The following is a 44077-nucleotide window of genomic DNA, read 5'->3' as shown; positions in this document are numbered from 1 at the left end:
TCGGTGATCGCCGCGGCAACCATGCCGCCCGTGCAGGACTCCGCGGTCGTCAACATGAGCCGCGTCTCCCGTAGCTTGTTGCCGACACGGACGGCGAGTTGGTGCACAACGGAATCGGTGGCCATGGTTGTCTTCCCGCTCAACGGTTCAGATCGTCATACGCCAAAGGGCGATGACGAGCAGCGTCAGAAACGCTGCGACCAGATCGTCGATCATGATGCCGAAGCCGCCCGAGAAGTGCTGATCGAAGTAACGAATCGGCGGCGGTTTCACCATGTCGAAGAAACGAAAGATGACGAATGCGCCGAGTTGCCCCATGAACGTCTCGGGCGTCACGAAGAGCAGCACGAGCCAAAAGGCGACGATCTCATCCCAAACGACGGGAGAAGGATCGTCGATGCCGAGCCTTTTAGCGGTGAAGCCGGTGATGCCGACGCCGGCGACGAAGCCGACGGCGATCAGCGCGCCCCACTCAGCGGCAGTCAGCCGGCCCGCCAGCGCCGCGAACGAGAGCCAGGCGAACAAGGTGCCGAACGTGCCGGGCATGAGCGGTGACAAGCCGCTACCAAAGCCGAGCGAAATCACGTGAAGCGGATGCGACAACATGAACCGCACTGTCGCGCGCCGCGGGCGCGAATCGGAAGGAGGGCGGTGTGCGATGCCGTCGCCAATCATGGGATCACGCTGCATTGAAATGATCGAAACCCTGCAACTTCAGATCGAGCGGCGCATGCGACGCGTCGACCCATACAATTGCCGGTGCCTCCGAAGGAGCGAGTAAGGTCGTTATTGTACCGATGCGCGAGACTGCCACGCCTGCACGCGCGCCCGCCGCGATGACGACGTCGCGATTTTCGGGGGCAGCCGTGAAGCAGAGCTCGTAATCGTCGCCGCCCGCGATCGCGCACCGCAACTGGTCCGCGCCAGCGAGCTTGCGCAGCGCAGGGGAGCGGGGCAGCGCCTCGACGTCGACCTGCGCTTTCACGCCCGAGCGTTCGAGAATATGCAGGAGATCGCCGGCGAGCCCGTCCGATACATCGAGCGCCGCGTGCGCGACTCCTCCCAGCGCGAGCCCCAATTCGATGCGCGGTTCGGGGCGCTCGAGCGCATGGCGCAGCCGGGCCGCTTCGTCCGCATCGTATAGGCTCGCGGCCCATTCGCCACGCATGAGGCCCAACCCCGCACGCGCATCGCCGAGCGTGCCGGAGACCCAGATGTCGTCACCGGGCCGCGCGCCGTCGCGACGCAGCGCACGTTCGCGCGGCACATCGCCGAACACGGTGATGCAAAGGTTCAAGGGCCCGCGCGTCGTGTCCCCGCCGATGAGCTCGCAGCCGAAGCGCTCGGCCAGCGCGAACATGCCGTCGGCGAGGGCCGCGAGCCACGTTTCGTCAGCTGTTTCGAGTGCGAGCGCGAGCGTGAAGGCCCGCGGCTTTGCGCCCATCGCCGCAAGATCCGACAGATTCACGGCGAGCGCCTTGTGGCCCAGCGCGCGCGGATCGACATCGGGCAGGAAATGCCGGCCCTCGACGAGCATGTCGGTCGAGATGGCCAGCAGTTGATCGGCGCGCGGGGCAATCAGCGCGCAATCGTCGCCGATGCCGAGCGCCGCGGTAGCCGCGCTGCGGCGTGCGCGGCTGGCGAAAAATCGTTCGATCAGGGAAAACTCGGAAAGCGGCATGGAATCGGTACGATCGGCAGCGAAGTGGTCGATAAAATGCGGCGTCGTCACTCAAACGCGTCCGCAACGAGCGGCGTCGAGCCGGGTTCGGGCGGTCATTGCGCCCCCCGCCGGTTCGGGGAATGGCCTCGGATTGGCGCTACAATGCGTCGAATTCCGATTCCAAATCAGCACTGTAGCCTGGACTTTTCCCTCATGTCGACCAGCCCCACCAAGACGAAGTTGCGCGAAGCCGCGCTCGATTATCACGAATTCCCGTCCCCCGGCAAAATCGCCATCGCCCCCACCAAGCAGATGATCAACCAGCGCGATCTGGCGCTGGCGTATTCGCCTGGCGTGGCCTTTGCCTGCGAGGAAATCGTCGAAAACCCGCTCAACGCGGCGCGCTTCACAGCGCGCAGCAATCTCGTCGGCGTGGTCACGAACGGCACGGCGGTGCTCGGACTCGGCAACATCGGTCCGCTCGCGTCGAAGCCCGTCATGGAAGGCAAGGCGGTCCTCTTCAAGAAGTTCGCCGGCATCGACGTATTCGACATCGAAATCAACGAGACCGATCCGCACAAGCTCGTCGATGTCGTCGCGGCGCTCGAGCCGACGTTCGGCGGCATCAACCTCGAGGATATCAAGGCGCCGGATTGCTTCATCGTCGAGCGCGAGTGTCGCAAGCGCATGAAAATCCCGGTCTTTCACGACGACCAGCATGGCACGGCGATCGTCGTGGCGGCGGCCGTGACCAACGGTCTGAAGGTCGTCGGCAAGGAGATCGGCAAGGTGAAGCTCGTCGCCTCCGGTGCCGGCGCAGCTTCGCTCGCCTGCCTCGATCTGCTCGTCGATCTCGGCATGTCGCTCGAGAACATCTTCGTGACCGATCTGGCCGGCGTGGTCTACAAGGGCCGCACCGAACTCATGGATCCGGACAAGGAGCGCTTTGCGCGTGAAACGAGTGCGCGCACGCTCGCGGAAGTCATCGAAGGTGCCGATATCTTCCTGGGACTGTCGGCCGGCGGTGTGCTCAAGCCCGAGATGGCCAAGACCATGGCCGCAAAGCCGCTGATCCTCGCGCTCGCGAACCCGACGCCCGAAATCCTGCCCGAAGTCGCGCTCGAAGTGCGGCCCGACGCGGTGCTCGCCACCGGCCGCACCGACTATCCGAACCAGGTCAACAACGTCCTCTGCTTTCCGTTCATTTTCCGGGGAGCGCTCGATGCAGGGGCGACGACGGTCACGCGCGAGATGGAGATTGCCGCCGTCAACGCGATTGCCGAGCTGGCCCGCCAGGAGCAAAGCGACATCGTCGCGACGGCCTACGGCATTCAGGATCTTTCGTTCGGCCCCGAGTATCTGATTCCGAAGCCGTTCGACCCGCGCCTCATCGTCAAGATCGCGCCCGCGGTGGCCCAGGCCGCGATGGATTCCGGCGTGGCGACGCGCCCGATCGAGGATATGGAGGCGTACAAGCAGCATCTGCAGCAGTTCGTCTACCACAGCGGTACGACGATGAAGCCGATCTTCCAACAGGCGCGTAGCGTGGCGGACGGGAAAAAGCGTGTCGTGTTCGCCGAAGGGGAAGAGGAGCGCGTACTGCGCGCGGTGCAGATCGCCGTCGACGAAAAGCTGGCCAAGCCGATATTGATCGGCCGGCCGTCCGTCATCGAAAGCCGTATCGAACGCTACGGCCTGCGTTTGACCGCGGGCGTGGACTACACGGTGGTTAATACGGAGCACGACGAACGTTACCGCGAGTTCTGGCAGACCTACGCGCAAGTGATGGCGCGCAAGGGCATCAGCCACCAGATGGCGAAGCTCGAGATGCGCCGCCGCACCACGCTGATCGGCTCGATGCTGCTCGCCAAGGGCGAAGCGGACGGCATGATCTGCGGGACGATCAGCACGACGCACCGGCACCTGCACTTCATCGACCAGGTGATCGGCAAGCGCGCCGGCTGCAGTGTCTATGCGGCAATGAATGCACTCGTGCTGCCGGGTCGGCAGATCTTCCTCGTCGACACGCATGTGAACGTGGACCCGACACCCGAACAGCTCGCCGAAATCACCATCATGGCGGCCGAGGAAGTACGGCGCTTCGGTATCGAGCCGAAGGTGGCGCTCGTCTCGCATTCGAACTTCGGCACGAGCCACGCGCCGTCGGCGCAAAAGATGCGCGACACGCTTGCGCTGCTCAAGGAGCGCGCGCCGGAGCTGCAAGTGGACGGCGAGATGCACGGCGATGTGGCGCTCGATGCGAATCTGCGCAAGGAAGTGCTGCCCGAATCGACGCTCGAAGGCGATGCGAACCTGCTCGTGCTGCCGAACATCGACGCGGCCAACATTTCCTACAACCTGCTCAAGACGGCGGCGGGCAATAACATCGCGATCGGTCCTATCCTGCTCGGTGCGGCCAAGCCCGTCCATGTGTTGACCGCGTCCGCGACGGTGCGCCGCATCGTCAACATGACGGCATTGCTCGTGGCGGACGCAAACGCGGTGCGATAAGCAGGACGAGCAGGCTGCTACAACGAAGCAGGCAAAAAAAACGGCGTGCCCGCAATGGGCACGCCGAGGGCGAAAGAGAGAGAGAAACTGCCCTTAAAGCGTGAAACGACGGCTCCGTACCGCTCGACCCGCGGGGAGGCAAAGACCCGGGGCCGTCGGAACCGTCATTTGTTAGCTTATCGTAAACAGGATAAAAAATCGCCTGTTTAGGATAAAATTTCGCGCGAAAGCTGGGAAATTTCGCGGGAACTCATCCGACCCTTTCACGTAAATCCTTCATTTTCCTAACAAAGATTGCTTCCGCGGGCTGTTAGGGATAACCTTGCGTTTTTCGTGGTTTATCCGTCCTGTCGAAAACGGGGTCAGCCGGCCGATGAGCGCACAACCGGGCGCCGCCAGTGGGAAGCACTCGCGCGCGCGTAGCAGTCACGCGGGTTTCGTCGCGGCTATTGCGCTCGCGCTCAGTCTGGGATCGGTCCTGCCGCCCGGCGGCGCGGCACTCGCGCGCGAATCGGTCGCCGCGGCGCCCGCTGCAGTCGATTGGACAGGCCCGACGGTCGCGTCGCCGGAGTTGCCGCGCCAGGCGCGCGACACATTGAAGTCGATTTCAGCGGGTGGGCCTTATCGGTTCTCCAAGGATGGCATTGTCTTCGGCAACTTCGAACGGTTGCTGCCGCGGCGGCCGCGCGGCTATTACCACGAGTACACGGTTCGGACACCGGGGGCAAGGAATCGAGGCGCTCGCCGCATAGTCTGCGGGGGTCCGCCGAGGCAGATCGACAACTGCTTTTATTCGGACGACCACTACACCAGTTTTAAACGCATCATTGAATGATATCGGGATGAACGGCATGAGCGACAACATCTACGCGTACGACGGCACGGTCGCGACGGATCTTTTCGCGGCCCGCGACGGCAACCTTTTTCAGCGCGTCATGCAGATGCGCACGGGCGAAAACGGTCCGTGCAACAACGATCCGCAGCCCGGGCCTTCATCGAGCGAGGAGCCTATGAGCCTGTTCTCGACGGTGCGGCCGAATATCGTCCAATCGATCCGCGCGTTTCGCGTGCAGGATCTCGCCGACGAAGCGAACCGGCTCGGCGAGCATTTCCTCTATGCCTATTGCGGCAACGCGAACTCGAAGCAAGAAGTGCTCGAGACGATTTCCACGTCCTTTTTCTTTCCGAAGCATTTCGGCAAGAACTACGACGCGCTTTACGACTGTCTCACCGATCTCGTTCACAAGGCCGGTCCCCAGCCAGGCTTCGTGATCGTGCTCGAGGCACTGCCCATTGCGCAAAAGTTCGACAAGGAAGGTCGCGAGACGCTGCTCGACGTGTTCCGCGAAGCGGCCGAATTCTGGGCCGAGCGCAAGGTCGCGTTCCGCGTGTTCTACTCGTTCGCGTAAGAACTTAAGCGCCGCCTCGAGCGCTTGCCGCTTCGGGCGGCGCTCGCCTTACTCGTGCACCGCGATCACGGCTTCGATCTCGACCGTGATGTTGCCGGGCAGCGACCCCACGCCGATGGCCGAGCGCGCATGCCGTCCGGCTTCCCCGAACACCTCGATGAAAAGATCGGAACACCCGTTGACGACGCGCGAGTGCTCCGCGAATTCCGGGGTGGCGTTCACCATCCCCAAGAGCTTGACGATGCGCTTCACGCGCCCGAGGTCCCCGAGCTCGCTCTCCATGACCGACAGCAGGTTCAGCCCGACGCGCCGGGCGTGATCGTAGGCCTCTTCGGCCGTCACCGTGGCGCCGACCTTGCCTGTCAGCAGCCGGCCGTCGTCGCCGAGCGGTCCCTGCCCCGAGAGGAACACGAGATTGCCTTCGCGCGCACTGTGCTGGAAGTTGCCGATCGCTTTCGGCACCGGTTGCAGCACCAGGCCTAGTTTGCGCAGTTGCGCATAGCAGTCGTGTGGAATCTTTGACATCGACGTTTCTCAGGAAGAAATCGGGATGAGCGGCTGGCCGGCGACGTGTTGCCAGCCGAGTCGTTCTTCGATGCGTCGGGCGGCCGACTGAACGCTCGCGCGATAACGTTCGACGCCTTCGGCGACTTTGCTTTGCGTCATGACGATCGAGATCGTGAGCACACACTCTCCGCTCGTATTGCAAACCGGCGCGGCGAGGCACGCTACCGTTGCGTCCGATTCGCCGATTTGCAGCGCGAACCGGGACTCGAAGGCCTCGCGCGAGCGCCGCGCGAGCGTGCTCGGATCGATCTGCGCGAGACCCGTCGGCGAAGGCTTGCTATGACGCGCGAAAAACGCCTCACGTTCGCCGTCGGGCAGATGGCCCACGAGCAGCCGCCCCGAGGCGGTCCAGTTGATCGGCATGCGCGAGCCCACACGCGATGTCACGCGAAAATGCCCCGGGCCTTCGACCATCTGCAGCACAACCATCATGCCTTCTTCGCGGCCGCACACCTGCACCGTTTCGCCCACGGTCTGCGACAAGCGCTCCATTTCCTCGGCCGCGACCGCGAGGTAGTCGAGCGAGCCCGCGTATGTGAGCCCATAGCCGTAAAGGCGCGGGCCGAGCCAGATCGCTCCCCCCGTCGCGCGCGTCAGCAGGTTTTTGTCGACGAGATCGTTGATGACCGCATAGATGGTAGACGGGGGCGCGCCGACCGTCTGCGCGATCTCGTATGCGGTCATCGGTCGGCCCATCTGCTGCAGGCCATCGAGGATCTGCAGCACGCGCTCGATCGCACCGGTGCGCGAACGAGCGGCTTGCACTTGACCTTCGCGACGTGCCGGTTGCCCGGCTGGCAAGCGCTCATTGTCCTCGGCACCGAGTGCTTCCGGGTTCCGACTGCTTGCCATGGCTCACATCCTGTTCAAGAGACAACTCGGGGGAGGGTTTGTGACTGATTGACGGTATCCGACGATACGCCTAGACTGATCCACAGTCAAAGATGCTATTCCGTAATTATGGAATTGGCAAGGAGGCCACAGATGGATTTCCGTCGCCGTCACGGGCTGCGCCCCGTCATCAACGTATCGGGCACGATGACCGGCCTTGGCGCTTCGATCGTGGTTGTCCCCGTCATCGAAGCCATCGCCGAGGTGCTGCCGGAGTTCGTCGAAATCGACGATCTGCAGCGCCGCGCATCCGCCGTCATCGCGGCGGCTTGCGGCAGCGAAGCCGGCTACGTCACGGCCTCCTGTTCGGCTGCCATCACGCTGACGATCGCCGCGACGATGACGGGCGATAACCTCGCCTTGATCGAGCGGCTGCCGGACACCACGGGCTTGCGAAACGAAGTCGTCGTGCAGACGGGGCATCTCGTCAACTACGGGGCGCCGATCGATCAGGCGATCCGGCTCGCCGGCGCGAAACTGGTCTCTGTCGGTGCCGCCACCGAAGCGCACGACTATCAGCTCGACGGCGCCATCGGCGAGCGCACGACCGCCGCGCTTTTCGTCGTTTCGCATCACACGCAGCAATACGGGATGATCCCCTTCGAGGAATTCGTCGCGGTGGCTCGCGCGAAGGGCGTACCCGTCATCGTCGATGCGGCCTCCGAATACGATCTGACGAGTTTTCTCGCGCGCGGCGCCGATGTCGTGCTTTATTCGGCGCACAAGTTCCTGGGCGGCGCGACAGCAGGCATCGTGGCCGGCAAAAAGGCACTCGTGCGCGCGGCCTACTTTCAAAACGGCGGCATCGGTCGAGGCTTCAAGGTGGGCAAGGAGGGGATCGTCGGCGCCATGGCGGCATTGCAAGCATGGGCGCGGCGCGACCACGATGCCGTGCGGGCGCGAGAACGTGCCTACCTCACGCTATGGCGCGATGCGCTCGCCGGCTTTGCCGGTATCCGCGCCGAAATCGACCCGGACCCGACCGGCAATCCACTCGACCGGCTCAAGATTCACGTCGATCCGAGAATCGCGCGGATCACGGCCTGGGACCTCGTCGACGCGCTCGCGAAACCGCAGGGCGACGAGCCGCCCGTCATCGCACGCGATCACGAAGCCGAGCAGCACTTCTTCTTTCTCGATCCCTGCAATCTGCATCCTGGCGAAGAGGGGATCGTCAAGGCACGTCTCGTTGCCGAGCTCGAGCGTGCCCGCGACGCGAGCGTACCGCGTATCACGCCATTCACGCAGCGCGATGCGCGTCGCACGGCGAGTAGGCTCAACTGGCCAGATTAGGCGGTCCGAGCGGGCCGCGGCGCAACCTCGCGGCCGCCGCGTGCGCCGCTTAGAGCGGCCGGCCTCGATCGCCCCGCGCGGCCCGTATAATCGGTCGCTTCGACTTTAACGGAGCGGCGCGGCGGTGTTCAGGCAGATTTTCCGGTTCGCCATAGCGGGCGTCCTCGGCTTCATCGTTGACGCGGGCGTCCTATGGATCGCGCTTCGCCTCGGTCTCGGGTATTTCGCGGGGCGCACGGTCTCGTTTTTGGCGGCTGTCTGGACGACATGGCAGGTCAACCGGCGTTTCACGTTTTCGGAGCGAAGCGGCGGCTCGGTATGGCATGAGTGGTGGCGGTACCTTTCGGCGATGTCCGTGGGCGGCTGCGTCAACTATGCCGCGTACAGCGTGGTGGTGCTCACGCAGCCGCGAACCGCGTTTCTTCCGTTTATCGGGGTCGCCGCCGGTTCCATTGCCGGCTTGTTCGTCAACTTCGTGTCGGCCCGCTGGTGGGTGTTTCGACATCGACGGGAACAGCAGCAACCGCACCCCTGACTTCGCGGTCTACCAACCGCCCCACCGCGCGGCGAGCGCGGCCAGGACTGCAATGCCGGCCGTTTCCGTGCGCAGCACGCGCGGCCCCAGCGCAATCGGCGTGAATCCACGTGTCGCCGCGGCGACTTCCTCCTCCGGCGCGAGGCCTCCCTCCGGGCCGATCAGCACGGTCACGGCCGCGCAGGGTGCCCTCGTGGGCAACGTGTCGAAAGGCTGTGCCCCGCGCGGCGAGAGCATCAACCGCAGCTCACCGTCGCCGGGTGCGGCCGGCAGCGCCTCGAGCCAAGCCAACAGTTCGCGCGGCGGCTCGACTTGCGGCACGCGATTGCGGCCGCATTGCTCGCACGCGGCCGCAATGAGCGCCTGCCAATGCGCCTGGCGACGGGCGGCGCGCTCGCCCGCGAGGCGCACGACGGCGCGCGCCGTTCCGATCGGCACGATATGCGATGCGCCGAGCTCGATTGCCTTTTCGATGAGCCAGTCCATTTTGTCGCCGCCGGCGATGCCTTGCGCAAGCGTGATCCGGTAGGGCGGTTCCGCTTCGACGGCGACAAATGCGCCGAGCTCCACGGTGGCCGAGCGCTTGCCCAGCTCGGCGAGCCGCGCATCGTACTGGCCGCCTTGGCCGTTGAATAACGTGAGCGCATCGCCGGGCTGCAAGCGCAGCACCTGGATATGACGGGCGACCTCCTCGGGCAGCGCAAGTAGCGCGCCGGTCTGCAACGGCATGTCGACAAAGAAACGGGGCATGGCGGGTGGCATCGTTCAAGAAAGACTGCGCAGCGGATGCCCGGGCGCCGCGGTGCGTCGCCTGAGGCGGCCTCAACCCGGCAACTCGGGACGCGCTTTGCGCGAAGCAGCGAGTTTAGCCTCAAGCGCGGCAGGCAATGCGAAGAGCGGGCGATGCAAGGCCGCGCCATAGTATTGGAGACCCTCGATGCGGCGCGCGGCGAGCCGGGCCTCGATCTCGTGCTTGAACAGCGCTGCGGCGTCGAGCGTGTCGCTGGCCACAGCCATCAGCCACTGCGAGCCGTAGAGCGGCACGAATGCCGACATGGTGTCGACGATGGCGAAGTGTTCGCGCAAACCCGCGATGAGCGCGGCGACGCGCCCGGCGTGAAAGTGGGGCGAGCCGAGATGCATCGAAAGGGCCGAGCGGGGCGCCAGCGCCTTTTTCAGGCGCGCGTAGAACTCGCTGGTGTAAAGCGCGGCGGCCGGCGAATCGGGTGGCGTCAAGTCGAATACGACCACATCGAATTGCTCTCTCGTGCGCGCGACGAACTGCGCCGCATCACCGATCACGAGTTCGACACGGGAATCGTCGAGGGCGCCGCGATGCACATCGCTCAGGTGGCGCCGCGCCATTTCGACGACGGCTGCGTCGAGCTCGGCCACGACGATGCGTTCGATGCTCGGGTGCATCAGCAACTGCCGCGCGGCTCCGCCGTCGCCGCCTCCGAGCACGAGCGCTTTTCTGGGTTCCGGATGCGCGAGCGCCGCCGGGTGCACCATGCACTCGTGATAGACGAACTCGTCGCCGGCGGAGGTCATCGGCCGGCCGTCCAGCGTGAACAGCACGCCCAGTTGCGGCGTGTCCCAGACCTCGATGCGCTGGTGCGGCGAAGTGACGCTTGCGAGCCGCCGCGCATGTGGGAAACCATAGACGGCATGCGCGGTCGGTCGAAACATGAGCGGGACAGGGGTGCGGGCGGTCACGGGAAGGCGCGGCGGGCGGCGCGTGCAATGAGTCGTCGACCGCTCGATTATAGGTGCCCGAACGCCGACGCGGTACCTGTGCGCGGCCAGCGGGCGGGACGCCGATCGCCCGCGAGGCAGGCCGGCAAAAGGGGGCATCTGTTAGAATGGCATGCTTTGCAGCCCCGTCCGTTTGCTCTTTCGATCTGTCCCCGCCGTGCTCGATTCATTCGTGCCCGGGCGGCGCCTTGGGCAGCGAGCAACGGCCTTCAGCACGGCCCCGCTTTCTCGACTCGTTCTCCGGACTCGACATGACGACCTTGTCTCCCGCCCCCACCGCCCTGATGGCGAACGCAATCCGCGCGCTCGCGATGGACGCCGTGCAACAAGCGAACTCGGGCCATCCCGGCATGCCGATGGGCATGGCGGACATTGCCGTGGCGCTCTGGTCGCGCCACCTGAAGCACAATCCGGTCAATCCGCACTGGGCCAATCGCGACCGCTTCGTGCTCTCCAACGGGCACGGCTCGATGCTGCTTTACGCGCTCTTGCATTTGACCGGCTACGACCTGCCGCTCGCCGAACTGAAGAATTTCCGCCAGCTTCATTCGAAGACGCCCGGTCACCCCGAATACGGCATCACGCCCGGTGTCGAAACGACGACCGGGCCGCTCGGCCAGGGGCTTGCGAACGCCGTCGGCATGGCGCTTGCGGAGGCGCTGTTGGCTGCCGAGTTCAACAAGGCCGATGCCAAGATCGTCGACCACCACACCTACGTTTTCCTCGGCGACGGCTGTCTGATGGAGGGCATCTCGCACGAAGCCTGTTCGCTCGCGGGCACGCTCAAGCTCAACAAGCTGATTGCGCTGTACGACGACAACGGCATCTCGATCGACGGCCACGTCGAACACTGGTTCCACGACGACACGCCGAAGCGCTTCGAAGCGTACGGCTGGAACGTGATTCCCCACGTCGACGGTCATGACGTCGATGCAGTGGATGCGGCCATCGCGGCGGCAAAGCGTGCGGACAAGCCCACGCTGATCTGCTGCAAGACCGTGATCGGCAAGGGTTCGCCGAACAAGGCCGGCGGCCACGACGTCCACGGTGCGGCGCTCGGCGCACAGGAAGTCGCCGCCACGCGTGCGGCGCTTGGCTGGACATGGGAGCCGTTCGTCATTCCGCAAGAGGTCTATGCGGCGTGGGATGCGAAGGAGCTGGGCGCGCGCAACGAATCGGACTGGAACGGCGCGCTCGCGCAGTATCGGGCCAAGTACCCGGCCGAGGCGGCCGAATTCGAGCGCCGCGCGGCAGGCAAGCTGCCCGCCGACTGGGCCGCGAAGGCGCAGGCGATCATCGCGGGCGCGAACGAGCGGGCCGAGACGGTCGCCACGCGCAAGGCGTCGCAGCTTGCGCTGGACGGACTCGCGGCGGCGTTGCCGGAACTGCTCGGCGGCTCGGCCGACCTGACCGGCTCGAACCTCACGAACTGGAAGGCCAGCAAGCCCGTGCGCGCGGCCGGCGAGGGCGAAAGCGGCATCGTGTGGGGCAACCATATCAACTACGGTGTGCGCGAATTCGGCATGAGCGCCATCATCAACGGCATCGCGCTGCACGGCGGCTACAAGGCGTTCGGCGGCACGTTCCTGACGTTCTCGGACTACAGCCGCAATGCGCTGCGCGTCGCCGCACTGATGAAGGCGCCGTCGATCTTCGTCTTCACGCACGATTCGATCGGCCTCGGCGAAGACGGTCCGACGCATCAGTCGATCGAACACCTGGCGAGCTTGCGCCTGATTCCGAATCTGGACGTCTGGCGCCCGGCCGACACGGTCGAGACGGCCGTGGCCTGGACGCGGGCCATCGAGCGTCAGAGTCCGTCGTGCCTGGTGTTCAGCCGGCAGAATCTGCCGTTCTCGGAGCGTACCGAGGCCCAGATCGCGAACATCGCATCGGGCGGCTACGTGCTGCGCGACTGGGACGATGAAATCGTCGCGCGCAAGATCATTCTCATCGCGACGGGTTCCGAAGTGGAACTCGCCCTGAAGGCAGTGGAGCCGCTTGCGCGCGAAGGCATCGCCGCGCGCGTGGTCTCCATGCCCGCGCCGACGGTGTACGACCGTCAGGACGCCGAATATCGCGAGCGCGTGCTGCCGAAGGGCGTGCGCCGCGTGGCAATCGAGGCAGGCGTGACCGACTACTGGCGAAAGTACGTCGGGCTCGAGGGAAGCGTGGTCGGTATCGACACGTATGGTGAATCGGCCCCCGCCGGCGTGCTGTTCAAGCACTTCGGCTTCACGGTGGAGCACGTCGTCGCGGCTGCGAAGACGGCGCTCGACCAATAAGAGGACGAGAGGGGTCCGACCGCGGGGTCTCGCCCAGCCGCGCCGCCGGACTGTTGGAAAACACAGGACTTTTTTCAGCCCAAGTTCAGGAGAAACAGCATGACGATTCGCGTTGCAATCAACGGTTATGGCCGGATCGGCCGCAATACGCTGCGCGCGTTCTACGAGAATGGCAAGAAGCACGATCTCGAAATCGTCGCCATCAACGACCTCGGTGATGCAAAGACGAACGCGCATCTCACGAAGTACGACACGGCGCATGGGCGGTTCAATTCAGAAGTGGCAGTGGACGGCGATTACCTCATCGTCGACGGCGACAAGATTCGCGTACTGGCGAACCGCAACCCGGCCGAGTTGCCTTGGGGCGAACTCGGTGTCGACGTGGTGATGGAGTGCACGGGCTTTTTCACGTCGAAGGCGAAGGCCAGTGCGCATCTGCAAGGCGGCGCCAAGAAGGTGCTGATTTCGGCGCCGGGCGGCAAGGACGTGGACGCGACGATCGTCTATGGCGTGAACCACAACACGTTGAAGGCCGAACACACGGTCGTGTCGAACGCATCGTGCACGACGAACTGTCTCGCGCCGCTCGTCAAGCCGCTCAACGACAAGATCGGCCTCGAAACGGGTCTGATGACGACGATCCACGCCTATACGAACGACCAGGTGCTGACCGACGTCTATCACGAAGACCTGCGCCGCGCGCGCTCGGCCACGCACAGCCAGATTCCGACGAAGACCGGCGCCGCGGCGGCCATCGGCCTCGTGTTGCCTGAGCTGGCCGGCAAGCTCGACGGCTATGCCATCCGCGTGCCGACGATCAACGTCTCGATCGTCGACCTGTCGTTCATCGCCAAGCGCGACACGACGGTCGAAGAGATCAACGCGATCATGAAGGATGCGGCCGCGGGCGAGCTGAAGGGCATTCTCGGCTACAACGATGCGCCGCTGGTCTCGGTCGACTTCAACCACAACCCGGCTTCGTCGACGTTCGATTCGACGTTGACGAAGGTGGCGGGCCGCCTCGTGAAGGTGTCGAGCTGGTACGACAACGAGTGGGGCTTCTCGAACCGCATGTTGGATACGGCTATCGCGCTCGCCAAGGCGAAGTGACGACGGTATCGGGTGCTCGCCGCGAGGCGATGCGCCCGTTCGCCGATCGCCCAGATGCAAAGAGCCGCCTCATCGACGGGCGGCTCTTTGCGTTTATGGCGTGCGAGCACCGATGCTCGATGCTGGCCTCAGTGTTTGCGATGAGGGCAGTTTTCCTTCGTACAAGTGCCGTAGAGCGCGAGCGCATGCTCTTGCAGCTTGAAGCCCCGCTCTTCGGCAATCGCTTGCTGGCGCTTTTCGATTTCGGGATCGAAGAACTCTTCGACGCGGCCGCAGTCGACACAGACCAGATGGTCGTGGTGCGTTCCCTCGTTCAGTTCGAACACCGCCTTGCCCGATTCGAAGTTGCTGCGCGAGAGCAGGCCTGCCTGTTCGAACTGCGTCAGTACGCGATATACGGTGGCGAGCCCGATGTCGAGTTGTTCGTTGAGCAAATTGCGGTAGACGTCTTCGGCCGTCAAATGGCGGACCGGACTGCGCTGGAAGATCTCGAGAATCTTCAGGCGTGGAAGGGTCGCCTTGAGCCCGATATTTTTGAGATCGGTCGGATTGGTCATGGCAAGGCATCCCTAGAGTACAATGCAGGGCTCCAATAGTAATGGGTTTTTGCGGTTCCGGTCATCTTCGGTGAAACTCGCGCGGTCTCGGCGCATGCAAAAAGAGGCCCGCTCGGTGGGTGAAATGAGTCCAAATTTTCTTTTGAAGTGTCGGGGGAGCGGCGCGCGCGGCGCGTTCGTTATCGCCGCGGCAGTTGCGCTCCTCGCTGGATGTTCGACCTACGACAGCCTCACGCAGCGCATCGCCCAAAGCATCACGCCGTATCGGATCACCGTCGTGCAAGGCAACTTCGTCTCGAAGGAGGCGGCTGCCAAGATGCACGTCGGTATGACGCGTGCCGAAGTGAAGGCCGCGCTTGGAACGCCGTTGTTGACCGACATGTTCCATGCGGATCGCTGGGACTATCTGTTCTACTTCAAGCGCGGTTCGACGGCCGTCGTGCAGCAGCGCGATTTCGTCGTCAATTTCAAGGACGATGCGGTCACGAGCTGGCAAGGTGGGGACGATCTGCCATCGGAACTCGAGTTGCTTGCCGATATCGACGGCGACAGGCGCGGCAAGAAAGCCAAGGCGGCCCAGGCCGCCGCCGCGAGTTCCGCCGCAGCGGCCTCCGAGTCGGCGGCTTCGGCTGCGGCGGCTGCTTCGGCGCCGGCTGCGGCTCAGTCAGCTTCGGAAACCGCACCCGATGCCAACGCGCAGGCGGCGCAGGCGGCCAATCGCGCCGTCAATCAGACGAGTTCGGCTCCCGCGGTGCGCTCGGGCGTACCCGGCACCGGCGCCCCGTCCGGCGCCTCGCCGCAATTCCAATTCCACCGCGAGCCGCCGCCGGCCAAGCAAAACGAGAGCGAGCCGGTTGGCCCCACCAACTCGCAGTGAGTCCTATCGTCATAAGAGTGAGAGCTGAGTGCCGATGAAAATCGCCATTGCAGGCGCATCGGGCCGGATGGGCCGGATGCTGATCGAAGCGGTGTTCAACGATCCGGATGCGGTGCTCGCCGGGGCGCTCGGCCGTCCGGGCGCGGCGGCGCTCGGTGAGGACGCCGGTGCTTTTCTCGGCAAGAAGACGGGCGTCACGCTGTCCGATGATGTCGATGGCGTGCTGGCCGGTGCCGATTGTCTGATCGATTTCACGCGCCCCGAAGTCACGATGGCGCATCTGGACGCGGCGCTGCGGCACGGCACCAACCTCGTGATCGGTACGACCGGCTTCGACGAAGCGCAAAAAGAGGCGCTCGCGCGCGCGGGCGAAAAGATCGGCATCGTGTTCGCGGCCAACATGAGCGTCGGCGTCAATGTGACGCTGAAGCTGCTCGAATTCGCGGCGCGCCATTTCGCCGAGGGCTATGACATCGAAATCATCGAGGCGCACCATCGGCACAAGGTCGACGCACCGTCGGGCACCGCGCTGATGATGGGCGAGGCGGTGGCGGGCGCACTCGGCCGCAAGCTCGAGGATTGCGCCGTCTATGGCCGTCACGGCATAACGGGCGAGCGCGATCCGTCGACGATCGGGTTTTCTGCGATTCGCGGCGGCGACATCGTGGGCGACCATACGGTATTGTTCGCCGGTACCGGCGAGCGTATCGAGATCACGCACAAATCGGCAAGCCGCGTCTCGTACGCACAAGGCGCGCTGCGCGCCGCACGGTTTCTCGCCGAGCGCGGCACCGGCTTTTACGACATGCGCGACGTACTCGGCTTGCGGTAATCGGCTGCGTGCGCGGAGGCGGCCGGGGCCGGCAACCCCGCACTCCCTGAGCGAGGCGAGGTCGGCGCGGTCGATGGCAAACGCGACAGGAAACACGATGGCAACTACCGGCGTAATGCACTATCTGCAAACGGGCGATGCCGTGACACACGGCGTTGCCTATCTGCTGCTCGCGATGTCGGTCGCAAGCTGGTGCTTCCTGCTCGTCAAGGCCTGGATGCTCGTGCGCGCCAAGCGCCAGGGGCCGCGGTCAGTGGCGCTCTTCTGGCAATCCGCGACACTCTCCGATGCGGTGCTCGCCCTGCGGGCCGTCGACAAAGAGCGCGTGTTCACGCCGCTCGCCGTAGCGGCACTCGAAGTCTCGCAGGCACATGGCGCGATGGGCACGACGGTATTGCTCGCGCGGGTCGACTTCGGCGAGCGCGTGACGCGCGCGCTGCGTCAGGCGCTGCTCGTATCGCAGCGCCGGCTGGAATTCGGCCATGTGCTGCTGGCGTCCATCGGCAGCACTGCGCCCTTCGTCGGTCTGCTCGGCACCGTGTGGGGGATCTATCACGCGCTCGGCAGCATCGCGGCCAGTGGGCAGGCGATGATCGAAAACGTCGCGGGGCCTGTCGGCGAGGCGCTCATCATGACGGCATTCGGGCTCGTGGTCGCCATCCCGGCCGTGCTCGGCTATAACATCCTGGGCCGTTTGCAGCGGCAGGTGTCCGAGGATCTCGACGGTTTCGCCCGCGATTTGCAAGCCTATGTCTGCGCGCCTGAAAAGGAAGCGCGCCGGCTGCGCGACGCGCAGCTGCAGTCCTAGCTTGAACAGGCGCTAGCCCGGGAGAAGCGCATGGCATTCGGCGGATTCGATTCGAAGCAGGACAGCGCGCCGATGGCGGACATCAACATGACGCCGCTCATCGATGTGATGCTCGTTCTGCTCGTCATTTTCATCATTACGGCGCCGTTGTTCACGCACGCGATCCGGCTCGATTTGCCGAAGGTCTCCTCGGCGCCGGCACGGCAGACCCCGCAGACGATCACGCTCTCGATCGACGACGCTGGGCACTTTTACTGGGATGGCAAGCTTCTCCCGCTCGCAGCCTTGCGCACCCGGCTGATGGCGGCCGGCAAGTCGCCGCAGCCGCCCGATATCCATCTGCGCGCCGCACGCGCCACGCGCTACGACGTCATTGCCGAGGTCATGGCGGCGGCACAGGCGGCCGGGCTCGAGCGCATCGGCTTCGTGACCGAGCCGCCCGCTGCTGCAAATCCCTGAAGCGATACCGGCGGCCGTAGCATCGAACGGTATAATCGACCCTTTCTCCGCGCGCACGGTAATGGCATCCGCCACCCGAGCGCGCGTTTCGCCTGCGCGGGCGCGACAGCACCGGCCAGCGCGACGACCGCCAAGCCCTGACCACGCCATGCAAGAAAAGTATTTACCCGCCGATATCGAAGCCGCCGCCCAGGCAGACTGGCGCGCATCCAATGCGTATCTCAGCGCGGAAGATCCGGCCAAGCCGAAGTTCTATTGCGTTTCGATGTTGCCGTATCCGTCGGGCAAGCTGCACATGGGGCATGTGCGCAACTACACGATCAACGACGTGATGTACCGCTATCTGCGGATGAACGGTTACAACGTGCTGATGCCGATGGGGTGGGACGCGTTCGGCATGCCTGCCGAAAACGCGGCCATGGCCAACGGTGTGCCGCCGGCCAAGTGGACCTACGACAACATCGACTACATGAAAAGGCAGATGCAGTCGATGGGGCTGGCGATCGATTGGTCGCGCGAAGTCGCCACGTGCAAACCCGAGTACTACAAGTGGAACCAGTGGCTGTTCCTGAAGATGCTCGAAAAGGGCATCGTCTACAAGAAGACGGGCACGGTGAACTGGGATCCCATCGATCAGACGGTGCTCGCCAACGAGCAGGTGATCGACGGCCGTGGCTGGCGTTCGGGTGCGCTCGTGGAAAAGCGCGAGATTCCGATGTACTACATGCGCATCACGCAATACGCCGACGAACTGCTCGGCGATCTCGACGGCCTGGGCTGGCCCGAGCGCGTGAAGATCATGCAGCAGAACTGGATTGGCAAGAGCTTCGGCGTGAACTTCGCTTTCCCGTACGAACTCGACGGCGAGAAGAAGCAATTGCGCGTATTCACGACGCGGGCCGATACGATCATGGGTGTGACGTTCGCCGCCATCGCGGCCGAGCATCCGCTTGCCACGCGGCTGGCCCAGGACAAGCCCGAGTTGCAGACCTTCATCGACGAATGCAGACACGGTGGCATCGCCGAGGCCGATGTCGCGACGATGGAAAAGAAGGGCGTGCCCACGGGCTTTTTCGTCACTCATCCGCTCACTCATGAGCGCGTCGAAGTCTGGATCGGCAACTATGTGCTGATGGGATACGGCGAAGGTGCGGTGATGGGCGTGCCGGCGCACGACGAGCGCGATTTCGCGTTCGCGAAGAAGTACGCCTTGCCGATCAAGCAGGTCATCGCCAAGCCCGGTTGCGACTATTCGACCGAGGCATGGCAGGATTGGTACGGCGACAAGGATGGCGTGAGCTGCATCGACAGCGGCAAGTACGACGGCCTTTCGCATGAAGCGGCTGTCGATGCGATCGCGGCGGATTTGAAGGCGCTCGGCCTCGGCGACAAGCAGGTGACCTGGCGCCTGCGCGATTGGGGTATTTCGCGCCAGCGCTACTGGGGCACACCGATTCCCATCATTCATTGCCCGGCTTGCGGCGATGTGCCGGTGCCGGAAAGCGATCTGCCCGTCGTGCTGCCCGAGGACCTCGTGCCGGATGGCACGGGCAATCCGCTCGCCAAGTCGGCGGCGTTCCTGGCGTGCCAGTGTCCGAAGTGCGGCGCCGATGCGCGGCGCGAGACGGACACGATGGATACGTTCGTCGATTCCGCCTGGTACTTCTCGCGCTACCCGTGCCCCGATGCGCCCACGATGGTCGACGCGCGCACCGATTACTGGATGCCGATGGACCAGTACATCGGCGGGATCGAGCATGCGATCCTGCATCTGCTTTACTCGCGATTCTGGACGAAGGTCATGCGCGACATGGGCCTGGTCAAGTTCGGCGAGCCCGCGAAGAATCTGCTCACCCAGGGCATGGTGCTCAACGAGACCTTCTACCGCGAGGATGCCGCAGGCAAGAAGACCTGGTACAACCCGGCCGACGTCACCGTGTCGCACGACGACAAGGGCCGTCCGATCGGTGCGACGCTCAACACCGACGGCCAGCCGGTCAGTCTCGGCGGCGTCGAGAAGATGTCGAAATCGAAGAACAACGGCGTCGATCCGCAATTGCTCATCGATCAGCATGGCGCCGATACCGCGCGGCTGTTCACGATGTTCGCGGCGCCGCCCGAGCAGCAGCTCGAGTGGTCGGGCTCCGGCGTCGAAGGCGCGAGCCGCTTTTTGCGTCGAGCCTGGTCGTTCGGCCACGCGAACCGCGAAAGCCTTGCCACGCGCGAGACGTTCGATGCGGCGACGCTCGGCGAGCCCGAGAAAGCGCTGCGGCGCGAGATCCATGGCGTACTGAAGCAGGCCGATTTCGACTACCAGCGGCTGCAGTACAACACCGTCGTTTCCGCTGCGATGAAGATGCTCAACGCGCTCGAAGCGGCCAAGGGCGCGCGTGCCCCGGTGCTGCGCGAATGCTACGGTGTGATGCTGCGCGCGCTCTATCCGGTCGTGCCGCACATCACGCACGTGCTTTGGGGCGAACTCGGCTATACCGCGGAATTCGGCCCGCTGCTCGATGCGCCGTGGCCGAAGGTCGACGAGCAAGCGCTCGAGCAGGCGAACATCGAACTGGTGTTGCAGATCAACGGCAAGGTCCGCGGTGCGCTGACGATCGCCAAAGACGCGCCGCGCGAAGCCATCGAGGCTGCCGCGCTCGCTCACGAGATGTTTGCACGCTTCAGCGAAGGCAAGCCGGCGAAGAAGGTCGTCGTGGTGCCGGGTCGGCTCGTGAATGTCGTCGTTTGACGATCTGACGGTTCAACTCGTGCTTCGGGCGCACCGGAACGCCGTCGGTGCCCCTGCGAACAGACCCTTTTTGGAGCCAATGTGATTCGCCGATCATTTCTCGCCTTTCTGGCGGCAACGACGATGCTGAGCGCGTGCGGCTTTCAGCTGCGCGGGCAGCAGAACTACGCGTTCAAACGGCTCGCCGTCTCGGGCGGGACGCCTGTCGTCGCCGCGCGCCTCACGCGCATGGTGCAAGGTGGCAGCGACACCGTCATCGTCCACTCGCCGGCGAATGCGGATGCCATCCTGACGATCTCGGAAAGCCGCGGGCAATCGACGTTGACGCTCAATACGCAGGGCGTGGCCGAGGAGTATCTGCTGACCTACTCGATGACCTACTCGCTCGTCGGCGCGGATGGTGCGCTACTGATCCCACCGAGCATCATCGCGCTGAACCGCGCGATGACGTACAGCCCTAGGTACACGACGGCGAAACAGCAGGAGTCGGAGTTGCTTTTCGCGGATATGCAAAACGATGCCGTCGATCAGCTCACGCGCCGTCTCGGTGCCGTGCGCTCGCTGCATCCGGCGCCGAGCGAGCAGGCGCCGGCCGTCGCGCCGCGCGCGCCGCTGCCGCCGCCGCCGCTTTGATGGCTGCGCTGCCAAGTCCGGAGCACACCGCATGCAGCTACGACTCGACGCGCTTGAACCGCATCTGACCAAGGGGCTCGCGCCGCTCTACGTCGTCTTTGGCGACGAGCACCTGCTCGTGCAGGAGGCGAGCGATCGCATCCGTGCCGCGGCGCGCGCGGCGGGTTTCACCGAGCGGTCCGTGTTCACCGTCGAGCGCAGCTTCGATTGGAGCTCGCTTATTGGGGCGAGCCAGTCGATGTCGCTCTTCGGCGATCGCCAACTCGTCGAGTTGCGCATTCCCTCGGGCAAGCCCGGCAAGGAGGGTGCCGACGCGTTGAAGACGCTCGCCGCGGCCGGCAATCCCGACGTTCTGATGCTCGTCACGTTGCCGCGTCTCGATGCCGCGACGCAAAAGTCCGCGTGGTTTTCGGCCCTGGAGCAGGCCGGCGTCGCGCTGCGTATCGACCCGGTCGATCGCGCGCAATTGCCGAACTGGGTGGCCCAGCGTCTCGCGCAGCAAGGCCAGCGCGTGCCGCCCGGAGAGCAAGGGCGGCGTGCACTTCAGTTCATCGCCGAGCGCGTGGAGGGCAATCTGCTTGCCGCGCATCAAGAGATTCAGAAGCTCGGGTTGCTTTATCCGGCCGGCACGCTGACATTCGAACAGGTGCACGACGCGGTGCTCAACGTCGCGCGTTACGACGTCTTCAAGCTCAACGAGGCGATGCTCGCGGGCGATGTCGGCAGGCTCGCGCGAATGCTGGACGGCCTGAAGGGCGAAGGCGAAGCGGCCGTCCTCGTGCTTTGGGCGCTCAGCGAAGAGGTGCGCACGCTGCTGCGTATCAAGCGCGGCGCGACGGCGGGCAAGCCGCTCGCGACGCTGTTGCGCGAAAACCGCGTCTGGGGGCCGCGCGAGCGTCTGGTCGGCCCGGCGCTCGGAAGGTTGACCGAAAGCGTCCTGGAGCAGGGGCTGGTGCTGGCCGCGCAACTCGACAGGCAGGTGAAGGGCCTGACGGGCGCCATGCCGGGCGGGCGCTGGCGCGATGCGTTGCCGCCCGATCCGTGGGACGGCCTTTTCGAGCTTGCCGCGCTCGTTGCCGCGCCGGGCAAGCGCACCGCACCCGCGCCGGGCAAGGCTGCGTGAGCGGCCGGCGACGGTGCTGGTCCCGCGCTCGCGGCGCCTGCGGCCGGTTGCGCTTACAATCGGTGCATCGCGGCTTGTCATGCCGCTATCGCCATCCCTATCCCTAATCAGCCTGAAGCATCCGCATGGCGCGCACTGCGCGCACGATCGACGAGAAGCAAGATGAATATCGACGAATACATGACCGGCGTCGGCCGGCGCGCCCGCCAAGCATCGCGGGCGATGGCGCGTGCCTCGAGCGCGGCGAAAAACGATGCACTGGAGGCGATTGCCTGTGCCATCGAGCGCGAGGTGCCGGCACTGAAAGCCGCCAATGCGGGCGACGTCGCGCGCGCGCGGGACAAGGGCCTCGATGCGGCGTTCGTCGATCGGCTGACGCTTTCCGACAAGGCGATCGCGACGATGATCGAAGGGCTGCGCCAGGTGGCCGCGCTGCCCGATCCCATCGGCGAAATCGATGGTCTCAAGTACCGGCCGAGCGGCATCCAGGTTGGCCGGATGCGTGTGCCGCTGGGCGTCGTCGGCATCATCTACGAATCGCGGCCGAATGTGACGATCGACGCGGCGGCGCTGTGCCTGAAGTCGGGTAACGCGACGATTCTGCGCGGCGGCTCCGAGGCGCTCGCGTCGAACTCGGCGCTTGCAGTGTTGATCGGCGAAGGCCTCGCCGCAGCGGGTTTGCCGCGCGATGCGGTCCAGGTCGTCGAGACGGCCGATCGCGCAGCCGTCGGCAAGCTCGTCACGATGACGGAGTTCGTCGATGTGATCGTGCCGCGCGGGGGCAAGAGCCTCATCGCGCGCCTGATCGAGGAAGCGCGCGTGCCGATGATCAAGCACCTGGACGGCATTTGCCATGTCTATGTCGACGATCGCGCCGATATCGCCAAGGCGCTCGCCGTGTGCGACAACGCGAAGACGCACCGCTACGGTACCTGCAACACCATGGAGACGCTGCTGGTGGCACGCGGCGTCGCGCAGGTCCTGCTGCCGCCGCTCGCGCGGCTTTATCGTGACAAAGGCGTCGAGCTACGCGTCGATGCGGCCGCGCGCGCGGCGCTCGAAGCCGCCTGCGGGAGCGATGCCGCGGCGTTCGAGCTCGTCGATGCGACCGAGGCCGACTGGCGCACCGAATATCTTGCACCCGTGTTGGCAATCAAGGTCGTCGATGGAATCGATGCGGCCATCGAGCACATCAACACCTACGGCTCTGCCCACACCGACGCCATCGTGACCGAGGACCACGACCGCGCCATGCGCTTTTTGCGCGAGGTCGATTCGGCGAGCGTGATGGTCAACGCCTCGACGCGGTTTGCCGACGGTTTCGAGTACGGGCTCGGCGCGGAGATCGGCATCTCCAACGACAAACTCCATGCACGCGGGCCGGTCGGTCTCGAGGGGCTCACATCGTTGAAGTACGTCGTGCTCGGTCATGGAGAAATAAGGCAGTAAGAACGAACCCTAGAACGATAACCATGCTCTGGATCAAGACGTTTCATATCGTCCTCGTTGCATCCTGGTTTGCCGGCCTTTTCTATCTGCCGCGGATTTTCGTCAATCTGGCCATGGAAACCGAGCCGGCCGCTCAGCGCCGGTTGCTGACAATGGCGCGCAAGCTCTATCGGTTCATGACTTTCATTGCCGTACCCGCACTCGCGTGCGGTCTGTGGCTTTGGCTCGTCGTGGGTATCGGGCAGGGGCAAGGATGGATTCACGCGAAGCTCGGCGTGGTCGTGCTGCTCGTTCTTTACCACGCCTATTGCGGCCGCTTGCTGCACGTGTTCGAGCGCGGCGAGAATCGCCGCTCGCATCGCTGGTATCGCTTCTTCAACGAACTGCCCGTGCTGGGATTGTTGGCGGCCGTGGCGCTCGTCGTCGTCAAACCGTTCTGACGGCTGTCCATCAGGCGTCGATTTCGATGCGGCGGCGCGTCAGCGTCGCTTTCGCTTGCGCCAGTTTGTCGACGAGTTCCGCGCCGCGCGTGAGCGCCACACCGACGGCAAGAATGTCGCCGATCGCAAGATGCGACATGCGCGAAGTCATCGGAGAAAAGATATCCGTTTCCTCGGCGACGTTCGCCGATAAGCTCACCGTCGCGAGCCGCGCCAGCGGCGAGTGACTATGCGTGATGGCAACGACGCTCGCGCCGCAGCCGAGCGCCGATTGCGCTGCATCGACGATATCGCGTGTGCGCCCGGTGTTCGATATCGCCACCACCACATCCCCTTTATTCAGCAACGCGGCCGACATCGAATACGTGTGCGGATCCGCATAGGCCACGCTCGGAATGCCGAGCCGGAAGAACTTGTGCTGGATGTCCTGGGCGGCGATGCCTGAGCCGCCCGCCCCATAGAACTCGATGCGCGAGGCCTGGCCGAGCAGCTCGACCGCCTTCGCGACGCTCGCGGCCGACAGGCTGTTGCGCACTTCGATCAGTGCGCCGATCGTTCTATCGAATATCTTCGCGATGATGCCGGGCGCCGGCTCGTCGTGGCGGACGTCGCGGTAGACCGAAGGCACGCTTTGCGCGATGCTTTGAGCGAGGCGGATCTTGAACTCGCGAAAGCCGCCGCAGCCGAGCGCATGGCAAAAGCGCGCGATCGTCGGCTGGCTCACGCCGGCTCGCTTGGCGAGCTCGGTCATCGCGAGATCGAGCACCTCGCGCGGCGTGTCGAGCACGTAGTCGGCCAACTTGCGTTCGGAGGGGCGCAGTTGCATGCGCATTGCTTCAATTCGGGCGAGCATGGCAGTCGGACCGCGCAGGGGCGGCGGGCAAGCGGTTGTCGGCGAATAGTATCGCGGTTTGTGTGTAGAAAATCTACACGAAGATCGAGCTGACGATGTCTGCGGGCGCTTAATTCATGGCTGTATAGCGGTTGTTCCTCGGCGATAGGCATTGAAGTCATGTAGTTTTTCTACTAAACTGGCTGCGCTCAAAACGATTCAGCCCATCAGGCGGCCCCGCGCGGCCGCATCGCCTCACATGTAAGGCGCCGCGAGCGCCGCTTTCCGGTAAGGAGCGTTTCTCCATGGTTTCGCCGCATTCCACGCTGATTCAAGTAACCAGGCGCATCGTCGAACGGAGCCGGGCGACGCGCGAGGCCTATCTCGCGCGTATCGACGCCGCGCAAGGCCGGTTTCCCGCGCGCGGTGTCTTGTCCTGTGCCAATCTGGCGCATGGTTTCGCCGGCCTCGAAGGCAACGACAAACTCGCCATCAAGGCGCAACGCGCGCCGAACATCGGGATCGTCTCGTCTTACAACGAGATGCTGTCGGCACATGCGCCGTACAGGGATTTTCCGGACCTCATCAAGCGCGCCGCGCGCGAGAACGGCGGCGTCGCGCAATTCGCGGGTGGGGTGCCGGCCATGTGCGACGGCATCACGCAGGGCAATCCCGGCATGGAGCTGTCGCTTTTTTCGCGCGAAGTCATCGCGATGTCGACGGCGGTCGCGCTGACGCACAACATGTTCGATGCGGCCCTGTGTCTCGGCATCTGCGACAAGATCGTGCCGGGCCTGTTGATCGGCGCGTTGCAGTTCGGCCATCTGCCGACGATCTTCGTGCCGGCCGGGCCGATGACGAGTGGCTTGTCGAATGACGATAAAGCGAAGATCCGTCAGCAGTTCGCAACGGGCCAGGTCGGGCGCGACGCGCTGCTCGAAGCCGAGTCGGCCGCTTATCACGGGCACGGGACCTGCACGTTCTTCGGTACAGCCAACAGTAACCAATTGCTGATGGAAGTGATGGGATTGCATTTGCCCGGCGCGGCGTTCGTGCATCCGCACACACCGTTGCGCGACGCGTTGACGGCTGCCGCCGCACGCCGCGTGCTCGATCTCACCGTGGAGCGCGGCAATTACACGCCGATCGGCCACGTGATCGACGAGAAGGCGATCGTCAACGGCATCGTGGCACTGCTCGCCACGGGCGGCTCGACGAACCATACACTGCACCTCGTCGCCATCGCGCGCGCGGCGGGCATTGTGATCGACTGGGACGACTTCGACACCCTGTCGCAAGCGGTGCCGCTGCTCGCGAAGATCTATCCGAACGGCAAGGCCGACGTGAATCACTATCATGCGGCAGGCGGCATGGCATTCCTCGTTCGCAATCTGCTCGAGGGCGGCTTGCTGCACGACGATGTGCACACCGTCGCGGGCAAGGGGCTCGCGCATTACACGCAGGAGCCGCGTCTCGTCGATGGCGAACTCGCCTGGGTACCCGGTGCCGAGACCACCGGCGATGCCAGCGTACTGCGGCCGATCGGCGAGCCGTTCCAGCCCGACGGCGGGCTGCGCCTCATGCAGGGCAAACTGGGCCGTGGCGTCATCAAGATTTCCGCCGTGGCGAGCGAGCATCGGAGCGTGCGCGCACCGGCGATCGTCTTCGAATCGCAGGAGGCGGTGCAAGAAGCGTTCGACAATGGTGAGCTCAAGCGCGACTTCGTCGCTGTCGTCCGTTTCCAAGGCGCGCGGGCGAACGGCATGCCGGAGCTTCATCGCCTCACGCCATTGCTCGGCGTACTGCAGGATCAAGGCTTTCACGTCGCATTGGTGACCGACGGCCGGATGTCGGGCGCATCGGGCAAGGTGCCCGCCGTCATCCACGTCTCGCCCGAAGCGCTGCTGGCCGGGCCGCTCGGCAAGGTTCGCACCGGCGACATCGTCACGATCGATGCCGAGCGTGGCGTGCTCGATGTCGAAGTCGACGAGGCCGAATGGGCCGCGCGCGCCGTCGATGCACCGAGGCATCAGGCCGAAAACGAAGTCGGCTTCGGCCGCGAATTATTCGGCGTCTTTCGCGCGGCCGCGTTGCCGGCGGAAATGGGCGCCTCCGTGTTCGGCTCCCTCGTCGGAGAGCAGGCCGAACGACACATTCATGCCATCGAGCGATAAGGAGTGCAGATGAAAAAGATCGAAGACATCGTCCGGCTCGGCCCGGTCATTCCGGTGCTGGCGTTCGAGTCCGCCGAGCAGGGCGAGCACGTGTCGCGCGCGCTCCATGCGGGCGGCGTCAAAGTGCTCGAAATCACGTTGCGTACGCCGGCCGGGCTGCAGGCGATCGAGCGGGCTAGCCAGCTTGCGCCCGATATCGTCGTCGGCGTCGGTACCATTACCGAGCCCGGGCAGTGCGCGCTGGCCAAGAAAGCGGGGGCGCAATTCGGCGTGTCCCCGGGGCTTACGAAGGACATGCATAAGGCTGCTCAGGATGCCGGGTTGCCGCTCCTGCCCGGTGTCATGACGCCCACCGACATCCTGCTCGCGCTCGAACTCGGCTATGAGATCGTGAAGTTCTTCCCCGCACAGCAAGCGGGTGGCGTGGCGATGCTGCAAGCGTTCCATGGTCCGTTCCCCGCGCTCAAGTTCTGCCCGACCGGCGGCATCACCGCCGAGACGGCGCCGAATTTCCTCGCATTGCCGAACGTCGTCTGCGTCGGCGGTTCCTGGTTGACGCCGAAGGCGGCGCTGGCCGCCGGCAACTGGGACGAAGTCACGCGCCTCGCGCGCGGCGCCTCGGAGCTGGCCGCGCATCAGCATTGACGCAGCGCGGGAAGCCGCGCTTTCTGAGCCGTTCTATCGCCGCGCCGTCTGTCCGCCTACAATGCAGCGACGGCGCGGCGCATCGCGCCCGGTCACTTACCTTCATTGCATGACAAGCCAAGGAGGGTTTCATGGGATCGGTCCACGGCGGCCTGTTGCTCCTTTACGCGGTGATCGCGATTGCAGTTCTCATCATTCTGATCACCCGCTTCAAGCTCTACCCGTTCATCGTTCTGATCCTCGTCTCGCTTGCTCTTGGCATGGCGGCGGGCATGCCGATGGACAAGATCGTCAAATCGTTCGAGGCGGGCAACGGCGGCACGCTCGGCCACATCGCGATCGTCGTGGGTTTGGGCACGATGCTCGGCAAGATGATGGCGGAGTCCGGCGGGGCCGAGCAGATCGCCACCACGCTCATTCGCTGGTTCGGCGAAAAGCACATCCACTGGGCGATGCTGTTCGTCGCCATCATCGTCGGTTTGCCGGTCTTCTTCGAAGTCGGCTTCGTGCTGCTGATTCCAATCGCATTCAACGTCGCGCGGCGGACCGGTAAATCGCTGCTGCTGATCGGCTTGCCGATGGTGGCGGGGTTATCCGTCGTGCACGGACTCATCCCGCCGCACCCGGCGGCACTGCTGGCGGTGCAGGCGTACGGCGCGGACATCGGCAAGACCGTGGCCTATGGGCTCATCGTCGGCGTGCCGACCGCGCTCGTGGCCGGTCCGATTTTTGCGCTACTCATTTATCGCCACGTCAAACTGCCCGATACGAATCCGCTCGCCGCCCAATTCGTCGAATCCGACGAGGTTGGGGCGGCCGGCACGGGTGCGACGCGGCGCGCTTTACCGAGCTTCGGAATTACACTTTTCACGATTTTGCTGCCGGTCTTGCTGATGCTGGTGGGGAGTTGGGCCGATCTCGCCTTCGCGCCGAAGACACTGCCGAACGACTTGCTGCGCTTCGTCGGCAACGCGGACGTGGCGCTGCTCATCGCGGTGCTCGTCAGCTTCTGGACGTTCGGCGCGCTGCGCGGTTTTACGCGCGCGCAGATCCAAAAATTTTGCGGCGATTGTCTCGCACCGATCGCCGGCATTACGTTGATCGTCGGTGCGGGCGGCGGTTTTGGCGGCGTCTTGCGCGATAGCGGCATTTCGCAGCAGATCGTCGCGCTCGCCACGCAGGCGCATCTCTCGCCGCTGTTGTTCGGCTGGTTCGCCGCGGCACTGATCCGCCTCGCAACGGGCTCGGCCACCGTGGCGATGACGACCGCATGCGGCATCGTCGCACCGGTGGCCGCTGCCGGTGTGATGCACGTGCGTCCCGAACTGCTCGTGCTGGCGACGGGCTCGGGCTCGCTCATTTTCTCGCATGTGAACGATGGAGGCTTCTGGCTGATCAAAGAGTATTTCGGCATGACGGTCGGGCAGACCTTCAAGACCTGGTCTTTGTGCGAGACGATCATCTCGCTGCTCGGCCTGGCGCTCACCTTCGCGTTGAGCGCGGTTCTTTGACGCACTTGCCGGCCCCCTTTGGGGCCCACGGGTGCCGCAGCGGGAGGCGCAATGATTTTGATCGTGATGGGAGTATCGGGCGCTGGCAAGACGCTCATCGGCGAGCAGCTGGCCGAGCGGCTCGGCTGTGGTTTCATCGACGGCGATACGTTTCACAGCGCGGCGAACAAGGACAAGATGGCGCACGGCATTCCGTTGACCGACGACGACCGTTGGCCGTGGCTGGCTTCGATACGCGAGGCGATCCTCGAGGAAGAGAACGCGGGTGAGACGGCCGTGTTCGGCTGCTCTTCGCTCAAGCGCGAGTACCGCGACGTGCTGCGCGGCGGCGTACCGCCGGACGGCCGCGTGCATTTCGTCTATCTGAAGGGGTCGTTCGCCGTGCTGCACGAGCGGCTCGGCGCGCGTTCCGGGCATTTCTTCGATCCGGCGCTGTTGCAGAGCCAGCTCGATACGCTCGAAGAGCCGGGCGAGGATGAGGCGATCACGGTCAGCATCGAACCGGCACCCGAGGCGATCGTCGACGAGGTGCTCGCGCGGTTGAAGACGATCGGCGCGTCTTAAACCAGGGCCGCTACGGGAGGCGTCGCCGCGAGCGCCACGCGGTCGGGGCCTGGAGCGGCAACGCGGGCAACGGGAGAATCCTGGTCAGGCGATCCGTTTCGCCAGTTCCACGGCCTTGCCCGTGTACGATGCCGGGGTCATTGCCGCGAGGCGTGCCTTCGCATCGTCGGGAATCGCGAGTTGAGCGATGAACTGCTGCAACGCCTCGCGCGTGATGCCCTTGCCGCGTGTCAACTCCTTCAATTGCTCGTACGGGTTTTCGATGCCGTACCGGCGCATCACCGTTTGCACGGGCTCGGCGAGCACTTCCCAGCAGTTGTCGAGATCCTCGTTCAGGCGCTGCGGATTCACTTCGAGTTTATCGAGACCGCGAATCAGCGCGTCATAGGCGAGCAGCGAATAGCCGAGCGCGACGCCCATGTTGCGCAGCACCGTCGAATCGGTCAAATCGCGCTGCCAGCGCGACACGGGCAGCTTGTCGGCGAGGTGGCGCAGCGTCGCATTGGCGAATCCGAGGTTGCCTTCGGAGTTTTCGAAGTCGATCGGATTGACCTTGTGCGGCATCGTCGACGAGCCGATTTCACCGGCTTTCGTTTTCTGCTTGAAGTAGCCGAGCGAGATATAGCCCCAGACATCGCGATCGAGGTCGAGCAGGATCGTATTGGCGCGCGCGACGGCGTCGAAGAGTTCCGCCATGTAATCGTGCGGTTCGATCTGGATGGTGTAGGGATTGAACGTCAGCTTCAACCGCTTTTCGACCACCTCGCGCGAGAACGCTTCCCAGTCGAACTCGGGATACGCCGACAAATGCGCGTTGTAATTGCCCACCGCGCCATTCATCTTGCCGAGAATCCGCACCTCGGCGATCCGCTCGATCGCGCGGGCCAGACGCGCCGCCACGTTGGCGATTTCCTTGCCGAGCGTCGTCGGGCTCGCGGGCTGGCCGTGCGTGCGCGAGAGCATCGGTTGCTCGGCATGCGCGCGTGCCAGCGCGACGAGCCGGCTTTCGACCGAACGCAGCGCGGGCAGGATCACGTGCTCGCGTGCGCCGGCGAGCATGAGCCCGTGGGAGGTATTGTTGATGTCCTCCGACGTGCAGGCGAAATGAATGAATTCGCTTGCGCGCTCGAGCTCGGACTGGCCTTTGACCGATTCCTTGAGCCAGTACTCGACCGCCTTCACATCGTGGTTCGTCACGCGCTCGATCTCTTTGATCCGCGCGGCATCGTGGGCCGAAAAGCGTTCGACGAGCTGCAGCAGGAACCGCTCCGATTCGCCCGAAAAGCGCGGCACTTCGGCGAAGCCCGCGTGCGAGAGCGCGATGAGCCAATGCACTTCGACGGTGACGCGGTGGCGCATGAAAGCGGCTTCGGACAGCCAATCGCGCAGGGCTTCGGTCTTGGCGGCGTAGCGGCCGTCGAGCGGTGAGAGTGCGGTGAGGGCAAAAAGGGTATCGGCGCGGGTATCGGACATGATGGGGCGACGGAGCGCAGCAAGCGCCCGTTCGTAAGCGGCAAGGGAATCGCGCATTTTACCATCGAGCGGGGACGTCGCCGCCGAGCGGGACCCGCCGCTTGTGTCTCCGGCTACCGGTTGCCGCGTCGCCAAAGAAAAAGGCATGCGTTGCCGCATGCCTTGCAAAGAATGACGCGCGCGTAGTGCGCGAACCGGACTCAGTCGCCCGCTGTGGCGGTGCGACCGATGCTGGCCGTTGCCGCGGGGGCCGCGACCGGTGCGCCCGGCGCCGCCCAGACGAGCCACTGTGCGCGCAGCGCGAGGACGGCCAGGCAGGCGCAGGCGGCGAGCGCGCCGAAGGTGGCGAAGCCCATCTGGTAGCTGCCGGTGCTTTCCTTGGCGATGCCCATGACAACCGGCAGATAGAAACCGCCGATGCCGCCCGCGGCGCCCACGACACCCGACAAGAGGCCTGTCTTGCCCTTCCAGCGATGCGGCACGAGCTGGAACGTCGAGCCGTTGCCCAGTCCGAAGGCGAGATACAGGCACACGAGGATCGCGATGCCGCCGCTCAACGGCGGCATCCATGCCGCGAACAGCAGATCGGCGGCGGAGATGACGGCGAGCAGGACGACGAGGGCGCGCACGCCGGTCACGCGATCGGCCAGGTAGCCGCCGAGCGGGCGTACCATCGCGCCGAGAAACGCAAGCAGCGACATGAACAGGCCGGCTTCGAGTTTGGGCATTTGATAAAGGTTCGTGAGCAGCAGCGTCACATACGACGACATGCCGACGAAGCCGCCGAACGTGATGCTGTAGACCAGCATGATGACCCACGTGTCGCGTTCCGCCAGCACGCTCCGGTAGCGCGCCGGCAACAGCGCGATCGCGCCGATCGCGCCGAGCACCGGCAGGAGCAGCAGGCCGGTCTTGCCCGTGCCGAACACACCTGCTTTCACCGCGAGCACGAGCACGATGAGGCCGGCGAGCGTGGCGATGAAGCTGCCCGTTGCGCGCAGCGTACTGCCGGTCTTTTCGCCGCGGTCTTCCGCCCATGCGAAGACCGCGAGGCCCGCGATCGCAAGCAGCGGCAGCGCCGCCGCGGTGGCCATTTGCCAGCCGAGCACAGCCGCGACGCGCGGGAACAGGAACCCGTCGAGCACCGCGCCGATGTTGCCGGCGGCGGCCAGGCCGAGCACGAGGCCCTGGACTTTCGGGGGATAGCTGCTGCCGGCCATCGGAAGCGCGACGGCGAAGCTCGCCCCGCCCATGCCGAGAAACACGCCGAGTACGAGCAGGAGTGTGTAGCTGGGCGCTGCGGGCCAAAGCGGCAGCACGATCGTCGGTAGCGCGGACAGCAGCACGCCGACGAGCGCAATGCGCCGTCCATTGGTCGATTGATAGAGGTTGCCGAGCGTCACGCGCAAAATCGCGGCGGCCAGTACCGGGACGGCGACGAGAAAGCCTTGCTGCGCGGCCGTCATCGCTATGTCCTTGCCGATGAACGGGGCGAGCGGGCCGTAAAGGACCCATACGGTAAAGCCGGTATCGAAATACAGGAAACAGGCAAGCAGCGATCGCCAGTTGCCGCTCTGTAGCGCGTGTTGCAGATTCTTCATGACAGCCTCGCGGGTGATCGGAGAAAGATGCGCCTTGTTATTTTGCAGTGCAGCGCGACGGCGTGATTACGCAAGGGCCGTGCCATGTCGCTGCCTCACCGGAGGCACGGCCGCGCGAGGCGCGTGAGGGTTGGCTCGGTGGGAACGCACGGCCGGCCCCAGGCGCAGCGGGCGCACCCCGGCTGCATTGGTGCGCGGCCCGGCCATGCGCACCTGCCGTGCGCAATCGGCACTGCACCCGTGCGTGGTGCGCGCCCCGATGGTGCGCCGCGCCAATCTTCTACATAAACCGGCAGCTGCCCTCGGCGGGGGCGCGACGGAGCGGATACCGGCGACAGTACAATGCGAGGCGTTGCCGCCGCGGCGGTGTTTGCCCGATGCTCGTATGGAACTGAAATGGCTCGAGGATTTCGTCTCGTTGGCGGAGACGCGCAGCTTCAGCCGCTCGGCCGAGCTGCGGCATGTGACGCAGCCGGCGTTTTCGCGGCGCATCCAGGCGCTCGAGGCGTGGCTCGGCACTGAGCTCATCGACCGCTCGGTTTATCCGACGCGACTCACGCAGGCCGGTGAGGTGTTCTACGAGCAGGCGCTCGCAATGCTTTCGCAGATGCACGAAGCGAGAATCGTGCTGCGCGGGCATATAGGCGCTCCGGCGGCGACGATCGAATTCGCCGTGCCGCACACGCTGTCGCTCACCTATTTCCCGCATTGGCTGCAGCGTATCGAGGCCCGCATGGGGCCGGTGCATACGCGGCTGCGGGCGCTGAACGTGCATGATGCTGTGCTGTCGCTCGTCGAAGGCGGGTGCGATCTCGTCATGGGCTATCACCATCCGAGCCATCCTGTCGCGCTCGATCCGGGCCGGTACGACATGCTGACGCTCGGCTTCGAACCGATCAGTCCGTTCTCGGCGCCGGTGCGCGCGGGCCGTCCCCGGTACCAGTTGCCGGGCACACCCGAGACGCCGGTGCCTTACCTGTCCTATACGCAGAACGCGTATCTGGGGCGGATGACAGAGGTGATTGTCGCCAAGGCACCGGAGCGGCTTTATCTGGACCGCATCTATGAGACGGACATGGCCGAAGCGCTGAAGGCCATGGCCATCGCCGGACACGGCGTCGCGTTCCTGCCGCATAGCGCAGTGGAGGACGCCGTGGCGGCGGGCGCGCTGGTGCGGCTCGATCGCCCGGCGCGCGGCGTGGCGGCGGATCGTTTCACCCTGACGATGGAGATCCGCCTTTACCGTGACAAGCTTGCCGTTGCCGGCGAAGATCCGCGCCATGCGCTCGTGCGCCAACTTTGGGAGGTGGTGGCGAACGAGCTGCGAGGCGGTCCGGTCGAGGCGCCCCGCATCGACTGATCGACTGCCCGTAGCGGTTGCCGTGCGGCTCGCTCAGCCGTTCAACGAGGCTTTGATTTCAGTCAGTCGCTCGACATGATCGGGATTCGTGAGTCCGAAGTACTGGGCGACACCTTCTACTGTCGCATTGGGTTGCCGGACTGCCATTGCCGCCGGGCCGTCGGTGCAAATCTGCCCGAGCTCCTGGACGGCGTAGGGGTCTGTAATCCCGTATCGCTGTGCCATGACGTTCACGTTGTATCCGTGGGCTACCGCTGCTCTCGCCGCGACGAGCGAGGCCCTCGCAGGCGAGATTCCATAGTGGTTCGCGATTGCCTGAACGTCTCCGGCTAACGCGCCCGCGCCCCGTAAGGCATGGCCGGCCGCGCCTTCAATGGCGGCATCTTCGAGCAAGGATGTAACGGTGACTGTAATGCCGTGCCGGCTGGCCACTACGAGCACATTTTCACCGCGCGCTACTGCCGGACCCGCGCTGGCTTGGATTACCCGCCTCTCCAATTCGAACTGCTGACCGCGGTCCAGAACCAGCCGATTGGCGAGCTCGCCTACGGGCTCACCCCTTTGCAGCGCGGCAACCTTCGCCAGCTCCCACTTCAGTTCAGGGACATCGAAGCCGTATTGTCTTGCCACTTGATCGAGCATCTGTGCCTGATGCAGCGGGTGATGACGTTCGACGGCTGCCATCGCAGCATAGCCCCGCAGCATCTCTCGGTTTGCGTCGCTGAGGCCATAGCGCTCGGCAACGGCTTCGTAATGGGCCTGGGGCGACTGGATGACATCGCGGCGGGCAAGGCTCTCCAGCGCGTATTGCTGCAGCGCTGTGAGCGACGCATCATCGGTGATCCCGTAACGTTGGGCGGCGCTGGCCACCTTCTCCCCGCGAGCGATGCAGCCTTGGACGGCACACCACTTCAACGCCACGACATTGTTGGTTTCGAAAATGCCGAACTCTTGCGCGGCAGCCATGAAGTTGCCCGTTTCGAACGCCCTTCGGCCGGCCGGCCCCTGGACGGAAATCGCTTCGAGCCACGAGATCGTCATCGGATCGGAAACACCCTTGGTCTGCGCAACCGCACGAACGTTGCCGCCTTTTTCCACGAGGCTTTGCGGCGACTGCAGCAACTGCGCAAGCCTGCCCTGTCCAACTGGAGGTCGCGGGCGCTGCGGCGCCGGTGGGGCACCGTAGTAGGGGGCTTGAGGGGGGGCGCCCGGCGGGACGGGAGGTGCGCCGTAGACGGGGGCTTGCGGTGCCCCAGCGGGCGGCCCACCATAGTACGGAGCCTGAGGCGGCAAGGGCGGCCTGGGAGGTACATTGCTGCCTTGCTGCGCGCCAAGCTTGCCGAACACGGCGTCCACCCCTCGCTGTGTCCTGTCGCGCAGCGCATCGATCAGCGGTTGATTGGCAGGAGGCTGCGCCGGCGGAGGTGGCGCCACGCCGGGGCCGTGCTGCGGGGGCTGCTGAGGCGCTTGCGGCGCGTTGAGGCGTGGATCGGATCGAGGGTCGATCGGGCCGCCCACCGAGTTCGTCATGATTTCTCCAGACAGCGTTGACTGCCGTCACTTGTAACATTGCCACCTTCGCGGCAATTCGCGCTGTGCGAAGAAGCGACCTCTGCGCCGCAGCGTGTGGCCTTCATGTTCAGACCGGAGATTGACAACGGCCATCGCCACGTTATGCAAAAAACACATAACGCAATGACCATACGGCATTGGATTTCAAAAAGCGGTTTTCCGACAATGGCGCTCATTCCGTGACCGTTGGAGTCTTCATGTCATCGCCACTGCCGTCAGACGCACTTACGCAATCCATCCCTTCGTATCTGCATGCTGACGATCTGGGTCCCTGGGGCAATTACCTGCGTCAGGTCGACCGCGTCGCGCCGTATCTCGGCTCGCTTTCCCGCTGGATCGAAACCCTCAAGCGCCCCAAGCGCATCTTGATCGTCGATGTGCCGATCGAGCTCGACAACGGCACCGTCGCGCATTTCGAAGGCTATCGCGTTCAACACAATGTCTCGCGCGGCCCGGGCAAGGGCGGCGTGCGCTATCACCAGGATGTGACGCTCTCGGAAGTCATGGCGCTCTCCGCCTGGATGTCGGTGAAGAACGCAGCCGTGAACGTTCCCTACGGCGGCGCGAAAGGCGGCATCCGCGTCGATCCGCGCAAGCTTTCGCGCGGCGAACTCGAGCGGGTCACGCGTCGCTACACGAGCGAGATCGGCATCATCATCGGGCCGAATACGGACATCCCCGCGCCGGACGTCAATACGAACGAGCAGATCATGGCGTGGATGATGGACACGTACTCGATGAACCAGGGCCAAACGGCCACGGGCGTCGTGACGGGCAAACCGATCACGCTGGGCGGCTCTCTGGGCCGCCGCGAAGCGACCGGGCGCGGCGTGTTCGTGGTGGGTACGGAAGCCGCGCGCCGGGTGGGCTTGAGCATCGAAGGCGCGCGCGTGGCCGTGCAGGGCTTCGGCAACGTGGGCGGCATCGCGGCGCGCCTGTTCCAGGAAGCCGGCGCCAAGGTGATTTCGGTGCAGGATCACACTGGCGCGCTGCATCGGGCGAGCGGTATCGATACCGTCGCGCTGCTCGAGCATGTTGCGAAAACCGGCGGCGTCGGCGGCTTCACGGGTGCGGACCCGGTCAGCAGCGACGAATTCTGGACGATCGAGACCGACATCCTGATCCCTGCCGCGCTCGAAAACCAGATCACCGAGAAAAACGCGGCCAGGATCAAGACGAAGATCGTCGTCGAAGGTGCGAACGGTCCGACGACGACCGCGGCGGACGACATCCTCCACGACAAGGGCGTGCTGGTCATCCCCGACGTCGTGGCCAACGCGGGCGGCGTGACCGTGTCGTACTTCGAATGGGTGCAGGATTTCTCGAGCTTTTTCTGGACCGAAGACGAGATCAACCAGCGCCTCGAGCGCGTCATGCGCGAAGCGTTCAACGCCGTCTGGCAGGTGGCGAGCGAAAACAAGGTTTCGATGCGCACCGCGGCGTTCATCGTGGCGTGCAAGCGCATCCTGATGGCGCGTGAAATGCGCGGGCTTTACCCCTGATACCGGTTATCCCGGGAAGCTTTTCCCCTGTTGTCCGGCATGCCGCGCACGAGGCGGCGCTGCCGGCACCTCGACGCGGGCGACATCGATCGGTGTCGCCCGTTTCCTCGTCCAAGCGGGCACGAGACTCGCCGTGCGAAAAGGCATTTGCGCAAATCCGATGCTTTCAAAAAGGTAACTTGATACACTGGCGCCGGTTCTGGCCAAAGGAGATCGCCACAATGAAGATCAAGAAGACAGCTGTATTGTTTGCCGCCGTATGCACCCTCGTCGCAGGCAGCGCGTTCGCGCAAGACTCGGGCACGCTGAAAAAAATCAAGGACACGGGCGTCATCGCGCTCGGCCACCGCGAATCGTCGATTCCGTTTTCCTACTACGACGAGAAGCAAGACGTCGTAGGCTACGCGCGCGACGTTCAGATGGCGGTCGTCGATGCGGTCAAAAAGAAGCTCAACATGCCGAACCTGCAGGTGAAGAATATCCCGGTCACCTCGCAAAACCGTATTCCGCTCGTGCAGAACGGCACCGTCGATATCGAATGCGGCTCGACGACGAACAACAAGGAGCGTCAGCAGCAAGCCGCTTTCTCGGATACGTTCTTCGTGATCGGCACGCGGCTCATGACGAAAAAGGATTCGGGCATCAAGGATTTCGACGATCTGAAGGGCAAAACCGTCGTGACGACGGCTGGTACGACGTCCGAGCGTCTGCTGCGCAAGATGAATCAGGACAAGAACATGGGTATGAACATCATCAGCGCGAAGGATCATGGCGATTCGTTCCATACGCTGGAATCGGGCCGTGCCGTCGCGTTCATGATGGACGACGCGCTGCTCGCGGGCGAGCGCGCCAAAGCGCACAATCCGGGCGAGTGGGTGATCGTCGGCACGCCGCAGTCGCGTGAAGCGTATGGCTGCATGATGCGCAAGGACGATCCGGCATTCAAGAAAGTCGTCGACGATGCGATCGCCAAGTTCGAAACATCGGGCGAGGCGGACAAGAGCTACAAGAAGTGGTTCGAATCGCCGATTCCGCCGAAGGGGCTCAATCTGAACTTCCCGGAAAGCGAGGACATGAAGGCGCTGTTCAAGAACCCGAACGACAAAGCGATCGATTGATCGGCACATCCGCATCGGTTGGAAGTTGAATCGAACGGAAGGGGCCTCGCTCCTTCCGTTCTTTTCGTTGGAGTCTCATCATGTCCTATCACTGGAACTGGGGCGTTTTGCTTCAGCCCGTGTCGACCGGCGAGCCGACGACCTATCTCGGGTGGCTGCTTTCCGGCATGCGCGTGACGGTGACCGTGTCGCTGTCCGCCTGGGTGATCGCCCTCATCGTCGGTTCGATCGTCGGTGTGTTGCGCACGGTGCCTAACCGTCCGCTATCGGGATTCGCGACCGGCTATGTCGCGGTCTTCCGTAACGTCCCGCTCATCGTCCAGTTTTTTATCTGGTATCTCGTCGTTCCCGAGTTGTTGCCCGTTTCGATCGGCACGTGGTTCAAACAGTTGCCGCCCAGCGCGCAATTCTTTTCGTCGTCCATCATCTGTCTCGGCTTGTTCACCTCCGCGCGCGTGTGCGAGCAGGTTCGATCCGGCATCGAGGCGTTGCCGCGCGGGCAGCGTGCCGCGGGTCTCGCGCTCGGGCTCACGCAATGGCAGACGTACCGTTACGTGCTGTTGCCGGTGGCCTACCGGATCATCGTGCCGCCGTTGACTTCCGAGTTCCTGAACGTCTTCAAGAACTCGGCCGTGGCCTCGACGATCGGCCTGCTCGATCTCTCGGCGCAAGCCCGGCAACTCGTCGACTATACGGCACAGACCTACGAGTCGTTCATCGCGGTCACGCTCGCTTATGTCGTCATCAACCTGGTCGTCATGGGCATCATGCGCTTCATCGAACATAAGAGCCGCCTGCCCGGCTATATCGGAGGCAAGTGATGCATCAATTCGATTGGAGCAGCATAGCGGGGGCGTTGCCGACGCTGTGGAGCGGAGCCATCGTCACGCTCGAGATCACGGTGCTTGCGATTGTCGTCGGCATCGTGTGGGGCACCGTGCTCGCGCTGATGCGCCTGTCGGGCGTCGCCCCGCTCGGCTGGTTCGCGAAGGGCTACGTGACGGTATTCCGTTCGATTCCGCTCGTCATGGTGCTGCTGTGGTTCTTCCTGATCGTGCCGCAGTTCCTCCAAAGCGTGCTCGGGCTGTCGGCCAACATCGACATTCGGCTCGCCTCGGCCATGGTGGCGTTCTCCCTGTTCGAGGCCGCCTACTACTCGGAAATCATCCGTGCCGGGATTCAGTCGGTCTCGCGCGGGCAGGTCAACGCATCGTTCGCGCTCGGCATGACTTACGGGCAGTCGATGCGCTACATCATCCTGCCGCAGGCGTTTCGCGCGATGGTGCCGCTGCTGCTCACGCAGGCGATCGTGCTCTTTCAGGACACGTCGCTCGTGTATGTGATCAGCCTCGCGGACTTTTTCCGCACGGCTACCAACATCGGCGATCGCGACGGCACGATGGTCGAGATGGTACTGTTCGCGGGCGCGGTTTATTTCGTAATTTGTACGCTGGCGTCGAGCCTGGTCAAAGTACTCCGTAAAAAGGTCGCAAGATGATTTCGATCAAGAACGTTTCGAAGTGGTACGGGCAATTCCAGGTGCTCACCGATTGCACGACCGAAGTGAAAAAAGGCGAGGTTGTCGTCGTGTGCGGGCCGTCGGGCTCGGGAAAATCGACGCTCATCAAGACGGTCAATGGCCTCGAGCCGTTTCAGCAAGGCGATATCGTCGTCAACGGGCAGTCGCTGAACGACAAGGGCACGAACCTCTCGAAGCTCCGCGCCAAGGTCGGCATGGTGTTTCAGCACTTCGAGCTCTTCCCGCATCTGTCGATCACCGAGAATCTGACGCTTGCGCAAATGAAGGTGCTCGGCCGCTCGAAGGACGAGGCCAGGGTGAAGGGCCTGAAGCTGCTCGATCGCGTCGGCCTGCAGGCACACGCCGACAAGTATCCTGGCCAGCTCTCGGGCGGTCAGCAGCAGCGTGTGGCGATCGCGCGAGCGTTGTCGATGGATCCCGTCGCCATGCTGTTCGACGAGCCGACTTCGGCGCTTGACCCCGAAATGATCAACGAGGTGCTCGACGTGATGGTCGAGCTCGCGCGCGAAGGCATGACCATGATGTGCGTGACGCACGAAATGGGATTTGCGAAGAAAGTCGCGCACCGCGTGATCTTCATGGATCGGGGCGCGATAGTCGAGGACGATCGCAAGGAGGATTTCTTCGCGAATCCGAAATCGGATCGCGCGAAAGACTTTCTCGCGAAGATTCTGCATTGACCGCTAGCCGTTGCCGCGGCGATCTACCGCGGCAACGGCGGCAGCCGTTACGACTCGTACGCGGCGATGTCGTCCGCTTCGGCGGCCAGATCGCCGCCCGCGGCAGCGATGCGCGTACTCGAAGCAGTGGGATCGCACGCGGGGTTGCGTGCTTTTTCGAGCACTGACGGCGGCACGGGGATATGGGCCCGCGCGGCTACATCGCCATCCTGGAACATCAGCAGGTCGCCCGGCTCGAACGCCGTCCAAATCTCGTTGTCCGTCAGCGGCTGAGTCGCGATCACCGCGACGCGGTCTTCCGGCGTCGTGTATTGCGCGAAGTCGATCGACATATCGGCGTCGATGAGATGCGCCGTCGAGAACGGCCACCGGCGCACGAGGTAATGCAGGTGCGTCGAGCAGTGAGCGAACAGCGCCTGCCCGTTCGACATCAGGAAATTGAACACGCCGTAATTCGTGACTTCGCGGGTGAGCGCGGTGAGCGCCGCGAACAGATCGTGCAACGGTGGCTGCGCGCATGGAAATGCCTGACGCAGGCCCTGCATGATCGCGCAAAAGGCGAGTTCGCTATCGGTCGTACCTACCGGCTGATAGACACCTGTCAGCGTCGGCCGATAGCCCGCAAGATCGCCGTTGTGCGCGAATATCCAATGCCGCCCCCAGAGTTCACGCATGAAAGGGTGACAGTTTTCGAGCAGGATGTGCCCTTGCGTGGCTTTGCGGATATGGGCGATCGTGTTTTTCGATTTGATCGGATATCGCTTGACCATCTCCGCGATCGGCGAAGTGGCCGACGATTGATGATCGATGAAAAGCCGGCAGGCCTTGTCCTCGAAAAACGCGATGCCCCAGCCGTCGGCATGATGGTCGGTGACGCCGCCACGCGCCGCGAAGCCGGTGAAGGAGAACGTGACGTCCGTCGGCGCGGCGCAGTTCATTCCGAGAAGTTGGCACATGGTACGAGGGCGTGCGGTACGGGCGAGCCGTTTGACGGACCCGCTACAATATATTGTTTGAAGCATATACCGAGCCGCTGACCGAAAAAAGCTAAATCAGTGGCCTGGCGCGGCCCGGCGTTGCGGTTTTCCCACGTTCGTGCGGGCGTCAATATGCCGTTGGTGCTCTTGGCCGCCCCTCGAGGGGCGCCGCTTTTCTCCTGTTTTCCGTTCTGCCGCTGCCATGACTGTCTCTTCGAATTCCTTGCCCGACTCGTTGACCTTTGCCCGCCCCGACGACTGGCATCTGCATCTGCGTGACGGCGCGATGCTTGCCGCGGTGCTGCCGCATACCGCGCGCCAGTTCGGCCGGGCCATCGTCATGCCGAACCTGAAGCCCCCGGTGACGACGACCGAGGCCGCGCGCGGTTATCGCGAGCGCATCCTGGGTGCGCTGCCCGAAGGCGCCGCCTTCGAGCCGCTGATGACGCTGTATCTGACCGACAACACGCCAGCAGACGAAATCCGGCGGGCCAGGGAAAGCGGTTTCGTGCACGGCGTGAAGCTTTATCCCGCAGGCGCGACGACCAATTCGGACGCCGGCGTGACCGATCTGGGCAAGTGCGCAAAAACGCTCGAAGCGATGCAGGAACTCGGCATGCCGCTGCTCGTGCACGGCGAGGTGACCGATCCGTCGATCGACCTGTTCGATCGGGAAAAGGTGTTCATCGATCGCGTCATGATCCCGCTGCGGCGCGATTTTCCCGCGCTCAAAGTGGTGTTCGAACACATCACGACCCAGGATGCCGCCGATTACGTGCGCGACGACGGTGCGGCCGACGGCCAGCTTGGCGCTACGATCACGGCTCACCACCTGCTTTACAACCGCAACGCCATTTTTCAAGGTGGCATCCGGCCGCATTATTACTGCCTGCCTGTGCTCAAGCGCGAAACCCACCGTTGTGCCCTCGTGGCTGCGGCGACGTCGGGCAATCCGCGGTTTTTTCTCGGGACCGACAGCGCCCCCCATGCGAAGGGGGCGAAGGAACATGCTTGCGGCTGCGCCGGCTGCTACACCGCGTTGCACGCGCTCGAGCTCTACGCCGAGGCGTTCGAGCAGGCGGACGCGCTCGATAAGCTCGAGGGGTTCGCAAGCTTTTTCGGCGCAGATTTCTACGGTCTGCCGCGCAACACGGCAAAGGTAACGCTCACGCGCGAGCGGTGGGCGTTGCCGGCCGAATTCGATGCGGGCGACGCTTCCGTCGTGCCGTTGCGCGGCGGCGAGGAAATCGGCTGGCGGCTTGCCTGAGGTGGGCCGGCGCTCGAATGACGACTCGCGGATGATCCCGGGATGAGCCTGCTTGCGAAGGGCGTCGCGCCGAGCGCACCCGCGTTCGCGGGTTTCGAGCGCATCGATTGGGCGGCGCCCTGGCTTGCGCCCTGCGCCGAACGCGGCGCGCGTTGGCAGCGCGTGGCGATCGAGCGCCCGGAGGCCTATCTCGCGGCGCTACAGCAGGACGCCGCCGCAGCCGGCCATCGAACGGGACGGGGCGAGGCGCTCACGTTCATCGCTCAGGCGGATTTGCCGCCGGGGAATGCGTACGAAGCGCATATCGCCGCGACCGGCCGCGTACCGACGCGGGAGAATCTGCACGACTTCTTCAATGCACTGATGTGGTTCATCTATCCGCGCGTGAAGGCCACGCTCAACGCGCGACAGGCGCGGATCATTGCGCGCGACGGCGTGAATGCGAGGCGCGGGGCGGAACGCGACGCACTGACGCTTTTCGACGAGAACGCCGCGCTGTTCGTCGTGGCCGACGCCGAGCTTCGGGGTGCGCTCACCGGATTCGATTGGCGGCGGCTGTTCGTGACCGATCGTACGGCATGGGGCCAGCGATGCGCGGTGCGCCTGTTTGGCCATGCGCTGCAGGAAAAACTGATTGCGCCCTACAAGGGGTGTACGGCTCACGCCTGGATCGTCGACGCTCCCGAGGCCTATTTTTCGTGGACCGCGGCGCGGCAGACCGAGTGGCTCGACGCGACGGTTGCCGATGCGCTCTTGGAGGCGCCGCTTTCCAGCCGCATGTTCGCTCCGCTACCGGTCCTCGGTGTGCCGGGGTGGTGGCCGGCCAATGCGGAGCCGGCGTTTTACGACGATGAGCGCGTATTTCGCCGCGGGCGTCGCGCGGATCGGCAGTCCCGCGCGTGCTAAACTTTCCGGTTGCAAAGCAGGCCAGGCAGTCGCGGCCGTTTCCGGCGTAAGCCGTCGACGGGCGAGGAAAGTCCGGACTCCATAGGGCAGGGTGATGGCTAACGGCCATCCGTGGCGACACGCGGAACAGGGCAACAGAAAGCAAACCGCCGATGGCCCGGCGAAAGCCGGGATCAGGTAAGGGTGAAACGGTGCGGTAAGAGCGCACCGCGGCTGCGGCGACGCAGTCCGGCACGGTAACCTCCACCCGGAGCAATTCCAAATAGGCAGGCACGCATCCTCGGATGCAAGCGGGGCCCCCGTCTCGCCTGCGGGTAGGAAGCTCGAGCGCGTCAGCAATGGCGCGCCTAGAGGAATGACTGCCACGCGTGTGACGCGCCGCAAGGCGCGTCGCGCGTGCACAGAATCCGGCTTA

41 protein-coding genes and 1 other RNA gene are annotated in these 44077 nt (G+C 64.4%); 29 read left to right on the top strand and 13 right to left on the bottom strand.

Annotated features, from left to right (window positions below; all coding sequences use genetic code 11):
• From VGL01_RS09795 to thiL, 3 genes are all read right to left on the bottom strand, one after another.
• Positions 1–125 (bottom strand): CinA family protein (locus VGL01_RS09795; protein WP_331568768.1); only part of this gene is annotated, 125 nt, incomplete at its 3' end.
• A gap of 22 nt (positions 126–147) precedes the next feature.
• Positions 148–690, bottom strand: a complete 543-nt coding sequence (locus VGL01_RS09790) for a phosphatidylglycerophosphatase A (RefSeq protein ID WP_331568762.1) — start codon at positions 688–690, stop codon at positions 148–150.
• Positions 680–1681, bottom strand: coding sequence for a thiamine-phosphate kinase (gene thiL, locus VGL01_RS09785; RefSeq protein ID WP_331568766.1), 1002 nt, complete (start codon positions 1679–1681; stop codon positions 680–682). Before thiL ends, VGL01_RS09790 begins: the two co-directional genes overlap by 11 nt.
• A gap of 195 nt (positions 1682–1876) precedes the next feature.
• Here thiL and VGL01_RS09780 point away from each other — a divergent pair, with 195 nt between their 5' ends.
• From VGL01_RS09780 to VGL01_RS09770, 3 genes are all read left to right on the top strand, one after another.
• Positions 1877–4174 carry an NADP-dependent malic enzyme gene (locus tag VGL01_RS09780; RefSeq protein ID WP_331568760.1) on the top strand — a complete coding sequence of 766 codons (2298 nt, stop codon included), beginning with the start codon at positions 1877–1879 and terminating at the stop codon, positions 4172–4174.
• 373 nt (positions 4175–4547) lie between these two features.
• Entirely contained in the window at positions 4548–5009 is a 462-nt protein-coding gene (locus VGL01_RS09775; RefSeq protein ID WP_331568758.1) for a ribonuclease, read from the top strand.
• A gap of 16 nt (positions 5010–5025) precedes the next feature.
• Positions 5026–5583, top strand: a complete 558-nt coding sequence (locus tag VGL01_RS09770; protein WP_331568756.1) for a barstar family protein — start codon at positions 5026–5028, stop codon at positions 5581–5583.
• A 48-nt stretch (positions 5584–5631) separates the two neighbouring features.
• Here the strand turns inward: VGL01_RS09770 and VGL01_RS09765 are convergent, their stop codons facing one another.
• Both VGL01_RS09765 and VGL01_RS09760 read right to left on the bottom strand, forming a co-directional pair.
• Positions 5632–6108, bottom strand: a complete 477-nt coding sequence (locus VGL01_RS09765; protein WP_331568755.1) for a RidA family protein — start codon at positions 6106–6108, stop codon at positions 5632–5634.
• Positions 6109–6117: 9 nt separating this feature from the next.
• Positions 6118–7002, bottom strand: coding sequence for an IclR family transcriptional regulator (locus tag VGL01_RS09760; RefSeq protein WP_331568754.1), 885 nt, complete (start codon positions 7000–7002; stop codon positions 6118–6120).
• A gap of 132 nt (positions 7003–7134) precedes the next feature.
• Here VGL01_RS09760 and VGL01_RS09755 point away from each other — a divergent pair, with 132 nt between their 5' ends.
• Together VGL01_RS09755 and VGL01_RS09750 are read left to right on the top strand one after the other, a co-directional pair.
• A complete protein-coding gene (locus VGL01_RS09755) occupies positions 7135–8334 on the top strand; it encodes an aminotransferase class V-fold PLP-dependent enzyme (RefSeq protein ID WP_331568752.1) in 1200 nt (399 codons plus the stop codon).
• Positions 8335–8458: 124 nt separating this feature from the next.
• Positions 8459–8869, top strand: a complete 411-nt coding sequence (locus VGL01_RS09750; protein ID WP_331568750.1) for a GtrA family protein — start codon at positions 8459–8461, stop codon at positions 8867–8869.
• A 9-nt stretch (positions 8870–8878) separates the two neighbouring features.
• Here the strand turns inward: VGL01_RS09750 and VGL01_RS09745 are convergent, their stop codons facing one another.
• A complete protein-coding gene (locus VGL01_RS09745; protein ID WP_331568748.1) occupies positions 8879–9619 on the bottom strand; it encodes a 16S rRNA (uracil(1498)-N(3))-methyltransferase in 741 nt (246 codons plus the stop codon).
• Between the two features lie 72 nt (positions 9620–9691).
• Entirely contained in the window at positions 9692–10558 is an 867-nt protein-coding gene (gene speE, locus VGL01_RS09740; RefSeq protein ID WP_331568746.1) for a polyamine aminopropyltransferase, read from the bottom strand.
• A 317-nt stretch (positions 10559–10875) separates the two neighbouring features.
• Between speE and tkt the strand changes: the two genes are divergently transcribed.
• Together tkt and gap are read left to right on the top strand one after the other, a co-directional pair.
• A complete protein-coding gene (gene tkt / locus VGL01_RS09735; RefSeq protein ID WP_331568744.1) occupies positions 10876–12909 on the top strand; it encodes a transketolase in 2034 nt (677 codons plus the stop codon).
• A gap of 99 nt (positions 12910–13008) precedes the next feature.
• Complete coding sequence (gap, locus tag VGL01_RS09730; protein ID WP_331568742.1) at positions 13009–14019, top strand: type I glyceraldehyde-3-phosphate dehydrogenase; 1011 nt, start codon at positions 13009–13011, stop codon at positions 14017–14019.
• 128 nt (positions 14020–14147) lie between these two features.
• Here the strand turns inward: gap and fur are convergent, their stop codons facing one another.
• Positions 14148–14576 (bottom strand): ferric iron uptake transcriptional regulator, encoded by a 429-nt coding sequence (gene fur / locus VGL01_RS09725; RefSeq protein ID WP_173255305.1) that lies wholly within the window; start codon positions 14574–14576, stop codon positions 14148–14150.
• Positions 14577–14700: 124 nt separating this feature from the next.
• Here fur and VGL01_RS09720 point away from each other — a divergent pair, with 124 nt between their 5' ends.
• From VGL01_RS09720 to VGL01_RS09680, 9 genes are all read left to right on the top strand, one after another.
• Complete coding sequence (locus VGL01_RS09720; RefSeq protein WP_331568740.1) at positions 14701–15453, top strand: outer membrane protein assembly factor BamE; 753 nt, start codon at positions 14701–14703, stop codon at positions 15451–15453.
• A gap of 34 nt (positions 15454–15487) precedes the next feature.
• The gene (gene dapB, locus VGL01_RS09715) at positions 15488–16285 is read left to right on the top strand and encodes a 4-hydroxy-tetrahydrodipicolinate reductase (protein ID WP_331568738.1); all 798 of its coding nucleotides are present in this window, start codon (positions 15488–15490) and stop codon (positions 16283–16285) included.
• Positions 16286–16382: 97 nt separating this feature from the next.
• Complete coding sequence (locus VGL01_RS09710) at positions 16383–17093, top strand: MotA/TolQ/ExbB proton channel family protein (RefSeq protein ID WP_331568736.1); 711 nt, start codon at positions 16383–16385, stop codon at positions 17091–17093.
• 30 nt (positions 17094–17123) lie between these two features.
• The gene (locus VGL01_RS09705) at positions 17124–17552 is read left to right on the top strand and encodes a biopolymer transporter ExbD (protein WP_331568734.1); all 429 of its coding nucleotides are present in this window, start codon (positions 17124–17126) and stop codon (positions 17550–17552) included.
• 148 nt (positions 17553–17700) lie between these two features.
• Positions 17701–20295 (top strand): leucine--tRNA ligase, encoded by a 2595-nt coding sequence (gene leuS, locus VGL01_RS09700; protein WP_331568732.1) that lies wholly within the window; start codon positions 17701–17703, stop codon positions 20293–20295.
• Between the two features lie 81 nt (positions 20296–20376).
• A complete protein-coding gene (lptE, locus tag VGL01_RS09695; RefSeq protein ID WP_331568730.1) occupies positions 20377–20928 on the top strand; it encodes an LPS assembly lipoprotein LptE in 552 nt (183 codons plus the stop codon).
• Positions 20929–20959: 31 nt separating this feature from the next.
• Positions 20960–22051, top strand: a complete 1092-nt coding sequence (gene holA, locus VGL01_RS09690) for a DNA polymerase III subunit delta (RefSeq protein WP_331568728.1) — start codon at positions 20960–20962, stop codon at positions 22049–22051.
• A gap of 162 nt (positions 22052–22213) precedes the next feature.
• Positions 22214–23500, top strand: coding sequence for a glutamate-5-semialdehyde dehydrogenase (locus VGL01_RS09685; RefSeq protein WP_331568726.1), 1287 nt, complete (start codon positions 22214–22216; stop codon positions 23498–23500).
• Between the two features lie 23 nt (positions 23501–23523).
• The gene (locus tag VGL01_RS09680) at positions 23524–23940 is read left to right on the top strand and encodes a CopD family protein (RefSeq protein WP_331568725.1); all 417 of its coding nucleotides are present in this window, start codon (positions 23524–23526) and stop codon (positions 23938–23940) included.
• 10 nt (positions 23941–23950) lie between these two features.
• On the opposite strand, the gene VGL01_RS09675 is transcribed toward VGL01_RS09680, so the two are convergent.
• Positions 23951–24793, bottom strand: coding sequence for a MurR/RpiR family transcriptional regulator (locus tag VGL01_RS09675; RefSeq protein ID WP_331568724.1), 843 nt, complete (start codon positions 24791–24793; stop codon positions 23951–23953).
• A 284-nt stretch (positions 24794–25077) separates the two neighbouring features.
• Here VGL01_RS09675 and edd point away from each other — a divergent pair, with 284 nt between their 5' ends.
• From edd to VGL01_RS09655, 4 genes are all read left to right on the top strand, one after another.
• On the top strand, positions 25078–26946 hold the full coding sequence (gene edd, locus VGL01_RS09670; protein ID WP_331568722.1) for a phosphogluconate dehydratase: 1869 nt from the start codon (positions 25078–25080) through the stop codon (positions 26944–26946).
• Between the two features lie 9 nt (positions 26947–26955).
• Positions 26956–27591 (top strand): bifunctional 4-hydroxy-2-oxoglutarate aldolase/2-dehydro-3-deoxy-phosphogluconate aldolase, encoded by a 636-nt coding sequence (eda, locus tag VGL01_RS09665; RefSeq protein WP_331568720.1) that lies wholly within the window; start codon positions 26956–26958, stop codon positions 27589–27591.
• 131 nt (positions 27592–27722) lie between these two features.
• Positions 27723–29102, top strand: a complete 1380-nt coding sequence (locus VGL01_RS09660) for a gluconate:H+ symporter (RefSeq protein WP_331568718.1) — start codon at positions 27723–27725, stop codon at positions 29100–29102.
• Between the two features lie 51 nt (positions 29103–29153).
• On the top strand, positions 29154–29666 hold the full coding sequence (locus tag VGL01_RS09655) for a gluconokinase (protein ID WP_331568716.1): 513 nt from the start codon (positions 29154–29156) through the stop codon (positions 29664–29666).
• 84 nt (positions 29667–29750) lie between these two features.
• Here the strand turns inward: VGL01_RS09655 and purB are convergent, their stop codons facing one another.
• Both purB and VGL01_RS09645 read right to left on the bottom strand, forming a co-directional pair.
• Positions 29751–31139, bottom strand: a complete 1389-nt coding sequence (purB, locus tag VGL01_RS09650) for an adenylosuccinate lyase (protein ID WP_331568764.1) — start codon at positions 31137–31139, stop codon at positions 29751–29753.
• A gap of 200 nt (positions 31140–31339) precedes the next feature.
• The gene (locus VGL01_RS09645) at positions 31340–32740 is read right to left on the bottom strand and encodes an MFS transporter (protein ID WP_331568714.1); all 1401 of its coding nucleotides are present in this window, start codon (positions 32738–32740) and stop codon (positions 31340–31342) included.
• A 385-nt stretch (positions 32741–33125) separates the two neighbouring features.
• On the opposite strand from VGL01_RS09645, the gene VGL01_RS09640 reads away from it, so the two are divergent.
• Positions 33126–34100 (top strand): LysR family transcriptional regulator, encoded by a 975-nt coding sequence (locus VGL01_RS09640; protein WP_331568712.1) that lies wholly within the window; start codon positions 33126–33128, stop codon positions 34098–34100.
• A 33-nt stretch (positions 34101–34133) separates the two neighbouring features.
• Here VGL01_RS09640 and VGL01_RS09635 read toward each other — a convergent pair whose 3' ends face one another.
• Entirely contained in the window at positions 34134–35198 is a 1065-nt protein-coding gene (locus tag VGL01_RS09635) for a hypothetical protein (protein WP_331568711.1), read from the bottom strand.
• Positions 35199–35869: 671 nt separating this feature from the next.
• Between VGL01_RS09635 and VGL01_RS09630 the strand changes: the two genes are divergently transcribed.
• From VGL01_RS09630 to VGL01_RS09610, 5 genes are all read left to right on the top strand, one after another.
• Positions 35870–37174, top strand: coding sequence for a Glu/Leu/Phe/Val dehydrogenase (locus tag VGL01_RS09630; RefSeq protein ID WP_331568710.1), 1305 nt, complete (start codon positions 35870–35872; stop codon positions 37172–37174).
• 221 nt (positions 37175–37395) lie between these two features.
• A complete protein-coding gene (locus VGL01_RS09625) occupies positions 37396–38292 on the top strand; it encodes a glutamate/aspartate ABC transporter substrate-binding protein (protein WP_331568709.1) in 897 nt (298 codons plus the stop codon).
• An 80-nt stretch (positions 38293–38372) separates the two neighbouring features.
• Positions 38373–39113, top strand: coding sequence for an amino acid ABC transporter permease (locus VGL01_RS09620; protein WP_331568708.1), 741 nt, complete (start codon positions 38373–38375; stop codon positions 39111–39113).
• Positions 39113–39790, top strand: a complete 678-nt coding sequence (gene gltK / locus VGL01_RS09615) for a glutamate/aspartate ABC transporter permease GltK (RefSeq protein ID WP_331568707.1) — start codon at positions 39113–39115, stop codon at positions 39788–39790. The genes VGL01_RS09620 and gltK overlap by 1 nt, the downstream gene beginning before the upstream one ends.
• On the top strand, positions 39787–40512 hold the full coding sequence (locus VGL01_RS09610) for an amino acid ABC transporter ATP-binding protein (RefSeq protein ID WP_173255283.1): 726 nt from the start codon (positions 39787–39789) through the stop codon (positions 40510–40512). The genes gltK and VGL01_RS09610 overlap by 4 nt, the downstream gene beginning before the upstream one ends.
• Before the next feature lie 47 nt (positions 40513–40559).
• On the opposite strand, the gene VGL01_RS09605 is transcribed toward VGL01_RS09610, so the two are convergent.
• Complete coding sequence (locus VGL01_RS09605) at positions 40560–41468, bottom strand: class II glutamine amidotransferase (RefSeq protein ID WP_331568706.1); 909 nt, start codon at positions 41466–41468, stop codon at positions 40560–40562.
• Positions 41469–41691: 223 nt separating this feature from the next.
• On the opposite strand from VGL01_RS09605, the gene pyrC reads away from it, so the two are divergent.
• The 3 genes from pyrC to rnpB all read left to right on the top strand — a co-directional run.
• Entirely contained in the window at positions 41692–42756 is a 1065-nt protein-coding gene (gene pyrC, locus VGL01_RS09600; RefSeq protein ID WP_331568705.1) for a dihydroorotase, read from the top strand.
• A gap of 42 nt (positions 42757–42798) precedes the next feature.
• Positions 42799–43662, top strand: coding sequence for a DUF3025 domain-containing protein (locus VGL01_RS09595; protein WP_331568703.1), 864 nt, complete (start codon positions 42799–42801; stop codon positions 43660–43662).
• A gap of 13 nt (positions 43663–43675) precedes the next feature.
• An RNA gene (rnpB, locus tag VGL01_RS09590) (RNase P RNA component class A) lies at positions 43676–44077 on the top strand; the annotation flags it as partial.

Origin of the sequence: Trinickia sp., assembly GCF_036503415.1 — a bacterium.
GTDB lineage: Bacteria > Pseudomonadota > Gammaproteobacteria > Burkholderiales > Burkholderiaceae > Trinickia.
Note: the sequence above shows the minus strand (reverse complement) of the source record. Positions and strands in the feature narration are given on the sequence as shown.

What these genes read in the sequence shown, in the direction of transcription:
- tkt (WP_331568744.1), top strand. Translation starts at nt 10,876, where the DNA reads ATGACGACCTTGTCTCCCGCCCCCACCGCCCTGATGGCGAACGCAATC.
- VGL01_RS09630 (WP_331568710.1), top strand. Translation starts at nt 35,870, where the DNA reads ATGTCATCGCCACTGCCGTCAGACGCACTTACGCAATCCATCCCTTCG.
- VGL01_RS09710 (WP_331568736.1), top strand. Translation starts at nt 16,383, where the DNA reads ATGGCAACTACCGGCGTAATGCACTATCTGCAAACGGGCGATGCCGTG.
- VGL01_RS09625 (WP_331568709.1), top strand. Translation starts at nt 37,396, where the DNA reads ATGAAGATCAAGAAGACAGCTGTATTGTTTGCCGCCGTATGCACCCTC.
- VGL01_RS09660 (WP_331568718.1), top strand. Translation starts at nt 27,723, where the DNA reads ATGGGATCGGTCCACGGCGGCCTGTTGCTCCTTTACGCGGTGATCGCG.
- dapB (WP_331568738.1), top strand. Translation starts at nt 15,488, where the DNA reads ATGAAAATCGCCATTGCAGGCGCATCGGGCCGGATGGGCCGGATGCTG.
- VGL01_RS09705 (WP_331568734.1), top strand. Translation starts at nt 17,124, where the DNA reads ATGGCATTCGGCGGATTCGATTCGAAGCAGGACAGCGCGCCGATGGCG.
- VGL01_RS09645 (WP_331568714.1), bottom strand. Translation starts at nt 32,740, where the DNA reads ATGAAGAATCTGCAACACGCGCTACAGAGCGGCAACTGGCGATCGCTG.
- edd (WP_331568722.1), top strand. Translation starts at nt 25,078, where the DNA reads ATGGTTTCGCCGCATTCCACGCTGATTCAAGTAACCAGGCGCATCGTC.
- VGL01_RS09685 (WP_331568726.1), top strand. Translation starts at nt 22,214, where the DNA reads ATGAATATCGACGAATACATGACCGGCGTCGGCCGGCGCGCCCGCCAA.
- VGL01_RS09745 (WP_331568748.1), bottom strand. Translation starts at nt 9,619, where the DNA reads ATGCCCCGTTTCTTTGTCGACATGCCGTTGCAGACCGGCGCGCTACTT.
- VGL01_RS09770 (WP_331568756.1), top strand. Translation starts at nt 5,026, where the DNA reads ATGAGCGACAACATCTACGCGTACGACGGCACGGTCGCGACGGATCTT.
- fur (WP_173255305.1), bottom strand. Translation starts at nt 14,576, where the DNA reads ATGACCAATCCGACCGATCTCAAAAATATCGGGCTCAAGGCGACCCTT.
- VGL01_RS09720 (WP_331568740.1), top strand. Translation starts at nt 14,701, where the DNA reads ATGAGTCCAAATTTTCTTTTGAAGTGTCGGGGGAGCGGCGCGCGCGGC.
- holA (WP_331568728.1), top strand. Translation starts at nt 20,960, where the DNA reads ATGCAGCTACGACTCGACGCGCTTGAACCGCATCTGACCAAGGGGCTC.
- purB (WP_331568764.1), bottom strand. Translation starts at nt 31,139, where the DNA reads ATGTCCGATACCCGCGCCGATACCCTTTTTGCCCTCACCGCACTCTCA.
- speE (WP_331568746.1), bottom strand. Translation starts at nt 10,558, where the DNA reads ATGTTTCGACCGACCGCGCATGCCGTCTATGGTTTCCCACATGCGCGG.
- VGL01_RS09620 (WP_331568708.1), top strand. Translation starts at nt 38,373, where the DNA reads ATGTCCTATCACTGGAACTGGGGCGTTTTGCTTCAGCCCGTGTCGACC.
- thiL (WP_331568766.1), bottom strand. Translation starts at nt 1,681, where the DNA reads ATGCCGCTTTCCGAGTTTTCCCTGATCGAACGATTTTTCGCCAGCCGC.
- eda (WP_331568720.1), top strand. Translation starts at nt 26,956, where the DNA reads ATGAAAAAGATCGAAGACATCGTCCGGCTCGGCCCGGTCATTCCGGTG.
- VGL01_RS09680 (WP_331568725.1), top strand. Translation starts at nt 23,524, where the DNA reads ATGCTCTGGATCAAGACGTTTCATATCGTCCTCGTTGCATCCTGGTTT.
- VGL01_RS09755 (WP_331568752.1), top strand. Translation starts at nt 7,135, where the DNA reads ATGGATTTCCGTCGCCGTCACGGGCTGCGCCCCGTCATCAACGTATCG.
- VGL01_RS09760 (WP_331568754.1), bottom strand. Translation starts at nt 7,002, where the DNA reads ATGGCAAGCAGTCGGAACCCGGAAGCACTCGGTGCCGAGGACAATGAG.
- pyrC (WP_331568705.1), top strand. Translation starts at nt 41,692, where the DNA reads ATGACTGTCTCTTCGAATTCCTTGCCCGACTCGTTGACCTTTGCCCGC.
- gap (WP_331568742.1), top strand. Translation starts at nt 13,009, where the DNA reads ATGACGATTCGCGTTGCAATCAACGGTTATGGCCGGATCGGCCGCAAT.
- leuS (WP_331568732.1), top strand. Translation starts at nt 17,701, where the DNA reads ATGCAAGAAAAGTATTTACCCGCCGATATCGAAGCCGCCGCCCAGGCA.
- gltK (WP_331568707.1), top strand. Translation starts at nt 39,113, where the DNA reads ATGCATCAATTCGATTGGAGCAGCATAGCGGGGGCGTTGCCGACGCTG.
- VGL01_RS09675 (WP_331568724.1), bottom strand. Translation starts at nt 24,793, where the DNA reads ATGCTCGCCCGAATTGAAGCAATGCGCATGCAACTGCGCCCCTCCGAA.
- VGL01_RS09655 (WP_331568716.1), top strand. Translation starts at nt 29,154, where the DNA reads ATGATTTTGATCGTGATGGGAGTATCGGGCGCTGGCAAGACGCTCATC.
- VGL01_RS09640 (WP_331568712.1), top strand. Translation starts at nt 33,126, where the DNA reads ATGGAACTGAAATGGCTCGAGGATTTCGTCTCGTTGGCGGAGACGCGC.
- VGL01_RS09605 (WP_331568706.1), bottom strand. Translation starts at nt 41,468, where the DNA reads ATGTGCCAACTTCTCGGAATGAACTGCGCCGCGCCGACGGACGTCACG.
- VGL01_RS09780 (WP_331568760.1), top strand. Translation starts at nt 1,877, where the DNA reads ATGTCGACCAGCCCCACCAAGACGAAGTTGCGCGAAGCCGCGCTCGAT.
- VGL01_RS09610 (WP_173255283.1), top strand. Translation starts at nt 39,787, where the DNA reads ATGATTTCGATCAAGAACGTTTCGAAGTGGTACGGGCAATTCCAGGTG.
- VGL01_RS09775 (WP_331568758.1), top strand. Translation starts at nt 4,548, where the DNA reads ATGAGCGCACAACCGGGCGCCGCCAGTGGGAAGCACTCGCGCGCGCGT.
- VGL01_RS09595 (WP_331568703.1), top strand. Translation starts at nt 42,799, where the DNA reads ATGAGCCTGCTTGCGAAGGGCGTCGCGCCGAGCGCACCCGCGTTCGCG.
- VGL01_RS09765 (WP_331568755.1), bottom strand. Translation starts at nt 6,108, where the DNA reads ATGTCAAAGATTCCACACGACTGCTATGCGCAACTGCGCAAACTAGGC.
- VGL01_RS09790 (WP_331568762.1), bottom strand. Translation starts at nt 690, where the DNA reads ATGCAGCGTGATCCCATGATTGGCGACGGCATCGCACACCGCCCTCCT.